The sequence below is a fragment of the Rhodococcus sp. MPR-R1B genome, from assembly GCF_058793255.1.
In genome coordinates, this window is sequence record NZ_JBXAFO010000015.1 from 1 (window position 1) to 56049 (window position 56049).

At 61.1% G+C, this 56049-nt stretch carries 62 protein-coding genes (1 of these 62 only partly in view); 47 read left to right on the top strand and 15 right to left on the bottom strand.

Going from position 1 to position 56049, the window contains the following annotated elements:
• Positions 1 to 2775: non-ribosomal peptide synthetase (locus AC1Q61_RS20285; RefSeq protein ID WP_492654898.1), on the top strand; the 2775-nt coding region annotated here is incomplete at its 5' end.
• Between the two features lie 570 nt (positions 2776 to 3345).
• Positions 3346 to 3495 (top strand): glycosyltransferase family A protein, encoded by a 150-nt coding sequence (locus AC1Q61_RS20290; RefSeq protein WP_492650988.1) that lies wholly within the window; start codon positions 3346 to 3348, stop codon positions 3493 to 3495.
• A 900-nt stretch (positions 3496 to 4395) separates the two neighbouring features.
• Here AC1Q61_RS20290 and AC1Q61_RS20295 read toward each other — a convergent pair.
• The 10 genes from AC1Q61_RS20295 to AC1Q61_RS20340 form a co-directional block, all read right to left on the bottom strand.
• Positions 4396 to 5316, bottom strand: coding sequence for an esterase/lipase family protein (locus tag AC1Q61_RS20295; RefSeq protein WP_047270226.1), 921 nt, complete (start codon positions 5314 to 5316; stop codon positions 4396 to 4398).
• A gap of 96 nt (positions 5317 to 5412) precedes the next feature.
• Positions 5413 to 6462 (bottom strand): alpha/beta hydrolase, encoded by a 1050-nt coding sequence (locus tag AC1Q61_RS20300; protein ID WP_050656632.1) that lies wholly within the window; start codon positions 6460 to 6462, stop codon positions 5413 to 5415.
• Between the two features lie 155 nt (positions 6463 to 6617).
• Complete coding sequence (locus AC1Q61_RS20305; protein WP_047270224.1) at positions 6618 to 7478, bottom strand: ABC transporter permease; 861 nt, start codon at positions 7476 to 7478, stop codon at positions 6618 to 6620.
• Complete coding sequence (locus AC1Q61_RS20310; RefSeq protein WP_047270223.1) at positions 7475 to 8338, bottom strand: ABC transporter permease; 864 nt, start codon at positions 8336 to 8338, stop codon at positions 7475 to 7477. The genes AC1Q61_RS20305 and AC1Q61_RS20310 overlap by 4 nt, the downstream gene beginning before the upstream one ends.
• Positions 8335 to 9306 (bottom strand): ATP-binding cassette domain-containing protein, encoded by a 972-nt coding sequence (locus tag AC1Q61_RS20315; protein WP_037129211.1) that lies wholly within the window; start codon positions 9304 to 9306, stop codon positions 8335 to 8337. Before AC1Q61_RS20315 ends, AC1Q61_RS20310 begins: the two co-directional genes overlap by 4 nt.
• A gap of 717 nt (positions 9307 to 10023) precedes the next feature.
• Entirely contained in the window at positions 10024 to 10974 is a 951-nt protein-coding gene (locus AC1Q61_RS20320) for a diiron oxygenase (RefSeq protein WP_047270221.1), read from the bottom strand.
• 6 nt (positions 10975 to 10980) lie between these two features.
• A complete protein-coding gene (locus AC1Q61_RS20325; RefSeq protein WP_492650989.1) occupies positions 10981 to 11901 on the bottom strand; it encodes a prephenate dehydrogenase dimerization domain-containing protein in 921 nt (306 codons plus the stop codon).
• A gap of 8 nt (positions 11902 to 11909) precedes the next feature.
• Complete coding sequence (gene pabB / locus AC1Q61_RS20330; RefSeq protein WP_076949012.1) at positions 11910 to 13994, bottom strand: aminodeoxychorismate synthase component I; 2085 nt, start codon at positions 13992 to 13994, stop codon at positions 11910 to 11912.
• Complete coding sequence (locus AC1Q61_RS20335; protein WP_064112329.1) at positions 13991 to 14515, bottom strand: chorismate mutase family protein; 525 nt, start codon at positions 14513 to 14515, stop codon at positions 13991 to 13993. Before AC1Q61_RS20335 ends, pabB begins: the two co-directional genes overlap by 4 nt.
• Before the next feature lie 85 nt (positions 14516 to 14600).
• On the bottom strand, positions 14601 to 15077 hold the full coding sequence (locus tag AC1Q61_RS20340; RefSeq protein WP_003940943.1) for a hotdog fold domain-containing protein: 477 nt from the start codon (positions 15075 to 15077) through the stop codon (positions 14601 to 14603).
• A 552-nt stretch (positions 15078 to 15629) separates the two neighbouring features.
• Here AC1Q61_RS20340 and rpsJ point away from each other — a divergent pair.
• The 32 genes from rpsJ (at position 15630) to truA (ending at position 33826) form a co-directional block, all read left to right on the top strand.
• Positions 15630 to 15935 (top strand): 30S ribosomal protein S10, encoded by a 306-nt coding sequence (rpsJ, locus tag AC1Q61_RS20345; protein ID WP_003938093.1) that lies wholly within the window; start codon positions 15630 to 15632, stop codon positions 15933 to 15935.
• A gap of 17 nt (positions 15936 to 15952) precedes the next feature.
• Positions 15953 to 16609, top strand: coding sequence for a 50S ribosomal protein L3 (gene rplC / locus AC1Q61_RS20350; RefSeq protein ID WP_003940826.1), 657 nt, complete (start codon positions 15953 to 15955; stop codon positions 16607 to 16609).
• On the top strand, positions 16606 to 17280 hold the full coding sequence (gene rplD, locus AC1Q61_RS20355; protein ID WP_003940723.1) for a 50S ribosomal protein L4: 675 nt from the start codon (positions 16606 to 16608) through the stop codon (positions 17278 to 17280). Before rplC ends, rplD begins: the two co-directional genes overlap by 4 nt.
• Positions 17277 to 17582, top strand: coding sequence for a 50S ribosomal protein L23 (gene rplW / locus AC1Q61_RS20360; RefSeq protein ID WP_003940990.1), 306 nt, complete (start codon positions 17277 to 17279; stop codon positions 17580 to 17582). The genes rplD and rplW overlap by 4 nt, the downstream gene beginning before the upstream one ends.
• A gap of 39 nt (positions 17583 to 17621) precedes the next feature.
• Complete coding sequence (rplB, locus tag AC1Q61_RS20365; protein ID WP_003940895.1) at positions 17622 to 18458, top strand: 50S ribosomal protein L2; 837 nt, start codon at positions 17622 to 17624, stop codon at positions 18456 to 18458.
• 13 nt (positions 18459 to 18471) lie between these two features.
• Positions 18472 to 18753 (top strand): 30S ribosomal protein S19, encoded by a 282-nt coding sequence (gene rpsS / locus AC1Q61_RS20370; RefSeq protein WP_003940820.1) that lies wholly within the window; start codon positions 18472 to 18474, stop codon positions 18751 to 18753.
• Entirely contained in the window at positions 18750 to 19154 is a 405-nt protein-coding gene (rplV, locus tag AC1Q61_RS20375; protein WP_003940717.1) for a 50S ribosomal protein L22, read from the top strand. Before rpsS ends, rplV begins: the two co-directional genes overlap by 4 nt.
• The gene (gene rpsC, locus AC1Q61_RS20380) at positions 19154 to 19960 is read left to right on the top strand and encodes a 30S ribosomal protein S3 (protein ID WP_003941003.1); all 807 of its coding nucleotides are present in this window, start codon (positions 19154 to 19156) and stop codon (positions 19958 to 19960) included. The genes rplV and rpsC overlap by 1 nt, the downstream gene beginning before the upstream one ends.
• 3 nt (positions 19961 to 19963) lie before the next feature.
• Positions 19964 to 20380 carry a 50S ribosomal protein L16 gene (gene rplP, locus AC1Q61_RS20385; protein ID WP_003940899.1) on the top strand — a complete coding sequence of 139 codons (417 nt, stop codon included), beginning with the start codon at positions 19964 to 19966 and terminating at the stop codon, positions 20378 to 20380.
• Entirely contained in the window at positions 20380 to 20616 is a 237-nt protein-coding gene (gene rpmC, locus AC1Q61_RS20390; protein ID WP_003940734.1) for a 50S ribosomal protein L29, read from the top strand. The genes rplP and rpmC overlap by 1 nt, the downstream gene beginning before the upstream one ends.
• Positions 20613 to 20894, top strand: coding sequence for a 30S ribosomal protein S17 (rpsQ, locus tag AC1Q61_RS20395; protein ID WP_003941020.1), 282 nt, complete (start codon positions 20613 to 20615; stop codon positions 20892 to 20894). Before rpmC ends, rpsQ begins: the two co-directional genes overlap by 4 nt.
• Before the next feature lie 346 nt (positions 20895 to 21240).
• Entirely contained in the window at positions 21241 to 21609 is a 369-nt protein-coding gene (gene rplN / locus AC1Q61_RS20400; protein ID WP_003940951.1) for a 50S ribosomal protein L14, read from the top strand.
• Positions 21609 to 21926 (top strand): 50S ribosomal protein L24, encoded by a 318-nt coding sequence (gene rplX / locus AC1Q61_RS20405; RefSeq protein ID WP_003941019.1) that lies wholly within the window; start codon positions 21609 to 21611, stop codon positions 21924 to 21926. The genes rplN and rplX overlap by 1 nt, the downstream gene beginning before the upstream one ends.
• Before the next feature lies 1 nt (position 21927).
• Complete coding sequence (gene rplE / locus AC1Q61_RS20410) at positions 21928 to 22494, top strand: 50S ribosomal protein L5 (protein WP_003940924.1); 567 nt, start codon at positions 21928 to 21930, stop codon at positions 22492 to 22494.
• 4 nt (positions 22495 to 22498) lie between these two features.
• On the top strand, positions 22499 to 22684 hold the full coding sequence (locus tag AC1Q61_RS20415) for a type Z 30S ribosomal protein S14 (RefSeq protein ID WP_003940698.1): 186 nt from the start codon (positions 22499 to 22501) through the stop codon (positions 22682 to 22684).
• 452 nt (positions 22685 to 23136) lie between these two features.
• Complete coding sequence (gene rpsH / locus AC1Q61_RS20420; protein WP_003940873.1) at positions 23137 to 23535, top strand: 30S ribosomal protein S8; 399 nt, start codon at positions 23137 to 23139, stop codon at positions 23533 to 23535.
• 14 nt (positions 23536 to 23549) lie between these two features.
• Complete coding sequence (gene rplF / locus AC1Q61_RS20425) at positions 23550 to 24089, top strand: 50S ribosomal protein L6 (RefSeq protein WP_003940970.1); 540 nt, start codon at positions 23550 to 23552, stop codon at positions 24087 to 24089.
• A gap of 1 nt (position 24090) precedes the next feature.
• Positions 24091 to 24498 carry a 50S ribosomal protein L18 gene (gene rplR, locus AC1Q61_RS20430; RefSeq protein ID WP_003940996.1) on the top strand — a complete coding sequence of 136 codons (408 nt, stop codon included), beginning with the start codon at positions 24091 to 24093 and terminating at the stop codon, positions 24496 to 24498.
• Positions 24499 to 24529: 31 nt separating this feature from the next.
• On the top strand, positions 24530 to 25201 hold the full coding sequence (gene rpsE / locus AC1Q61_RS20435; protein ID WP_003940718.1) for a 30S ribosomal protein S5: 672 nt from the start codon (positions 24530 to 24532) through the stop codon (positions 25199 to 25201).
• Positions 25201 to 25380: a 50S ribosomal protein L30 gene (rpmD, locus tag AC1Q61_RS20440; RefSeq protein ID WP_003940751.1), complete on the top strand. Its 180-nt coding sequence runs from the start codon at positions 25201 to 25203 to the stop codon at positions 25378 to 25380. Before rpsE ends, rpmD begins: the two co-directional genes overlap by 1 nt.
• Before the next feature lie 2 nt (positions 25381 to 25382).
• Positions 25383 to 25826 carry a 50S ribosomal protein L15 gene (gene rplO / locus AC1Q61_RS20445; RefSeq protein ID WP_003940829.1) on the top strand — a complete coding sequence of 148 codons (444 nt, stop codon included), beginning with the start codon at positions 25383 to 25385 and terminating at the stop codon, positions 25824 to 25826.
• Positions 25827 to 26102: 276 nt separating this feature from the next.
• Positions 26103 to 27422 (top strand): preprotein translocase subunit SecY, encoded by a 1320-nt coding sequence (gene secY / locus AC1Q61_RS20450; RefSeq protein ID WP_003940773.1) that lies wholly within the window; start codon positions 26103 to 26105, stop codon positions 27420 to 27422.
• The gene (locus AC1Q61_RS20455) at positions 27419 to 27964 is read left to right on the top strand and encodes an adenylate kinase (protein ID WP_003940868.1); all 546 of its coding nucleotides are present in this window, start codon (positions 27419 to 27421) and stop codon (positions 27962 to 27964) included. Before secY ends, AC1Q61_RS20455 begins: the two co-directional genes overlap by 4 nt.
• Entirely contained in the window at positions 27964 to 28761 is a 798-nt protein-coding gene (gene map / locus AC1Q61_RS20460; RefSeq protein ID WP_064112325.1) for a type I methionyl aminopeptidase, read from the top strand. The genes AC1Q61_RS20455 and map overlap by 1 nt, the downstream gene beginning before the upstream one ends.
• A 313-nt stretch (positions 28762 to 29074) precedes the next feature.
• On the top strand, positions 29075 to 29296 hold the full coding sequence (gene infA, locus AC1Q61_RS20465) for a translation initiation factor IF-1 (protein ID WP_003418601.1): 222 nt from the start codon (positions 29075 to 29077) through the stop codon (positions 29294 to 29296).
• A 90-nt stretch (positions 29297 to 29386) separates the two neighbouring features.
• Positions 29387 to 29500, top strand: a complete 114-nt coding sequence (gene rpmJ, locus AC1Q61_RS20470; protein WP_003938068.1) for a 50S ribosomal protein L36 — start codon at positions 29387 to 29389, stop codon at positions 29498 to 29500.
• A gap of 250 nt (positions 29501 to 29750) precedes the next feature.
• Positions 29751 to 30125 (top strand): 30S ribosomal protein S13, encoded by a 375-nt coding sequence (gene rpsM, locus AC1Q61_RS20475; protein WP_003940834.1) that lies wholly within the window; start codon positions 29751 to 29753, stop codon positions 30123 to 30125.
• The gene (gene rpsK / locus AC1Q61_RS20480) at positions 30125 to 30538 is read left to right on the top strand and encodes a 30S ribosomal protein S11 (RefSeq protein ID WP_003940683.1); all 414 of its coding nucleotides are present in this window, start codon (positions 30125 to 30127) and stop codon (positions 30536 to 30538) included. The genes rpsM and rpsK overlap by 1 nt, the downstream gene beginning before the upstream one ends.
• 22 nt (positions 30539 to 30560) lie before the next feature.
• A complete protein-coding gene (gene rpsD, locus AC1Q61_RS20485) occupies positions 30561 to 31166 on the top strand; it encodes a 30S ribosomal protein S4 (RefSeq protein WP_003940769.1) in 606 nt (201 codons plus the stop codon).
• Positions 31167 to 31286: 120 nt separating this feature from the next.
• On the top strand, positions 31287 to 32348 hold the full coding sequence (locus AC1Q61_RS20490) for a DNA-directed RNA polymerase subunit alpha (protein ID WP_003941016.1): 1062 nt from the start codon (positions 31287 to 31289) through the stop codon (positions 32346 to 32348).
• 29 nt (positions 32349 to 32377) lie between these two features.
• On the top strand, positions 32378 to 32935 hold the full coding sequence (gene rplQ / locus AC1Q61_RS20495) for a 50S ribosomal protein L17 (RefSeq protein WP_003940748.1): 558 nt from the start codon (positions 32378 to 32380) through the stop codon (positions 32933 to 32935).
• 6 nt (positions 32936 to 32941) lie between these two features.
• Complete coding sequence (truA, locus tag AC1Q61_RS20500) at positions 32942 to 33826, top strand: tRNA pseudouridine(38-40) synthase TruA (protein ID WP_492650990.1); 885 nt, start codon at positions 32942 to 32944, stop codon at positions 33824 to 33826.
• Between the two features lie 58 nt (positions 33827 to 33884).
• On the opposite strand, the gene AC1Q61_RS20505 is transcribed toward truA, so the two are convergent.
• Positions 33885 to 35027: an acyl-CoA dehydrogenase family protein gene (locus AC1Q61_RS20505; RefSeq protein ID WP_007728582.1), complete on the bottom strand. Its 1143-nt coding sequence runs from the start codon at positions 35025 to 35027 to the stop codon at positions 33885 to 33887.
• Between the two features lie 57 nt (positions 35028 to 35084).
• On the opposite strand from AC1Q61_RS20505, the gene AC1Q61_RS20510 reads away from it, so the two are divergent.
• Both AC1Q61_RS20510 and AC1Q61_RS20515 read left to right on the top strand, forming a co-directional pair.
• Positions 35085 to 35663 (top strand): TetR/AcrR family transcriptional regulator, encoded by a 579-nt coding sequence (locus AC1Q61_RS20510; RefSeq protein ID WP_007728583.1) that lies wholly within the window; start codon positions 35085 to 35087, stop codon positions 35661 to 35663.
• Between the two features lie 22 nt (positions 35664 to 35685).
• On the top strand, positions 35686 to 36243 hold the full coding sequence (locus AC1Q61_RS20515) for an NADPH-dependent FMN reductase (protein WP_492650991.1): 558 nt from the start codon (positions 35686 to 35688) through the stop codon (positions 36241 to 36243).
• A 16-nt stretch (positions 36244 to 36259) separates the two neighbouring features.
• Here AC1Q61_RS20515 and eccE read toward each other — a convergent pair whose 3' ends face one another.
• Positions 36260 to 37900: a type VII secretion protein EccE gene (gene eccE / locus AC1Q61_RS20520; RefSeq protein WP_073513610.1), complete on the bottom strand. Its 1641-nt coding sequence runs from the start codon at positions 37898 to 37900 to the stop codon at positions 36260 to 36262.
• Between the two features lie 97 nt (positions 37901 to 37997).
• Between eccE and eccB the strand changes: the two genes are divergently transcribed.
• On the top strand, positions 37998 to 39464 hold the full coding sequence (eccB, locus tag AC1Q61_RS20525) for a type VII secretion protein EccB (protein ID WP_083197649.1): 1467 nt from the start codon (positions 37998 to 38000) through the stop codon (positions 39462 to 39464).
• Between the two features lie 14 nt (positions 39465 to 39478).
• Here the strand turns inward: eccB and mycP are convergent, their stop codons facing one another.
• Positions 39479 to 40891, bottom strand: coding sequence for a type VII secretion-associated serine protease mycosin (mycP, locus tag AC1Q61_RS20530; protein ID WP_492650992.1), 1413 nt, complete (start codon positions 40889 to 40891; stop codon positions 39479 to 39481).
• A gap of 14 nt (positions 40892 to 40905) precedes the next feature.
• A complete protein-coding gene (gene eccD / locus AC1Q61_RS20535; RefSeq protein ID WP_492650993.1) occupies positions 40906 to 42372 on the bottom strand; it encodes a type VII secretion integral membrane protein EccD in 1467 nt (488 codons plus the stop codon).
• A gap of 235 nt (positions 42373 to 42607) precedes the next feature.
• Here eccD and eccCa point away from each other — a divergent pair, with 235 nt between their 5' ends.
• The 9 genes from eccCa to AC1Q61_RS20580 all read left to right on the top strand — a co-directional run bounded on the left by eccCa (position 42608) and on the right by AC1Q61_RS20580 (position 53287).
• Positions 42608 to 46612 carry a type VII secretion protein EccCa gene (eccCa, locus tag AC1Q61_RS20540; protein ID WP_492650994.1) on the top strand — a complete coding sequence of 1335 codons (4005 nt, stop codon included), beginning with the start codon at positions 42608 to 42610 and terminating at the stop codon, positions 46610 to 46612.
• Positions 46609 to 48111 (top strand): type VII secretion-associated protein, encoded by a 1503-nt coding sequence (locus AC1Q61_RS20545; RefSeq protein ID WP_214926636.1) that lies wholly within the window; start codon positions 46609 to 46611, stop codon positions 48109 to 48111. The genes eccCa and AC1Q61_RS20545 overlap by 4 nt, the downstream gene beginning before the upstream one ends.
• Positions 48112 to 48295: 184 nt before the next feature.
• On the top strand, positions 48296 to 48601 hold the full coding sequence (locus tag AC1Q61_RS20550; RefSeq protein WP_003940986.1) for a WXG100 family type VII secretion target: 306 nt from the start codon (positions 48296 to 48298) through the stop codon (positions 48599 to 48601).
• Between the two features lie 99 nt (positions 48602 to 48700).
• Complete coding sequence (locus AC1Q61_RS20555) at positions 48701 to 48994, top strand: WXG100 family type VII secretion target (protein WP_003940975.1); 294 nt, start codon at positions 48701 to 48703, stop codon at positions 48992 to 48994.
• 290 nt (positions 48995 to 49284) lie between these two features.
• Positions 49285 to 49728 (top strand): 50S ribosomal protein L13, encoded by a 444-nt coding sequence (gene rplM, locus AC1Q61_RS20560; protein ID WP_003940842.1) that lies wholly within the window; start codon positions 49285 to 49287, stop codon positions 49726 to 49728.
• Entirely contained in the window at positions 49725 to 50234 is a 510-nt protein-coding gene (gene rpsI, locus AC1Q61_RS20565) for a 30S ribosomal protein S9 (RefSeq protein ID WP_007728596.1), read from the top strand. The genes rplM and rpsI overlap by 4 nt, the downstream gene beginning before the upstream one ends.
• 154 nt (positions 50235 to 50388) lie before the next feature.
• Complete coding sequence (gene glmM, locus AC1Q61_RS20570; protein WP_007728598.1) at positions 50389 to 51726, top strand: phosphoglucosamine mutase; 1338 nt, start codon at positions 50389 to 50391, stop codon at positions 51724 to 51726.
• 110 nt (positions 51727 to 51836) lie between these two features.
• The gene (locus AC1Q61_RS20575) at positions 51837 to 52142 is read left to right on the top strand and encodes a hypothetical protein (protein WP_042922483.1); all 306 of its coding nucleotides are present in this window, start codon (positions 51837 to 51839) and stop codon (positions 52140 to 52142) included.
• Positions 52139 to 53287, top strand: a complete 1149-nt coding sequence (locus AC1Q61_RS20580) for a hypothetical protein (RefSeq protein ID WP_042922486.1) — start codon at positions 52139 to 52141, stop codon at positions 53285 to 53287. Before AC1Q61_RS20575 ends, AC1Q61_RS20580 begins: the two co-directional genes overlap by 4 nt.
• A gap of 235 nt (positions 53288 to 53522) precedes the next feature.
• Here the strand turns inward: AC1Q61_RS20580 and AC1Q61_RS20585 are convergent, their stop codons facing one another.
• Positions 53523 to 54362 carry a poly(ethylene terephthalate) hydrolase family protein gene (locus AC1Q61_RS20585; RefSeq protein WP_003941000.1) on the bottom strand — a complete coding sequence of 280 codons (840 nt, stop codon included), beginning with the start codon at positions 54360 to 54362 and terminating at the stop codon, positions 53523 to 53525.
• A gap of 112 nt (positions 54363 to 54474) precedes the next feature.
• On the opposite strand from AC1Q61_RS20585, the gene glmS reads away from it, so the two are divergent.
• Positions 54475 to 56049 carry the 5' portion of a glutamine--fructose-6-phosphate transaminase (isomerizing) gene (gene glmS / locus AC1Q61_RS20590; protein ID WP_003940837.1) on the top strand. It continues 288 nt past the right edge of the window, so only the first 1575 of its 1863 coding nucleotides appear in the window; it begins with the start codon at positions 54475 to 54477; the stop codon falls past the right edge of the window.

Below are 56049 nucleotides of genomic sequence, written 5' to 3' on the forward strand. Positions count from 1 at the left end.
TCGTTCGACGATGCGGGTGCTGCGGCGGGGATGGCGGTGTCGTTGACGTATGCGACGGATCTGTTCGACGAGTCGACGGTTGCCTCATTTGCTGAACGATTCGAGCGGATCATCGGTGCGGTCGTTGCTGATCAGTCGATTGTCTTGGGTGACATAGATATCCTGGATGTCGACGAACGCAGGATGTTGACGAACGCCGATGGCACGACCGAAATGCCTCAAAGTCGGCTGGTCGATATACTTACTGCCGCCTGCGAGGTCGATCCGACTGCGATTGCAGTCCGAGCTGGTAGTCGATCAGTGACTTACGGGGAACTCGATGAGATGTCATCCAGGCTTGCCAGGGTTCTCATCGGACGCGGAATTGGCCCCGAATCCATAGTGCCGCTGGTTTTTTCTAGGTCGTATGAGATGGTGCTCGCGGTATGGGCGGTTGCAAAGTCGGGGGCGGCATACCTACCGATCGATCCCAAACATCCGTCAGATCGAATTGAGCACATGCTCTCGGATTCGGGCGCGTCCTTTGGGCTGACAACCTCCGCTGTCTCGGAAACATTGCCGAAAATTGCTCAGTGGCTGATGATCGATGATGCACTGACAATGGAGATGTGCTCGGCTGAGGAAGCGTCGGCTATCCGCGAAACTGATCGAGTCTCAGTTCTGCGCCCCGAACATCCGGCCTACCTGATCTACACGTCGGGTTCTACGGGCAAACCCAAGGGCGTGACGGTAACTCATTCGGGGCTTCTCGGATTGCTGAATATCGCGAGCGAGTTGTACTCCGTTTCTAGTGAGTCTCGTATTCTCCATAATTGCGCGCCGAGCTTCGATCCATCGGTTCTCGAATGGATGTTGGCGTTCAACGTGGGTGCGACGCTGGTCGTCGTTCCTCCATCTGTGTTGGGTGGTCATGAGTTGGCAGATCTGATCCGTTCTGAAAGTGTCAGCCACGCGATCATCACTCCCGCGGTGCTTGGAACGATGGATCCCGATACCTTGCCTGATCTAGAGGTGGTTTCGGTCGGCGGCGACGTTACGTCTCCGGATCTCTTGGCCAGGTGGGCGCCGGGAAGGTCGTACTTCAATGCGTATGGACCAACAGAGACGACGATCATCTCGACGTATGCCTCATTGATTGCGGAAAGCCCAGTGACAATCGGCTCGCCGATCTCAGGCGTCACAGCGCTAGTGCTGGACGAGCAGCTGAATCCAGTTCCCGTTGGAACTCGCGGTGAGTTGTATTTGTCGGGTGACGTTCTAGCCCGTGGGTACTACGAACGGCGCGGGTTGACTGCTGATCGGTTTGTGGCAAACCCGTATTCGAACGGGGGTGCGCGAATGTATCGCACCGGCGATCTAGTGCGTTGGACCGCTGGAGATACGATGACGACAGACCTTCAGCTCGCGTACGTCGGCCGAAGCGATTTTCAGGTTAAGGTCCGTGGATTCCGAATTGAACTCGGCGAAATCGATTCGGCATTGCTGGCCTACCCTGGCATCGAGCAGAGTGTGACAATCGGCACAGAATTGACCTCCGGCACAACCGCGTTGGTGTCGTACATCGTGCCGACTGACGGGAGCGTAGTCGACACCTCGGATGTAACGAGTTACCTGTCGAAGTCGCTGCCGTCGTACATGGTGTCGTCTGCAATTGTGGTTTTGGACGCTTTGCCGATGAACACCAGCGGCAAGCTGGATCGTAGGTTGTTGCCGTCACCTGTGTTCGAGACAAGGGCGTTCCGTGCACCCGTCACGCACACGGAGCGTCTCGTGGCCGAGGTATTTGGCGAACTCCTCGGGGTCGAGGGAGTCGGGCTGGACGACGACTTCTTCGAGCTTGGCGGTAACTCACTGATCGCGATGCGCGCGGTATCCAGGCTCGGTAGCGCGATGTCGACGGACGTTCCTGTGCGAGTTCTGTTCACCAACTCGGGAGTTAGCGCACTAGCAGACAGCCTCGGAGTTGGAATGCGTGTCGGCTTTGAAACTGATCGCGACAATGCGATTCAGGTGATGATGCCAATTCGTGTGACAGGAACTGAGCGCCCACTGTTCTGCATCCACCCTTTGATGGGGCTAGCGTGGCCTTATGCGCCGCTGTCTGCTCACGTGGACAGAAATGTACCGATATATGGATTGCAGACTCCGGCCTTGACTGAGGAGGGGTTTGACGCAGAGACGTTGTCCGATTACGTGCATCGCTATGCCGACGAGATCATGAAAGTGCAGACAGAAGGGGCGTACCGAATTCTCGGGTGGTCGCTTGGTTGTGTTCTCGCGCAGGGGGTTGCTGCGCGGCTCGAGGAACTGGGTGGAAAGGTCAGCTCGCTGATACTCCTCGACGGTTCGGTCGCGAAAGTGGACGAAGCAGAATTCGCGGACGGTTTGCGTTCTGAGATCGGGAATATCGGTATCGCCCTCCACGAAGACGAGAAGCTGGAGGAATTCTCACTAGAGCGCGCTAGGGAATTGATGTCCCTGGTGGAAGGTGAGACAGTCGGCCTGACGGCTGAACGAATTCAGCGTCTGTTCGTCAGTATCGCCCGGATGCATCGGTTGATGAACGAGTACACCCCGCCGATCTTCGATGGTGAAATTGTGTTCGTCAGCTCAAGCGATGAAGGCTCTGCAGTGATCCGCGCAGAGATTTGGCGTCAGTTTGTCCGAGGCGCCGTTAGTGAGACGCCAGTCGATATTGCACACGTCGATATGATGTCGCCTGAAGGCCTGGCCTTGATCGGCCCGATTGTCAACACGGCATTAAGGCAGATGTGATCGCCCAGAACTTGGAAGCCCGACGGCGGCTCACCTGATCGATCGAAGTCGACGTGGGGTTAACCTGACCACGTCGACTTCCCCTACTATTGGTGTAGATCTTGTGAATTCATTCGGGAAGGCATTTGGACTGGGTTCGACGGCGGACGTCCTAGGGGTCTTCGATGAGATCGTTGGACGAGAAATCCTGCACTAACATTCCTCATGCTAAGGCTGACTGTCGTTTGTGTTTTGGCCCTCGGGGTTATTTGCGGCAGAGGATTAGGCGTGCAGCGGGGCGAAGCCCGATTTGACCTGATCCTCCCATGCACTAGTGGCGTATGATCACACGTCACGATCGAGGATCCACACTCTTTTGGGCCCAAATAAGTGACGTCGAAATCACACGCTTCAAATCACCTCGACGATCAAGTGGTTTGCCCGGCTAAATGATTAGCGGGACATCGCCGATCCAGCGAAGGTGAAACGGGCGATCGGGTCTCTTGCCAATGTGAAGTTCAGCCAAGGGCCGACATCCCGGTGCAACTTGTCTCGATCGGGTAGTCTGCCGGAGTGCCGGTGTAATTCTCAGTGGTTATACCCGTTTACAATGAAGAAAAGTATCTCAAGTGGTGCATCGACGCTCTACTGAAACAAATCGAATTCATAACGGAGGTTGTTGTTGTTGTTGTTGTTGTTGTTGTAGAAAAAACTCAAATTACTCTCCAGCGTCGATCTTGAAAGATTATTCTGAAAAGATCGACAAGGTGAAATTGATTTCGGATCTTTTCCGGGGTGACGCAAGCATGTAATGCCGGTTTTGAAAAAAATTCTTCGTTAATTGTTCGGATTGATGTCGATGCCGCAGTTTCTGACGGTTGAGCCAAGTGTGTAATAGATTTCTTTACGTAACGCGATGATATTGCGGGTGCACGGGACTTTCTTATTTCTACGAAACGCCAATGTCAAACTATCGAACTCGGTCGCTTGATCGACAGGTGGAGCCTGGAAAGATCAGGGACATCCGGCCCCTTCCAACTTTGTAGGGAAACAATAAGGCAATTCGTAGAGAAGGCTTGGGAATCAGCGAGGGACGTTGTCAGTGTGTCCGATCAAATTCACGAAGATATTGATTTTACTATGTGTTCATTTATAAGAATTTGGCTAAAGTGCAACTATTGGTAATATGGGCGGAAATAGCGGGTCGCCGAGGATGGCCATCGCCTTTAGGGTATGATTGCTATATTGGTGCTTCGCGTAGGACTTATGCTCGACATGGTATCAAGACTCCGCTGTTGACCGCCCTTCTGGGAATTATTATATTGATGCCATATTGTCCTGTGGCCTTTTCATTTGGCGTACGATCCAGTTAGGGCGCATATGTTCGTGAGGAATCTCTTGCAGTCTAGGAGTGCGCGAGCTTTGCCATTTCCTCAGGCAGATGAGTCAACCAAGTACTGTGACGTGATAGGTCGCTAGGGTCAGTGGGATAGTCCGACTTGCTGGCCGAATTATTGGTTTCTTGTGAGCGAAGTCCCGAAGGTGATTTCGGTTGCGGACCTTGCAGAATTTGACTGCACCTCGGTTGCTGGTCTGTGCTTTTCTGACGATCATGTAAAAGGGGCCTAACGCCGATCGTCACTAATTACATTGGTTCATTACAAACTGTCGATCGAGCGCAAACTTGACCAGATCGAGCGTGTGGTTGTCTCGAACGAGGTCTCCGTGGCTGGTTGTGTTACCAGGGCAAGTGTCTTGAACCCAAACATTATCGACTAACGATCCGGGTCCTTGCGTCAGAAAGGTGGCTTCCGGGGGGGTCGAAATCTCATCACTAGCGGATGCGATGACAGTGTATCTGACACCCGGCTGAGTCTCAGAACCGGAGTTGAGGCTTGTCAAGAATGGCGCGCCATACAATTGCTGAACTCCGGCCGGCCCCCAGATGGCTTGGACCAACAGATCGCCTGGAAGGCCCATCGCAGACAAGGATCGCGCATTCGCCTGAAGTCCTCCGAACGTGGTCCCGTGATTTGTCGCGCCGAGAGTGACAACGGTGTGAACAACGTTTGCAGATGGGTCTGACGCATCTGCCCCACCATCAAACTTCAAATATTGACGGGCCACCACTCCGCCTTGTGAATGACCGACGAGGTCAACTTGACTGGCGCCGGTATGTGATTGCACGGATGCAACAAACGACGCCAATTCACGACTTGAATTGGAAATATCTCGGATCCCCCAGTGCACGACGTTCGGATTGAGAATCTCTTGAGCACCACCGTAATTCAGAGCAAAAACACAGTAGCCAAGGTCCGCGAGCTGAGGGGACAAGACATTCCAGGTGTCGGTCATGCTCATGCCAGTTCCATGGACAAGGACCACCGGGCGGGGATGTTCTGGCGTCGGCTTGCAACTCCAGTCGTTCGCACCAGCGGGCGACGCTCCCATCTCGGCGAACCCGGGCGACGGCTCTGGTTCGGCGATCACATGCGATGGTAGGCAAACCAGCAGTACGGCCGCGACGAGTGAGGGAACTAGGACGCGGCGCAGTTGTTTCATCTGTTTTCTCGATGTCTTCTCGGTACACGATTACGCGTTAACGAATGGATCCGCCGGCGCGGTGGCCGCGTTTTGATACGCGACCACCGCTCGTTATTAAATGCCCAGCGACTGCGCGATGAACGGCCAGGACTTGTGCAGATCATCCTGCCAATAGCCCCACGAGTGCGTACCGACTGGGCGGAAGTCGACCACTGCGGGGATCTTCAAGTCGAAGAGTCGCTTTGCCATGTTCGAGGTGCAGAGATTCGTTGCCAGCTCGATCGGACTTCCGACGACGATCTGATCGAACATTGCAGCGCGGCCGTCCTGAATACGTGGATTCGCTGGTGTGTCGTTGGGGAAGCCTGGCAGCCCGCTCCCGGTGCTCATGTAAATCTGAGTCCCCCGAAGCTTCTCTGCATTAACCAGTGGGTCATGTTCTCGCCAGCCGTCGCTGTCGAACGGACCCCACATGTTCTGGATGTCATCAACCCCGCCGATCCACTCAGTGGTAGTCCTGACGAACTGCTGTCCGAGGGGATCGCTGGTTTGCGCACAGCCGCTGTACGCCGCAACCGACTTGTAGAAACCTGGGTACTCGATGGCCAAATTGAGAACTGAGGTACCTGACATCGAGATCGCTGCCAAAGATTGGTCCCCGTTGCTGCCGAGTTGTTTGTTGAGCAGCGGTGGGAGTTCCTTGCCAAGGAAGGTACTCCACATGTTCTTGCCGAGTTTGGGGTCTTCTTTCTCCCAATCGGTGTAGTACGACAACCGGCCGCCAACAGGCGTTGCAACATTGACATTCTTGTCCTGGAAGAAGTCGACGACGTCAGTCTGGTACTCCCACGTTGCCGAGTCTTCGCCGCCGCCCGCGCCGTTGAGGAGATACAAGATAGGGCGTGGCACGGAGTTGTCCGCAGGCGTGATGACCTGAATCGGAACCGTGCGATCCATGGACGCTGCGTATACGTTGACGATCTGCTGGCGTTCGTTGATTTTTTCGACCGATTCGATGTACGAACCGTCCGCGCTTGACTCAGACGAGTCGCCATCCTGCTGGTGAGCAGGAGTCCCTGCACTCGCAATTCCGACTGGAATCAGCGCACAGGCCATGGTGAGGGCGGCAACTTCAGTTACACGCCGCCACACGGATTGATTCATTCGCGTCAAGTTACTTCCCTCTCGTTGCATGGTCGCATTCGGCGCAATTGCGGCCAGCGTTTGACGTGGTTCTCAGACTGCTAAGTCGGTTATTCGAACGCCATCGTTACGATCGGCAGTTCCGCCAAACCTGGTCGCCGCTGAATTCCAGGTCCTCACGCGGTTTCTGCTGCTCGTCGGAATCCCCTAATCGCCGGGAGAATGAACACTGCCACCATCCCCAGTGACCAGATCAGTGTCTTGATCATAGGCTCGGCCACCGGTCCTCCTAACGACAAACCCTTCATCGCGTCGATCGCCACAGACATGGGTTGTTCAGCGACAATGGGCTGTAGCCACTTCGGATAGGCGATGACGGGTACGAATCCCGAATTGAAAAACATCAACAGAGTGCATGAAATTGAAACAATCTCGACAAGTGGCAGATTCGCGGACACTGTTGCGAGTGCAGTCACCATCATTGCGAAACCAACACCAAACACAATGGGTAGAGCCAGGAGTGCCACAGCCGCGAGAGGGCCTTGGTTAAATCTGAAGCCAAGGGCGTATCCGACGGCGAGGATGACGATTGATGTGACGAGGACGCGGACAGCTTCAGCAATCATGCGTCCGACAAGACCTGAGGCGCGGTGTGCGGGTAGCGTCCAGAACCGGCTGAGCAGTCCGGATGCCTGTTCGCCTTTAAGTCCCACAGCGCTTGCGATCGATCCGAACATCGCGCCGACGAGAATGATCAGCGGCACGGTTCCGAATATGCTTGATTGCCCGGTTGCTGCGGAAATCGAATTGCCCAACACCACCCGGAACATCAAGAGCATGAACGCCGGATACACGAGGGCCTGAATGGTTGTCGAAGGGTCACGCATCCACGTGATCAGCAGTCGTTTGGCCTGAATCCAACTGTGCACGACAAGCGCATTGAGTGAATTCTCCGGCAACGCTTTGTCTGGGTATGGGAAGTTGAACCCCTCAGCAGGGCGGACAACTGCCATGAAACGATCAGTCGGCTCGCTCATGATCGCCTCAAACTTGCCCAGAAGGCGAGCGGTGCAAATACCGCAATCAACCCGATTGTCCACGCCACCACTGGGAACAACACGTTCCAACTTACACCGCCTTGCGCGAGATCACGCATGGCGAATGAGAACTGGGATACTGGTTGATTTCGAACGAATGGGCGGATCCATTCGGGAAAGCCAGTTTCGGGCGCAAATCCGCATGACAGCATCCCGAGGATAAGTTGCGGCAACGTGAGCGCCTGGCTTGTCGCTTGAGGGCTCTTCGACAGCGAGCCGATTGCGTCGCCAGCGAAGGATAGACATGTACTGAAGGCAAGGGCAATCGCGCAGAACAGAGCAGCCTGAGCCAATCCGGCCGAGAATCGGAATCCAATTAAGTGCCCGAAGGTCAACGCCGCGGCAAGGGCAACCGTGGATCGCACAAACCCACTGGATTGGCGGGACAGTAAAGGAACCGGCCCGAACACAGGCATGGTCTTCATTCGGTTGCTGAAACCTGTGATTGTTTCAGTCGAAGCCATTTGGGCAGCAGAGATCGACGTGAAAGCCATGGCTTGCAGCACGATGATGGGCATCAGAAACTGGGCGTAGTTGATGCCCTGAAGCTGCATGACGAACTTCAGCGGGAGGTAGAAGCCGATCGTGAAAATCAGCGGCGCGATGACGGCGATCAACAATTCGTAGCGCTTGACCATCGATTTGACGGTTCGGGCCGTCAGGACCCACCACTGATTGATCGCGGACGGGTGAGGGCGGCGATGCTTGCCGACGCTCAAGGCTTCGGGAACCGCAATTTTACTGAGGGATCCGCCTCGAACCGTGACCTGATCGACCCCGAACTTGGTTGTCGTTGTCACTGTGTCTCACTTACGTGCTGCTCACCTGTGAGTGAGAGGAAGACATCGTCGAGTGACGGGCGGCGAAGTGCGATGTCAGCTAGCGGTATTCGCGCGTGGTCCAAACGGCGTAATGCTTCTGAGAGCGTTCCGGCTCCAACAGGGGCAGGTATGGCGATTCGGCCACTCTCCTGCGCCAGGTCGAATCTGAAGTCACGCGGGACGAGATTTCCGAGTGCGTGGACCGCGTGAGCCAATTGCTGAAGATCCGAAGGGACGATCTCACAGAAGCTTGCACCGGTTCGAGCCTTCAGTTCATCGGCCGTTCCCTCGGCGATGACCGCGCCTTTGTCGATGACGATGATGTTGTCGCTGAGTAGATCCGCTTCCTCGAGGTACTGAGTTGTCAGGAGCACCGTGATGCCCTGTTCCTTCAGTGATTGGACCAACGACCAGACGCTCTGTCGACTTCGCGGATCCAGACCAGTTGTCGGTTCGTCGAGGAAGACAACCTCGGGTCGAACGACGAGACCGCACGCGATGTCGATTCGTCGCCGCATACCACCCGAATAGTTTCGTACGACGCGCGATCCGGCCTCGACGAGATCGAACTGCGAGAGAAGGTCGGCAGCCCGGACCTTCGCCGACATCCTGTCGAGTCCCATCAAGCGACCGAACAGTTCGATGTTCTCGCGCCCTGTCAGCGAATCGTCGAGAGCCGCAAATTGGCCCGTCATCATGATGGAGCGTCGAACCTCGGGTGCGTTTCGCACTACGTCGTAGCCTGCAACGGTCGCGCGCCCACTGGTTGGGCGGATGAGCGTGGAAAGCACCTTCACCGTGGTGGTCTTGCCTGCGCCGTTCGGGCCCAGGATTCCGAGCACTGTGCCGCGTGGGGCGACGAAGTTGATCCCCCGCAGCGCGTGCACGTTCTTGAAAGACTTATGTACGTCCTCCACTAGTACTGCTGCGTCCGTGGAAAAGGGCATCAACACTCCGCTGTCTGCATGGTCGGAACGGGCACGCGCTCCCGACGGGCGCACAGATGCCTTCTGTCTCATATCTGCGTTCTCCGGTCAGATGTTACCGGAGGGGTTGGCCGGAACTTCGGTCGTCGAGCTCAGTCGTCTGTGGGAAACGGGTCTGCCAGCGACTCTGCAGGCGTCGATCACCCTGAAATTCACCTTGTGTCAAAAGTCACATGCGCTTGATCCGGCTGATTTCTAACATCTTCGATCACGTTGCCAGGCGATAGGGTTGGTATTAGCGCAGGTAGTTCTTCTCGATTGCGAATAGGATGGTCTTGCCTGGTTCGCGGGTTAATCCGCTCCATGTCCGTTTTTTCCAGCGGGCGCTAGGGCAGTCGCGGTTGGCAATCCGTGCTTTTATCGACAAATGGCGAACTCGACACTTTCGGCCGTAGGTCGTGAACATGACGAGTGCGAGTACATTGCGATTTGCGTTGACGCATTGTTGGCGCGGTGGCTACGTCGACGATATTATAGTCGTGGGCATTAATTGTCCGATGACACAGCAGAGTCAATCAAGAATATGTTCGGCGGAGTCGAAGATTTACACGTAGCGGCATTATCGGTCGAATCGACGCGGAGATAATCGTGAGGCTCGGGCGGGCTGAGGGTGTGCACGAACTCTTTTGTCGTCACGAAGATTTCTTCCGAATAATGCATGACCTAGGTTGTGAAATTCTAAGTGAGCCCCGATCGAGGTGCAATCTTTCCGTACAGGGCTTGAATCCCACTGTAATCCTGTAGGAATAGTGAATTTTCTGTCGCAGATTCGACGTCGTCGAGCATCTTCTGTCCGCCGGTTACGGCTTCGATCTCCATGATTGCGCGCCAAGCGCCGAAGTCGGTCCCGCTGAAAGCGCGCATGGCGCCCTCGAAGCCTTCCAACAGATAGCTGCGATCTCCACGATCCAGGGAATCCCAGACCGACACGGCCAGTTCCCCGGCAATCGAGGCATGGCAGTACTCGTCGCGAGCGTGCAACCGGATTGTCGCGCGGTTGATCGACTGAACGCCCGGATCGTCCGAGATCAGGTCGAGGTATGCGGTGATCGACACCTCGGCGACGGTCATGAACGCCAACTGTGTCAGGGCAATCTTGCGAGGCCCCTCGGCTGCGTCGAGGGCTTGCGCCTGCGTGCGGACCGTCAGGACGTCGGGCAATGCCTTGGCCGGCAGCCCCCAGCCCCTGCCTCGACGGGTCGCTGAACTGGCATTGAAGTGCATGAGCGTGTGATATTGCTCGTCGACCATCGCCTGATTGACCGCCACTGCAGCCCAATCTCCGAGACCGACGCCGAGTCGGTCTTCGGCGAGAACGTCGAAGCCGGGATTGACGACGTACTTCTCGATGTCCATGACGTTCTTGTTGAACGCGATCCATGCCCAGGCTTGCAGGCGTTGCTTCTGCTCGGGGCTCAATGCCAGGTAGGTCGGATGCTCCGCGAACGGGAGAAGTGCTTCGGGGTAGTCGGACAACGACGAATCGAAGAGATCGTCCAGTTCCGGCTCCGCCTTCTTCACGGTTGCCCGGCGCGCCCAATTGCTCGCAAGGCGGCGGACGATTGCACTCTCGACCGGATCGGAGGCGTCGTACTCCGGGAGGCTGGGCGGGCTCACTCCAGGTCTCATCGTGCCCTACTCTCTGTGCCCTTCGGCGATCTCTCTGTGCCCTTCGGCGATCTCTCTGTGCCCTTCGGCAATGCGATCGAACAAGCTCTGGCACTCCGCGTTCAATTCGCCTGAGCGATTGTCGAGCGCTGCGTCGGCGGTTTTCATCAGCGTCGTGAAGTCGCCGAGGGTTTCGGCCGCCCTGTCCACCTGTGCGGTGGCATCGAACAGTGCTTTTCGTGTCGCACCTGCATACGGATTGCCCGCTTGCACGTCCCAGTACACCTCCGGCTCGCCGCCGGCTACACGCGCCAGGAGCGCGAGCAAGGTCCGATGCGGGGGAGGGGCGACCGCGAGGAGTTCGTCCGCGGAAACTCCGAGTTCAGCCAGGGCAACGCCGAAAGCCAGCACCGACGCGTGTGTCAGAACCTGGGTGGCCGCAGCCAACCGGTCGTGACGATCGGCGTCCATCACCGCGACCGACGCGCCCCACGAGCGCACGATGTCGAGGAATCTGTCGGACTGCGGACCGCCGACGTACGGCACTGCGATGACGGCCCGACCGCGTGGCCCGAGCGACGGACGGAACATGGGGTTGAGTCCGAGGAACTCCCCTTCTCGGCCGGCGTCGGCGATTGCTGCGTCCATCCGCGATTTGACCGACAGCGTGTCCACAACGAGAGCGCCGGATGTCCGAAGGCTCGGTAGTGCGGCTAGAGCGACCTGTTCGGGAACCGCGAGCACGATGATGCGCGAGGACTCCACGTGCGCGAGGACTTGCTCACTGGGTTTCGTGATGTCTCCGACGACTACATCTCCGTCGGGATCGCTGCCTGCTGGGTCGACGACGGTGACGGTCGACCCCCCGGCGCGAAGCAGTTCGACGAACATGGATCCGACGGCACCCAGCCCGCCGACAACCGTCGCTGTGCCTGATGTCGCCGTCATGGCTGGATCTACCCGCCGTACTCGAGGACCCGCGAGGACACCGCATCGAGCGCACGGAGCAGCGTGGACGCCTTGACCGTGGTCTCGTCGAATTCTTCTTCCGGATCGGACAACGCTGTGATGGCACCGCCGATTCCGAAGGTCACGCCGCTCTCGGTGCAGACCAGCGACCGGATCACGATCGAGAGGTCCGCGGCGCCACCGAGCGCGAAGTACCCGATCGATCCCGAGTAGACCCCACGTGGGCCGGATTCGAGGCGGTCGATGATCTCCATCGTCCGTACCTTCGGGGCGCCGGTCATCGATCCACCGGGGAACGCGGCACGCACACAGTCCACCGCCGACGACCCCGGACTCAGATGTCCGCGCACCGTCGACACCATTTGGTGAACGGACGAGTACGACTCGATCGCGAACAGCCTCGGAACGTGGACACTTCCCGGAACGCAGACCTTGGTGAGGTCGTTGCGGGTGAGGTCCACGATCATCAGGTTCTCGGCGCGGTCCTTCTCGCTGTCGAGCAGGTCCTGCCGTAGGGCAGCATCACGCGCTCGGGTGACGCCGCGCGGGCGGGTCCCTTTGATCGGCTTGGACTCGACGTTGCCGGCCGAGTCGACACGAAGGAACCGCTCAGGCGAGGCCGAGACCACCGAGATGCCGGTGAAGTCGAGAAGTGCGCTGTACGGCGTCGGATTGATCGAGCGCAGATACTCGAACGCCTGCTGTGCATCGATCGTCTCGTCGACGCTCGCCATGTTGGTCAGACATACCTCGTAGGACTCACCTGCCCGGATCTCCGAGAGGGCCGTTCCGATCAACGACAGGTACTGATCGCGATCATGCCGAAGGCGAGCCTGCGTCCAGACGGTGTCGCTGATCAGCGGAACGGGGGTGCGTTCCGGAAGGTCCGCGCCGATCCGCGCCAGGGTGTCGACGGTCGATTCGAGCCAATCGTCATAGCCGGCGTCCCGGACTTTCTCGCGCAACCTCAAAACGTGAGTGCGGCCCGCGGTGTGATCGATGACGACGGCGCGATCGGCAAACACCAGGGCGGCATCAGGAGTGGGTGCCGGATGGACTGCCCTTCCTCCGGTCTGTGCTTTCAGTTCGTAGCCGAGGTAGCCCACGTAGCCGAGGTTGAAGTCGAGTTCCGGATGCGAGGGCACGAAGCGTGTCGCGAGTTGTGCGTCCAAGTAATCGAAGAACTGAACTCGAATGTGCTCGTCGGACAAGCCTTTTCGGCTGACAGTCAGTACCTCGGCTTGCACGTCGTACGTGATGAACTCGGCCAGCGGCCCCGACGAATCGCCGAGAATCGAAAAGCGCGCACTCGGCTCTGCGGTTGCCGCGCGGTCCAGCCAGAACGCGTTCGGGCCGTCGGCGAACAGTGCTGCATAGGCCGCCGACGGGTCCACTGCAAAATCGAGAGTCACGTCGTCGACGTCGTAGTTGATCGCCGGCCGCAGGTCGGGTGTTTGCGGAACAGGTTCGGGTCGGATCACCGAATCCAGAGTGCGTCCGACGGACAGATCGCGGAAGTTCGCGAGCAAATCTATGCCGAACTCGGTGCTGATGGACTCCGGATGGAACTGAACGCCCCACATCGGCTTGGTCCGGTGCCGGACACCCATGAGCAGACCGTCGGACGTCCACGCGGTACGAACGAAGGCGTTCGGCAGATTCTCGACGGTCAACGAGTGGTAGCGAACAGCTCGGAACGGCGACGGAAGTCCGGCAAAGATGCCCGAGCCGTCGTGATCGATCAGCGAAATTCGGCCGTGCATCGGGACGGGCGCAACCACCACGTCCGCGCCGAACAACTCGCACAGGCCCTGGTGGCCGAGACAGACACCGAGAAGTGGGAGAGGCGCTTCTTCGATGAAACGGCGGCTGATTCCGAAATCACGGTCGCGATCCGGCCGGCCGGGACCTGGGGAGATGACCACGTTGTCGTACGACGCGAGATCGAGGGAATCCCAATCCACGTCGTTGCGGACCACGGTCGGCACAACCCCGTTGACCTCGGTCAACAGGGTGAACAGGTTGTAGGTGAACGAGTCGTAATTGTCCACCAGAAGGGTGCGGGAACTCATGTCGATGATCCTGATCTCGGTCCGACGGATTCCCGAACAGTGTCCTCCTCCTCAACAGGTGCGTTGATCACCAGGTCTTCGAGTCGACAGGTCTCGGCAATCATCAGCTCGTACAGGGCGTTGAAGAAGTCAGGAGAGAGGTCGTGTCTACGAGCGAATTCACGCGCCCGCTCCTGCACGACGCGCACGCGGCCGGGTTGCATCATCGGAACCTCGCGGGAGCGCTTCCACTCGCCGATGCGCAGGCAGAGTTCCAGCCGCTGCCGCACCGTCTCGAGAAGTAGAGCGTCGATGGCGTCGAGGTCGCGCCGGAAGCTGTCCAATCCCTCGGCCTCGTCCGGATACGACGAGGTCTGCGTGCCTGCTTCGGAACTCGTTGTGGTCAAGAACTCTTCCACGAGGCCTCCCGGTGCTCGGCGTGACGCGAGGTCGACAATGTGGTGCCCGGAACGCAACCCACCTCCGGACACCGGCACCCCGACCGACCATCGCCGTTCGGGGAGGTGTTCCACGATCGCCATTCGCCGAAACCTGCGGTGGTGCCTAATTCCGCGAAACCTGTTTGGCGGGCGAATCAGGTTGCGATGCAGGCGGGTTCGTGAGTGCCTACTTGGGGGAGACCCAGGTGGTGATTTCGGCGTGGACTACTTCCTTGCCGCCCCGGTCGAAGATCGAGATGGGAACGAGAAGTTCCGTGCCACTCTCGATCGCCGCGAAGTCCGGCAAAGTCTCGAGTCGGGCGACCGCCCGCAGGCCGGTCTCGGCCTTGGCGAGGTAGTCGACCTTCATGGACTTGGGGATCCAGCGGTGCGAGTTCGGAACCGTCGCTTCGCTCAGCATGCCCATTGCGACCTCCGCGAGATTGCATGCAGCGATCGCGTGGAAAGTGCCGAGATGATTGTGGACGCCCCACCATTTGGGGGAGCGGACCTCGCAGAGCCCTGGTTCCAACTTGGTCACCCGGGGGAGAACAGAGGCGAAATAGGGCACGCGAATGGACATCGCCGCCGAGAAAACTGCATGTCCGAGGGCATTGTCCGGCAATTTCTGCCATCCGCGATAGGTAGGGCTGGAGGTAGTCATAGGCCTATCTTACTTCTGAGTAAGGTTGTTGTCGCGCAGCTCACTCGGAAAAGGCAGTTCGGGGGAGTTGAGGATTTGGGCCAGGTACGGCATACTGGTCGGGTTGCCTTGTCCGGGACGCGGTCGATTGCGGCCGTGATCGGGTAAGGGTAAGACGTCACAGACGATCGATCGCAGATCCCGTCAGGGTAATCGGGTCAACGACTGTGACCATGCAAGACGAGAAGTAATGCAGGACGGAAGCAGTACCTACTTTGTGTTCGACATCGAACACGTCCGGTACGCATCACGCGCCAGATAATCGAAAGATTGTCCGGCGCAGGATGAGTGAGAAGGCGACACGCCCGACCGCGTGTACCGGAGAACAATGACAAACGAACAGCGGCAGCAGATCCTGATCTCGATCCGAATCTGGGTACTCCCGAGAACTTGGACTTGGTCCCGATCGCTTCAGTGTTCGTCGTGTCATCGTCCAGGCAAGGACTGTGCAGACGAGGTAGCTCGAGCCTGACCAGGCGGGCTACGAAACGCGGCAAGAAAAGGACACTAAGCGTGGCGGGACAAAAGATCCGCATCAGGCTCAAGGCCTACGACCACGAGGCGATCGACGCGTCAGCGCGCAAGATCGTCGAGACGGTAACCCGTACGGGTGCCCGCGTCGTTGGACCTGTGCCGTTGCCGACCGAGAAGAACGTATATTGCGTCATCCGCTCGCCGCACAAGTACAAGGACTCGCGCGAGCACTTCGAGATGCGTACTCACAAGCGGCTGATCGACATTCTCGACCCGACGCCGAAGACGGTTGACGCGCTCATGCGCATCGACCTTCCGGCCAGTGTCGACGTGAACATTCAGTGACGGCGGAGACAAAAACAATGACTGATACCAAGATCAAGGGAATCCTGGGCACCAAGCTCGGCATGACCCAGGTCTTCGACGAGAACAACCGGGTTGTCCCGGTCACCGTCGTGAAGGCTGGGCCGAACGTCGTAACCCAGATCCGTACCGAAGAGCGTGACGGCTACAGCGCCGTTCAGCTCGCGTTCGGCGCCATCGACCCGCGCAAGGTGAACAAGCCGACTTCCGGCCAGTTCACCAAGGCTGGTGTGACCCCGCGTCGCCACGTAGTGGAGCTCCGCGTTGCGGACACCTCCGACTACGAGGTCGGCCAGGAGCTCACCGCCGAGGTCTTCGAGGACGGCGCATACGTCGACGTCACCGGAACCAGCAAGGGCAAGGGCTTCGCCGGAACCATGAAGCGTCACGGCTTCAAGGGACAGGGCGCGTCGCACGGTACCCAGGCTGTTCACCGCCGCCCGGGCTCCATCGGTGGCTGTGCAACTCCCGGCCGCGTGTTCAAGGGCATGCGCATGTCCGGACGCATGGGTAGCGACCGCATCACGACGCAGAACCTCTCGGTCCACAAGGTGGATGCAGAGAACGGCCTGCTGCTGATCAAGGGTGCGATCCCCGGCCGCAAGGGCGGCCTCGTGATCGTCAAGAGTGCAGTGAAGGGTGGTGCACGGGCATGACCAGCACCGAGACCAAGTTGACCCTGGACGTCAAGGTCGCCGGCGGCAAGACCAACGGCACCGTCGATCTCCCCGCTGAGATCTTCGACGCTCCGGCCAACATCGCGCTTCTCCATCAGGTTGTCGTCGCGCAGCTCGCAGCTGCTCGTCAGGGAACCCACTCCACCAAGACCCGCGGCGACGTCCGCGGCGGTGGCAAGAAGCCGTACCGCCAGAAGGGCACCGGCCGCGCACGCCAGGGCTCGACTCGCGCACCGCAGTTCGTCGGCGGCGGAACCGTTCACGGCCCGCAGCCGCGTGACTACAGCCAGCGCACCCCCAAGAAGATGAAGGCAGCCGCTCTTCGCGGAGCCCTCTCTGACCGCGCACGCAACGAGCGCATCCACGTCATCACCGAACTGGTTGCAGGGCAGACGCCTTCGACCAAGGGCGCAATCGCGTTCCTCGGCGAGATTTCGGATCGCAAGAAGCTGCTGCTCGTCGTGGGTCGCCAGGATGTAGCCGCTTGGAAGAGCGTGCAGAACCTGGAAGGCGTGCATCCCATTGCACCCGACCAGCTCAACACCTACGACGTGCTCAATGCAGACGATGTCGTGTTCAGCGTCGAGGCACTCAACGCGTTCATCCACGGGCCCGCAGAGAGCGCTCAGAACAAGGAGGACGCCAAGTGAGCACCATCGCTGACCCCCGCGACATCCTGCTCGCTCCGGTCATCTCCGAGAAGTCCTACGGACTGATCGAGGAAGGCACCTACACCTTCCTGGTGCACCCGGACTCGAACAAGACGCAGATCAAGATTGCCGTCGAGAAGGTCTTCGGCGTCAAGGTGACCAGCGTCAACACCGCCAACCGTCAGGGCAAGCGTAAGCGGACCCGATTCGGTTACGGCAAGCGCAAGGACACCAAGCGCGCGCTCGTGACCCTGTCCGCTGACAGCAAGCCCATCGAGATCTTCGGAGGACCGGTCGCGTAAGCGCCGGGACTTGACGAGACATAGAGGACGAGAAGACTCATGGCAATCCGTAAGTACAAGCCGACAACACCGGGCCGTCGTGGCTCGAGCGTCTCGGACTTCGCCGAGATCACTCGGTCGACCCCCGAGAAGTCGCTGGTTCGCCCGCTGCACGGTCGCGGTGGACGTAACGCACACGGTCGTATCACCACCCGTCACAAGGGTGGCGGACACAAGCGTGCATACCGACTGATCGATTTCCGTCGCAACGACAAGGACGGCATCCCGGCAAAGGTCGCTCACATCGAGTACGACCCCAACCGCACAGCAAACATCGCACTCCTGCATTACGCAGACGGTGAGAAGCGCTACATCATCGCCCCCAAGGGCCTGGTGCAGGGTTCACCGGTCGAGTCCGGTGCAGGCGCCGACATCAAGCCGGGCAACAACCTGCCGCTGCGCAACATCCCGACTGGTACCACCATCCACGGTGTGGAACTGCGTCCCGGCGGCGGAGCCAAGATGGCTCGTTCCGCAGGCGCCAGTATCCAGCTCCTCGGTAAGGAAGGCAGCTACGCCACGTTGCGTATGCCTTCCGGTGAAATCCGTCGCGTCGACGTGCGCTGCCGCGCATCCGTCGGCGAGGTCGGCAACGCCGAGCAGTCGAACATCAACTGGGGCAAGGCCGGCCGTATGCGTTGGAAGGGCAAGCGCCCGACCGTTCGTGGTGTCGTGATGAACCCGGTCGACCACCCGCACGGTGGCGGCGAGGGCAAGACCTCAGGTGGACGCCACCCGGTCAGCCCGTGGGGTAAGCCTGAAGGCCGTACCCGCAAGAACAAGGCAAGCGACAAGATGATCGTCCGTCGCCGCCGCACCGGCAAGAACAAGCGCTAGGAGGGAGTGAAGGATGCCACGCAGCCTTAAGAAGGGCCCGTTCGTCGATGACCACCTCCTCGCGAAGGTGGATGTACAGAACGAAAAGGGAACCAAGCAGGTCATCAAGACCTGGTCCCGTCGTTCGACAATCATCCCGGACTTCATCGGCCACACGTTTGCAGTTCACGACGGCCGCAAGCACGTCCCCGTGTTCGTTTCCGACTCCATGGTCGGACACAAGCTCGGAGAGTTTGCACCGACCCGCACGTTCAAGGGTCACATCAAGGATGATCGGAAGGCGAAGAGGCGATGAGCAACACCGAAACCGCCAACCCGACTGCCAAGGCTGTAGCGAAGCACGTTCGCGTTACGCCGATGAAGGCACGTCGAGTTGTGGACCTGGTCCGCGGGCGCTCGGTTGAAGACGCCCTGAACATCCTGAAGTTCGCGCCGCAGGCAGCGAGCGAGCCGGTCGCCAAGGTGATCGCCTCCGCAGCAGCCAACGCCGAGAACAACCTCGACCTCGACCCCAGCACGCTTGTCGTTGCTACGGCGTTCGTGGACGAGGGCGCGACCCTCAAGCGGTTCCAGCCGCGTGCACAGGGACGTGCGTTCCGTATTCGCAAGCGCACCAGTCACATCACCGTGATCGTGGAGAGCCTGCCGAAGACCGGAACATCGACCCGTAATCGCCGGAAGGGAAGTGCTCAGTAGTGGGCCAGAAAATCAACCCGCACGGCTTCCGTCTCGGCATCACCACCGACTGGAAGTCTCGCTGGTACGCAGACAAGCAGTACGCGGAGTACGTCAAGGAAGACGTCGCGATCCGTAAGCTCCTCGCCACCGGCATGGAGCGCGCAGGAATCGCGAAGGTCGAAATCGAGCGCACCCGTGACCGTGTTCGCGTGGACATCCACACTGCACGTCCGGGCATCGTCATCGGCCGCCGCGGCGCCGAAGCCGATCGCATCCGCTCCGAGCTCGAGAAGCTGACCGGCAAGCAGGTTCAGCTGAACATCCTCGAGGTCAAGAACGCAGAAGCTGAAGCACAGCTCGTCGCACAGGGTGTGGCCGAGCAGCTCTCGAACCGCGTTGCCTTCCGTCGTGCAATGCGCAAGGCCATCCAGTCGGCCATGCGTCAGCCCAACGTCAAGGGAATCCGCGTTCAGTGCTCCGGTCGTCTCGGCGGCGCCGAGATGTCCCGGTCGGAGTTCTACCGCGAAGGCCGTGTGCCGCTGCACACGCTTCGTGCGGACATCGACTACGGCCTCTACGAGGCCAAGACCACCTTCGGTCGCATCGGCGTCAAGGTCTGGATCTACAAGGGCGACATCGTCGGTGGCAAGCGTGAGCTCGCCGCCAACACGGCCGCACCGGCCGGGGATCGCCCGCGTCGTGAGCGTCCGAGCCGTCCGCGTCGTTCCGGTGCCACCGGTACCACTGCGACCAGCACCGAGGCCGGCCGCGCAGCGACCGCAACCGCCGATGCTCCCGCAACTGAACAGAATCAGGAGGGCTGACGCATGTTGATCCCACGGCGGGTCAAGCACCGCAAGCAGCACCACCCGAGCCGTTCGGGTGCCGCCAAGGGCGGTACCCAGGTGACCTTCGGTGACTACGGCATCCAGGCTCTCGAGCCTGCCTACATCACCAACCGGCAGATCGAGTCCGCTCGTATCGCCATGACTCGGCACATCAAGCGTGGCGGCAAGATCTGGATCAACATCTTCCCGGATCGCCCCCTCACGAAGAAGCCGGCCGAAACCCGAATGGGTTCCGGTAAGGGTTCGCCCGAGTGGTGGATTGCCAACGTCAAGCCCGGACGCGTTCTGTTCGAGATGACATACCCCAACGAGGAGATTGCTCGTGAGGCCCTGCGCCGCGCGATGCACAAGCTCCCGTGCAAGTGCCGGATCGTGACCAGAGAGGAGCAGTTCTGATGGCTACTGGAACCCCAGCAGCAGAGCTCCGCGAGCTCAGTGAAGACGAGCTGGTCACCCGGCTCCGTGAGTCGAAGGAAGAGCTTTTCAACCTTCGTTTCCAGATGGCTACCGGCCAGATGGACAACAACCGACGACTGCGCACCGTTCGTCACGAGATCGCGCGCATCTACACCGTCCTGCGTGAGCGTGAGCTCGGACTCGCTGTGGGTCCGGATGCAGGTGACGCGGCATGAGTGAGGAAAAAGCAGTGAGCACAGAAGAGCGCGCGAGCCGTAAGGTCCGTGTCGGATACGTCGTGTCCGACAAGATGGAAAAGACGATCGTGGTCGAGCTCGAAGACCGCGTCAAGCACAAGCTCTACGGCAAGATCATCCGCCGTACGACCAAGGTGAAGGCGCACGACGAGAACGGCGTTGCCGGCGTCGGCGACCGCGTTCAGCTGATGGAAACCCGTCCGCTGTCCGCGACGAAGCACTGGCGTCTGGTCGAGGTCCTCGAAAAGGCCAAGTAAGCCTGATCGAATCCTCGAGCTGATCGAGTATCACCGAATGGCCCGCTTCCCCTTGGGGGAGTGGGCCATTCGGCTTTCCGGGGGCTTTCGGGGCTTTCCGGGCGAAGGGTTCGAGTTGCGTCGAGTACGGCTGATTTGGTATTCGGCGAACCCTTCCCTACAATAGAACGGTTGCCTGTGGCAGAGGTGTGTCTTCACGTGCGCAGCTCGAACGGTGCTTGCAGTGATCGTCTCCCGACGTCAGTCGGTGGGACTGCAGCTCAGACACGACGCAGGTGGCAACAATGACCGCGCGCACCGGGTCGGTAATCCGTTGCGCACGAAATTCCAGGTCTAGGGAGATCAAGTGATTCAGCAGGAGTCGCGAGTTCGCGTCGCTGATAACACGGGTGCCAAGGAAATCCTTTGCATCCGCGTTCTCGGCGGTTCGTCACGTCGCTACGCCGGGATCGGTGACGTCATCGTCGCCACCGTCAAGGACGCAATCCCCGGTGGAAACATCAAGAAGGGTGAGGTCGTCAAGGCCGTCATCGTTCGCACGACCAAGGAGCGCCGTCGTCCGGACGGTTCCTACATCAAGTTCGACGAGAACGCTGCAGTGCTCATCAAGGCTGACAGTGATCCCCGTGGAACCCGCATCTTCGGACCCGTCGGCCGTGAGCTGCGCGAGAAGAAGTTCATGAAGATCGTTTCGCTTGCCCCGGAGGTGCTGTGATGAAGGTGCACAAGGGTGACACCGTTCTGGTCATCGCCGGCAAGGACAAGGGCGCGAAGGGCAAGGTCATTCAGGCCTACCCCGCGACCGACAAGGTCCTCGTCGAAGGCGTGAACCGAATCAAGAAGCACACCGCGGTTTCCGCGAACGAGCGCGGAGCATCCTCCGGCGGCATCGTCACGCAGGAAGCCCCGATCCACGTTTCCAACGTTGCAGTCGTCGACTCGGACGGAAACCCCACCCGCGTGGGCTACCGCACCGACGAAGAGTCCGGCAAGCGCGTTCGGATTTCCCGGAAGAACGGGAAGGACATCTGACATGACCTCCACCGAAAACAAGGTCCAGCCGCGCCTCAAGGCACGCTACCGCGCTGAGATCAAGGACGCGCTCAACAGCGAGTTCGACTACTCGAACGTCATGCAGATCCCCGGCGTCGTCAAGGTTGTCGTCAACATGGGCGTCGGCGACGCCGCCCGTGACGCCAAGCTGATCAACGGCGCTGTCCATGACCTGTCGCTGATCACGGGCCAGAAGCCCGAGATCCGCAAGGCACGTAAGTCCATCGCGCAGTTCAAGCTCCGCGAAGGTATGCCCATCGGTGCACGCGTCACCCTCCGTGGTGACCGCATGTGGGAGTTCCTGGACCGCCTCGTGTCTGTCGCTCTGCCCCGTATCCGCGACTTCCGTGGTCTCTCGGGCAACCAGTTCGACGGCAACGGCAACTACACGTTCGGCCTCAACGAGCAGTCGATGTTCCACGAGATCGACGTGGACAAGATCGATCGCCCCCGCGGCATGGACATCACCGTCGTGACCACCGCAACCAACAACGAAGAAGGCCGTGCACTGCTCAAGCACCTCGGCTTCCCGTTCAAGGAGAACTGAGCGCATGGCTAAGAAGGCATTGGTCAACAAGGCCAACAAGAAGCCCAAGTTCGCGGTTCGCGCCTACACCCGCTGCCAGCGGTGCGGTCGCCCGCACTCGGTGTTCCGCAAGTTCGGCTTGTGCCGTATCTGCGTTCGCGAGATGGCTCACGCCGGCGAGCTTCCCGGAGTTCGCAAGAGCTCTTGGTGATCTGAGGCCCTCGGGCTTCGTCACACCACGCATGTGAATGGGCGTGGGTTCCTTTGGAACCCACGCCCATTCGTGGTTTCCATCAAGATGTGTGTCGAGCCGATCCTGAAAAGAACTGTCCCGCTGCGACTCTGGTTGAAAGCGATCATCGTTCGTCGGTGTCGTTCTTCGGTGCCGAACGAGCAGTTCAGATTTCGGGGTGCGTCGATACCGTCTCGATCAGCGACCTTCGGGTGGCGGTGGGGGAGGCGACATGGGATCCCGGTGGACACCCGCGCCGAAGTTCCCTACACTAGAGCGGTTGCCGTGGCTGACGCATGCGTTCAGCTCGGTGCGGTAACTTACGCCGTCTGACACAAGTCGGACGGCCCAGCCGAATTGCTGGAGGCCCACGATCGGATTCGTCCGGTGTTGCATGGGAACCACAGCGAGAAAGGTGTCGAGGTCGACCTATGACCATGACTGACCCCATCGCAGACTTCTTGACGCGTCTGCGCAACGCCAACACGGCGTACCACGATGAGGTGAAGCTTCCCCACTCGAAGATCAAGGCGAACATCGCCGAGATCCTCAAGCGCGAGGGCTACATCTCCGATTTCCGTACCGAAGACGCAGAGGTCGGCAAGACCCTCATCGTCGATCTGAAGTACGGTCCCAGCCGCGAGCGTAGCCTCGCCGGCGTGCGTCGCGTTTCCAAGCCCGGTCTCCGGGTTTACGCGAAGTCCACCAACCTGCCCAAGGTCCTCGGAGGCCTCGGCGTGGCCATCATCTCCACGTCGTCCGGTCTGCTCACCGATCGCCAGGCGGCCAATCAAGGAGTAGGCGGGGAAGTCCTCGCCTACGTCTGGTAAGGGAGGCCACCACAATGTCGCGTATTGGAAAGATTCCGGTCACCGTCCCCGCGGGCGTTGACGTCACGATCAGCGGCCAGGATGTCACCGTCAAGGGTCCCAAGGGCACCCTCGCGCTGACCATCTCCGAGCCCATCGCAATCGAAAAGGCAGAGGACGGCTCGCTGAGCGTCACGCGCCCCGACGACGAGCGTCGTAGCCGCGCGCTGCACGGTCTGTCGCGGACCCTGGTTGCGAACATCATCACCGGTGTCACCGAGGGTTACACGAAGAAGATGGAGATCCACGGTGTTGGTTACCGTGTGGCACTGAAGGGCAAGGACCTCGAGTTCGCGCTCGGCTTCAGCCACCCGGTGCCGATCGAGGCTCCTGAAGGCATCACCTTCGTCGTCGAGTCGCCCACCCGGTTCTCGGTGTCCGGCATCGACAAGCAGAAGGTCGGGCAGATCTCGGCCAACATCCGTCGTCTCCGTCGTCCGGACCCGTACAAGGGTAAGGGCGTGCGTTACGAGGGTGAGCAGATCCGCCGCAAGGTCGGAAAGACGGGTAAGTGATATGAGCCAGACTGCAAACCAGAAAGCCAAGCGGATTCCGCTGGGCAAGGATGCGTCCACCAAGCGTCGTCTCTCGAAGACGCGTCGTCACTTCCGTCTCCGCAAGAAGGTCTCCGGCACGCCCGAGCGTCCCCGCTTGGTCGTCAACCGGTCCTCGCGCCACATCCACGTCCAGCTCGTGGACGACCTGGCCGGCCACACCCTGGCCTCCGCGTCGACCATCGAAGCAGACGTGCGCGTGGCAGAAGGCGACAAGAAGGCTGCGAGCGCGAAGGTCGGTCAGCTGATCGCCGAGCGCGCCAAGGCTGCCGGCGTGGAAGCAGTTGTCTTCGACCACGGCGGACACGGCTACCACGGTCGCATCGCGGCCCTGGCAGACGCGGCTCGCGAAGGCGGGTTGAAGTTCTGATGACCAACATTTTCAACGGAAGGACAGCCTGATGCCGGGACGTCAAAGGCGTGACGGCGGAAGCGGACCCGCCGGACAGAATGGCCCCAACAGCGGTGACAACAGCAACGCTCGTGGGGACAACCGTGGTGGCGGCCGTGACCGTCGCGACGGTGGCCGTGGCGGAAACGCTGCGGAGAAGTCACAGTTCATCGAGCGCGTTGTCACGATCAACCGCGTTTCCAAGGTCGTCAAGGGTGGTCGTCGCTTCAGCTTCACCGCTCTGGTGATCGTCGGAGACGGCAACGGACTGGTCGGCGTCGGCTACGGAAAGGCCAAGGAAGTTCCCGCGGCCATCCAGAAGGGTGTCGAGGAGGCTCGCAAGAGCTTCTTCCGCGTCCCGATGATCGCCAACACCATCACTCACCCCGTTCAGGGTGAGGCTGCTGCCGGCATCGTCATGCTTCGCCCGGCAAGCCCCGGTACCGGTGTTATCGCCGGTGGCGCTGTGCGCGCCGTGCTGGAGTGCGCTGGTATCGCGGACATCCTGTCGAAGTCGCTCGGTAGCGACAACGCCATCAACGTCGTGCATGCGACCGTTGCTGCGCTCAAGGGTCTGCAGCGTCCCGAGGAAGTTGCGGCTCGCCGCGGCCTCACCCTCGAAGAGGTTGCACCCGCCGGCATGCTTCGCGCTCGCGCACAGGCTGCTGGGAGTGTGAAGTAATGGCAGATCTCAAGGTCACTCAGATCAAGAGCATCATCGGGACCAAGCAGAACCAGAAGGATTCTCTGCGCACGCTGGGTCTCAAGGGCATCCGTCAGACCGTTGTTCGTGAGGACAACGCACAGAACCGCGGTCTGATCAACGTGGTGCGCCACCTCGTAACAGTTGAGGAGGTCTAACCATGACCATCAAACTGCACCACCTGCGCCCCGCTCCGGGATCCAAGTCCAACAAGATTCGTGTTGGACGCGGTGAGGGCGGCAAGCGTGGTAAGACCGCAGGTCGCGGTACCAAGGGCACCAAGGCACGTAACACCGTGCGCGTGGGCTTCGAGGGTGGACAGATGCCGCTTCACATGCGTCTGCCCAAGCTCAAGGGCTTCACGAACCCGTTCCGCGTCGAGTACCAGGTCGTCAATGTCGGCGACATCGCCCGTCTGTTCCCCGAAGGTGGAGCAATCACGGTCGAGGATCTCGTCGCCAAGGGCGCAGTCCGCAAGAACCAGCTCGTCAAGGTTCTGGGCGACGGCGAACTGACAGTTGCCGTTCAGGTGACCGTCGACAAGTTCACCGGCTCCGCCAAGGAAAAGATTGCTGCTGCCGGTGGTTCCGCCACCGAGCTGTGAGTGATCACGCGTAGCTAGTCCGATGGCCGCAGCGCAGCGTTTGCTGCGGTGCGGCCATCGGCGTCTACGAGGTCGTGTCACAGGTACGAGGTCGTGTCACAGATTGGTCGTGCATGCTCGGACGGGCCAGTATTCTGGTCACCGAGTGGCAAATGTATCTTCGGCTTACCCGGTTTTCGTGGTCTGCCCGCCTAGTTCCCAAATGCTCACTGTTAGAGTTCAAAAGTTCGACAGGTCAAAACGATCTGTCTCCCTACCGTCGTGCCAGGAGGATCTTTGCTTTCCGCCTTCGTCTCGGCCCTCAGGACCCCAGACCTGAGGCGGAAGATCCTCTTCACCCTCGGCTTGGTGGCTCTGTATCGGGTCGGCGCTCTCATCCCGTCCCCAGGTGTCGACTACGGCCGTGTGCGTCAGTGCATCGATATCGCCAACTCCGGTGACTCAGCAGGTATCTACTCGCTGATCAACCTGTTCTCCGGCGGCGCTCTGCTGCAGATGTCGATCTTTGCGATCGGCATCATGCCGTACATCACGGCGAGCATCATCGTGCAGCTCCTGACCGTGGTGATTCCGAAGTTCGAGGAACTTCGGAAAGAAGGCCAGTCCGGCCAGGCCAAGATGACGCAGTACACGCGTTACCTGTCCATTGCTCTGGCAATCCTGCAGTCGACCGGCATCGTCGCTCTTGCGGCACGCGGACAGTTGCTCCAGGGCTGTGACGACATCATCGCCGACAAGTCGATCTTCGGACTTGTCATCATCGTGCTGGTCATGACTGCCGGTGCTGCCATGGTCATGTGGTTCGGCGAGGTCATCACCGAACGTGGCGTCGGCAACGGTATGTCCCTCCTCATCTTCGCCGGTATCGCATCGCGTATCCCGAGCGAGGGCAAGGCAATCCTCGACAGCCGTGGTCCGCTGGTCTTCGCCTTCGTCTGCCTCGCAGCGCTGCTGATCATCGCCGGTGTCGTCTTCGTCGAGCAGGGTCAGCGTCGTATCCCGGTGCAGTACGCGAAGCGGATGGTCGGACGCAAGATGTACGGCGGATCCTCGACGTACCTGCCTCTGAAGGTGAACCAGGCCGGCGTCATCCCGGTGATCTTCGCGTCTTCACTGCTGTACCTCCCGAACTTGATTGCACAGCTGACTTCGGCCAGTACAGCGGTCGACCCCAGTTGGTGGCAGCGCCTCATCAACACCTACCTGGTGAATCCGGCCAACCCGGTGTACATCGCGATCTACTTCGGCCTGATCGTCTTCTTCACGTACTTCTACGTCGCCATCACCTTCAATCCCGAAGAGCGCGCCGACGAGATGAAGAAGTTCGGCGGCTTCATCCCCGGTATCCGACCCGGTCAGCCGACCGCGGACTACCTCAACTACGTGCTGAGTCGCATCACCCTTCCGGGTGCGATTTACCTCGGCACCATTGCTGTTCTGCCCAACCTGTTCCTCGACATCGGGAATGGCGGCGGCGCGCAGAACCTGCCGTTCGGTGGCACCGCGGTGCTGATCATGGTCAGCGTCGGCCTGGACACCGTGAAGCAGATCGAGAGTCAGCTAATGCAGCGTAACTATGAAGGGTTCCTCAAGTGAGACTTGTCCTCCTTGGTCCTCCCGGTGCCGGCAAGGGCACCCAGGCCGCTATCTTGTCCGAGAAGTTCGGCGTTCCCCATATCTCCACGGGTGATCTCTTCCGCGCGAACATCGGTCAGGCCACCGCTCTCGGTGTGGAAGCAAAGAAGTACATCGACGCCGGCGAACTCGTACCGAGCTCGATCACCAACGACATGGTGAAGGCTCGCGTCGCAGAACCGGACGCAGCAAACGGTTTCCTTCTCGACGGATTTCCGCGCTCGGTCGAACAGGCTCAGGCACTCGAGGGAATCTTGAAGGATCTCGACACCAAGCTCGACGGTGTCCTCTCCTTCGTCGTCGACGAGGACATCGTGGTCGAGCGTATGCTCGCCCGCGGTCGTGCAGACGACACCGAGGACGTCATTCGCAACCGACTCCGGGTCTACCGCGACGAGACGTCACCGCTGTTCGATTACTACAAGGACAGCATCGTCTCCGTCGACGCGATCGGCGAGGTCGAAGAGGTCAACGCTCGCGCACTGGCAGCGTTGGGTAAGTAATGGTCTTCGGGCGCAAACGCAAGGTTGTTCCGTTCCGCTCCGCGGGCGAACTCGACGCGATGGCTGCTGCCGGCGCGATCGTGGGTTCGGCTCTGGTGGCGGTTCGCGCTGCGGCGAAGCCCGGTGTCAGCACTTTGGAATTGAACGCGGTCGCTGAATCCGTCATTCGTGACGCCGGCGCCGTGCCCTCGTTCCTCGGGTACCACGGCTTCACCGGCTCGATCTGCTCTTCGGTCAACGATCGCGTCGTTCACGGAATCCCTTCAGCTCAGGACATCCTGGCTGAAGGCGACCTGGTTTCCATCGACTGTGGCGCGATCCTCGACGGATGGCACGGTGACTCCGCTTGGACGTTCGGTGTCGGTGAGATCAGCGTCGCCGATCAGGAGCTCAGCGAAGCCACTCGGCTTTCTATGGAAGCCGGGATCGCGGCAATGATCGCCGGCAACCGTCTGACGGATGTTTCGCACGCGATCGAGGTCGGTACTCATGCCGCCGAGAAGTTGCACGGTCGTTCCTACGGCATCGTCGACGGATACGGCGGACACGGAATCGGCCGGGAAATGCACATGGATCCGTTCCTCGCCAATGAAGGTGCCCCGGGTAAGGGTCCTGAACTGGTTGTCGGATCGTGCCTGGCGATTGAGCCGATGCTCACGCTCGGCGCCACCGACACGGTGATTCTCGACGACGACTGGACCGTTGTGACGACCGACGGGTCCCGTGCGGCGCACTGGGAACACACTGTCGCAGTGACCGAAGACGGTCCGCGGATTCTGACACTCCGGCCGGAGTAGTCGACACAGTCGCTGACAAGTGTTGGCAGCGAGCATGATTCACGTTCGAGAAGTCCCAGCCTCATTTCGAGGCTGGGACTTTTTCGATGGGGGAGCGGTGTGCGTCGTCACCCTGACCGGAGGCGCATTTGGCCTGGTCGTTTACATCGCGTAACATGGCTAGGCGGTGCGCTATGCGCGTCGATAGTTCGTGTGCCTACGCCCGGATCGCTCCGGGATAGGCCTTTCGAACTGCCGACGATCTTTCCATTGCGTGCCAATGTAACGGAAGCCGATGCACGAAGCATGCCAAACCAAACGGATCGCGGAGGATATGGCTAAGAAAGACGGGGCCATCGAGGTCGAAGGACGAGTAGTCGAGCCGCTGCCCAATGCGATGTTCCGCATTGAGCTCGAGAATGGCCACAAGGTCCTCGCCCACATCAGCGGAAAGATGCGTCAGCACTACATTCGCATCCTCCCGGAAGATCGCGTTGTCGTAGAGCTCTCGCCCTACGATTTGTCGCGCGGACGCATCGTTTACCGCTACAAGTAACGAACTTCCCGGACCTGACCTGGGTCAGGGAGAAGTATGTCTGCCGCGGTTCATCGCGGCGGGCTGCGACAAAACAGGAGATCAGAAGACGTGAAGGTTCAGCCGAGCGTCAAGAAGATCTGCGAGAAGTGCAAAGTGATTCGCCGTAACGGTCGAGTCATGGTGATCTGCGAGAACCTGCGTCACAAGCAGCGTCAGGGCTAGATCTAGCTTTTCGAAGATCTGCTTGGCAACAAGCAAAGAAGACCTCCCAGTACCAGCCATTGTTGACGAGACCCCACGCGATCGTTCACCGATCGCCAAGGTCGGACAATGGTTCACCCCCGGCACGGAGGCCGGGGCCCCACTGAGTTAGTTGATGAGATCATCTGCGCCTTCGGGCGTCGGTACTCGGCAAGAGGCACAGGGGAAGGGCTGGGAGCAGACCTCCGCACACCGATAAGGAAATGCCAACATGGCACGTCTCTCTGGTGTTGATCTTCCTCGCGAAAAGCGCATGGAGATCGCACTGACATACATCTACGGCATCGGCCGTACCCGCTCCAAGGAAATCCTTGACGCCACCGGCGTCAGCCCGGATCTCCGGAGCAAGGACCTCTCGGACGAGGACCTGGCAAAGCTCCGCGAGTACATCGAGGAGTCGCTCAAGGTCGAGGGTGACCTTCGCCGCGAGGTTCAGGCCGACATCCGTCGCAAGATCGAGATCGGCTGCTACCAGGGCCTGCGCCACCGTCGTGGTCTGCCCGTGCGTGGTCAGCGCACCAAGACCAACGCCCGTACCCGTAAGGGTCCGAAGCGCACCATTGCCGGCAAGAAGAAGGCGAAGTAATGCCCCCGAAGTCACGTAGCACCGGTCCGAAGAAGACCCAGAAGACGCGTCGCAGGGATAAGAAGAACATCCCGCACGGCGCCGCTCACATCAAGAGCACCTTCAACAACACCATCGTGTCCATCACGGACCCCGCCGGAAATGTCATTTCCTGGGCGTCTTCGGGACACGTCGGCTTCAAGGGTTCGCGTAAGTCGACTCCCTTCGCCGCTCAGCTTGCTGCTGAGAGCGCTGCCCGTAAGGCGCAGGAGCACGGTGTCAAGAAGGTTGACGTCTTCGTCAAGGGACCGGGATCCGGTCGCGAGACCGCAATCCGTTCCCTCCAGGCCGCTGGCCTCGAGGTCGGCACCATTTCCGATGTAACCCCCCAGCCGCACAACGGCTGCCGTCCGCCCAAGCGGCGTCGGGTATAGCGGGAAGGATAGGTAGAAGAAAATGGCACGTTATACCGGACCCATCACCCGCAAGTCGCGTCGTCTGCGCGTCGACCTCGTTGGAGGCGACCAGGCATTCGAGCGTCGCCCGTACCCGCCCGGACAGCACGGCCGCGCGCGTATCAAGGAGAGCGAGTACCTGCTCCAGCTGCAGGAGAAGCAGAAGGCTCGCTTCACCTACGGCGTCATGGAGAAGCAGTTCCGCCTGTACTACAAGGAGGCGAACAACCGCCCCGGCAAGACCGGCGAGAACCTGCTTCGCATCCTCGAGTCGCGTCTCGACAACGTCGTGTACCGCGCAGGCCTCGCTCGCACGCGCCGTCAGGCACGTCAGCTGGTCACGCACGGTCACCTTCTCGTGAACAACAAGAAGGTCGACATCCCGAGCTACCGCGTCTCGCAGTACGACATCATCGATGTCAAGGAGAAGTCGCTCTCCACGCTTCCGTTCCAGGTTGCGCGTGAGACCGTCGGCGATCGCCCGGTTCCCGGGTGGCTGCAGGTTGTCGGCTCGCGTCTGCGGATCCTGGTTCACCAGCTTCCCGAGCGCGCGCAGATCGACATCGCTCTGCAGGAACAGCTCATCGTCGAGTACTACTCGAAGTAAGGCGCTTCGCACCCCGTGAGTGGTTGAGGAGTCTCCGGACTCCTCAACCACTCACAGGGCCGCAGGCCCTTTCCCATCGTGGGCGTCAAATAGTGGACGTCCGTACAGGAGGAAATACCAATGCTCATTTCTCAGCGACCCACGCTGACCGAAGAGGTCATCGCTGATAACCGCTCGAAGTTCGTCATCGAGCCCCTGGAGCCAGGTTTCGGGTACACGCTCGGCAATTCGCTGCGCCGCACGCTGCTCTCGTCGATCCCCGGCGCTGCTGTCACCAGCATCCGTATCGACGGCGTTCTCCACGAGTTCACCACCGTCCCGGGCGTGAAGGAAGATGTCACCGACATCATCCTGAACCTCAAGGGCCTCGTCGTGAACTCCGAAGAGGACGAGCCGGTCACCATGTACGTCCGCAAGCAGGGCCCCGGCGCTGTTACTGCGGGCGACATCGTGCCCCCGGCAGGCGTCACCGTGAACAACCCTGATCTGCACATCGCCACCCTGAACGACAAGGGAAAGCTGGAGATCGAGCTCGTAGTCGAGCGCGGTCGTGGCTATGTCCCCGCCGTTCAGAACAAGGCGTCCGGCGCAGAGATCGGCCGTATCCCGGTCGACTCGATCTACTCGCCGGTGCTCAAGGTCACCTACAAGGTGGAGGCCACTCGCGTCGAACAGCGCACCGACTTCGATCGGCTCGTTCTCGACGTGGAAACGAAGAACTCCATCACCGCACGGGACGCGCTCGCTTCGGCGGGCAAGACCCTGGTTGAGCTCTTCGGCCTGGCCCGTGAGCTGAACGTCGAAGCAGAAGGAATCGAGATCGGACCCTCGCCTGCCGAGGCCGATCACATCGCTTCCTTCGGACTCCCCATCGAGGATCTGGACCTCACGGTCCGCTCCTACAACTGCCTCAAGCGCGAAGGTGTTCACACCGTCGGTGAGCTTGTCGGCCGTACCGAGTCCGATCTGCTCGACATCCGCAACTTCGGACAGAAGTCCATCGACGAGGTCAAGGTCAAGCTGCATTCGCTCGGCCTGTCCCTCAAGGACAGCCCCGCATCCTTCGATCCCACCACCGTTGCCGGCTACGACGCCGCCACCGGAACGTGGAGTGACACTGATGCCGGTTCCTTCGGCGATGCCGAAGGTACCGAGGACTACGCCGAGACCGAACAGCTGTAGCAGCTCAGGTCCTTTACTAGGAGATCATCATGCCCAAGCCCAAGAAGGGTGCCCGCTTCGGCGGGTCGGCTTCCCACCAGAAGGCGATTTTCGCCAATCTGGCTACCGCGCTCTTCGAGCACGGTCGCATCACCACCACCGAGTCCAAGGCCAAGGCATTGCGCCCCTACGCCGAGAAGCTCGTCACGCACGCAAAGGCCGGCACGCTGGCTCACCGTCGTGAGGTGCTGAAGGTCATCCGCAACAAGGATGTCGTTCACACCCTGTTCGCCGAGATCGGCCCGTTCTACGCGGACCGTAACGGTGGATACACCCGCATCATCAAGACGATCCCCCGCAAGGGTGATAACGCTCCGATGGCAATCATCGAGCTCGTCAAGGAAAAGACCGTCACCTCCGAGGCTGACCGCGCTCGTCGCGTCAAGTCCTCGCAGGAAGCTCCCGCCGCAGAGAACGTCGTCGAGGCCGTAGAGGCCGACGCGACCGAGGCTGAGGTCGAGAACGCTGACGCAGTCGTCGAGGCCATCGAGAACGAGACCGCAACTGCGGCCGACGCTCCCGAGGCCGAAGAGGCCAAGAAGGACTAGTCTCCCTTGGTTTCGGCACACGCTGAATCGAACGAGCCCGCCGCCCCCATCGGGGACGGCGGGCTCGTTCGATTGCGGTTCGACATCTCCTACGACGGCACCGACTTCTCGGGTTGGGCCCGCCAGACCGATCTGCGCACCGTGTGCGGTGAGATCGAAGACAAGTTGGGAACGGTGCTTCGACGCCCGGTTCAGTTGACCGTTGCCGGTCGAACCGACGCCGGTGTCCACGCCACCGGTCAGGTAGCGCACGTCGACGTTCCGGGAGAGTTGCTCCCGGACGATCCGTCTCGACTCGTGCGCAGACTTGCACGATTTCTGCCCAAGGACGTTCGGGTCAAACAGATATCGGTGGTTCCGGGTGACTTCGATGCGCGCTTCTCCGCGATGCGACGTTATTACGAGTACCGGGTGACCAACGCGGCGTTCGGAGTGGAACCACTACGCGCACGCGACACCGTCTCGTATCCCAAACCACTCGATCTCGGAGCGATGCAGGAAGCGTCGAATCGGCTGCTGGGTCTGCACAACTTCGCGGCATTCTGCAAGCGTCGAGAAGGCGCTACGACGGTGCGGGAGCTGCAGCGTTTCGACTGGACCCAAGAGGGCACGGTGTTCACGGCGTACGTGAATGCCGATGCGTTCTGCTGGTCGATGGTTCGCAGTCTTGTCGGCGCAGTCCTCTCCGTCGGTGAGGGACGGCGCACCGCCGATTGGGTGGCAGGTTTGCTCGACGAAACGTCGCGATCCAGTTCCATCCTCGTTGCGCCGGCGCACGGACTTTCGTTGGTCCGCGTGGACTACCCCGACTACTCGGAACTGGCTGCCCGCAACGCGATTACCCGTGAGACCCGCGAGATTCCGTCTTCGGGTGGATGCTGCGGCGACTGAACATCACCATGCAAAATGCCCTCCCACTCTGTGTGGGAGGGCATTCGTATCGGGGGGGCTATCCCGCCAGTTGGCGCGCGATGACCAATCGCTGAATCTGGTTGGTGCCCTCGAAGATCTGCGTGATCTTGGCCTCGCGCATGTAGCGCTCGACGGGGAAGTCCTGGGTGTATCCGTACCCACCGAATACCTGAACGGCGTCGGTGGTGACCTTCATTGCCGCGTCGGTGGCCACGAGCTTGGCGACGCTCGCGTTGCGTGAATACGGAACTCCGGCGTCGCGGCGGCGGGCTGCATCGAGGTAGGTGGCTCGCGCGGAGTCGACTGCGGCAGCCATGTCCGCGAGCACGAAACCGAGTCCCTGGTGATCGATGATCCGCTTGCCGAATGCCTTGCGCTCCTTCGCGTAAGCGACCGCGTCGTCGAGCGCGCCTTGAGCGATTCCGACGGCAACGGCAGCGATTCCGAGTCGGCCGGAGTCGAGAGCGCTGAAGGCAATCGGCAGCCCCTGGCCGCGCTGACCGATCAATCGCTCCTCAGGAATGAAGGCGTCGTCGTAGTTCGCGGAGGCAGTGGGGACCGCGCGTAGCCCCATCTTCTCTTCGGGTTTTCCGAAGCTGAGGCCTTCGGTGTCCTTGTCCACCAGGAGGCAGGAGACGCCGCGTGAACCGTCGTCACTGGTGCGTGCGAAGAGGTTGTAGAAGTCCGCCTTGCCGCCGTTGGTGATCCAGGCTTTCGAACCGTTGACGCGGTAGCCACCGTCGGTGGGCGTCGCCTTGCACGACAACGCGGCGGCGTCGGACCCGGCCTGCGCTTCGGAAAGGCTGTACGCGCCGATGGTGTTGCCGCCCAGCATGTCCGGTAGCCAGCGGTTCTTCTGTTCGTCGGTGCCGAAGGTGAACAGCGGGAAGCACGACAGGCTGTGCACGCTCACCGCCACTGCAACCGCTGCCCAGCGTGAGGCGATCTCTTCGAGCACTTGGAGGTACACCTCGTACGGCTGATCGCCGCCGCCGAACTCCTCGGGATACGGAAGGCTCAGCAGACCCGCCTGTCCGAGTGCGGGGAACACTCCGTCTGGATACTTCTCGGCCTTCTCGTATTCGTTGACCTTGGGCGCGAGTACCTTGTCCGCGACATCACGCGTCAGTTCGATGAGATCGCGAGCTTCTTGGCTGGGCATCAGGCGTTCGACGGGCACGGTCGGCTCCTAGCTAGGTAATAGTACTGAGAACGATACTGCAGTACTGTTGTAGGTATGGCAAGGCTGGTTCACAAGACGACTGCGCGCAGGGCAGAGTTGTTCGATCAATTGGTCGAACTGTTCTTGAGTGAGGGTTTCGCCCACCTCACGCTCGACGAGATCTCAGCTCGTCTGCACTGCTCCAAGAGCACCTTGTACACCGTGGCGGCCGGCAAAGAGGATCTGGTGCGGGCTGTGACAGTGCACTTCTTCCGGGCGGCGACCGATGCAGTGGAGAGTGCAGTCGCCGCCGAAACGGCCCCGCCTCGTCGAGTCGCGGTGTATCTCGAAGCAGTGGGTGATCGGCTGTCCGCGGCGTCCAGTCAGTTCATGGAAGACCTGGCCGAATCGGTGTCGGCGAGCCAGGTCTACGAGAAGAACACGTCGATCGCTGCTGATCGTGTGCGATCGCTCATCGTCGAGGGAGTCGATTCGGGCGCATTCCGGCAGGTACACGCATCATTTGTCGCCGATGCCGCTGCGGCGACGATGGTTCGGATCCAGCAACGCGCGGTCTACCGGGCAACTGGTCTGGACGATGCCAGCGCTTATCGGGAACTGGCAGCACTCATCACGGACGGGATCACTGCGTGATCAGTCGCTAGCATCGACGTTCATGGCACCTTTGAACGTCGAAGTCATCGTAGGTTCGGTCCGCGAGGGGCGAATGGGACGAGCAGTGGCGGACTGGTTTGTCGAGCGCGCAACCGCGAACCCGTCGTGGAACGTATCGGTGATCGACCTCAGAGAGCTGTCGTTGCCCCAGGATTTCTCGGATTCACCTGCCACGGAGGTTTTCCGCCGGCGAATCGGGCGCGCCGACGCTGTTGTCGCCGTGACCTCCGAATACAACCACGGGTATCCGGCTGCCCTCAAGACCGCATTCGATTCGGTGAAACACGAGTGGCGTGCCAAGCCGATCGGATTCGTGTCCTACGGCGGGATTTCAGGTGGTGTTCGGGCCGTCGAGCAACTGAGGCAAGTGGTGGCGGAGTTGCACATGGTCTCGGTGCGTCAAAGCGTGACCATCCACCGGGTGCGTAAGCAATTCGGACACGAGCCGTACGGCGTCGATTCGATTGCGATCGATGCAAGCGAGAAGATGATTCGTGAATTGGATTGGTGGGGAAGCGGATTGCGGATGCAACGTGCAAGTGATCCCTATCCCGACTGATCTTGGACATACGTGATCACGCCATCTGGTGAGCGTCGCCGGCTCGTGGACGGCCGATGAACGATGTCTCGGAAGCGATGGTCACCAGAGTCAGGTCGACGCGTGTACGGCCGGTTTCGACCGTGATCTTGTCACCGAGTGCGAATGGCTGGACTATCGAGATTTCAGGGTCGATCCGAGGCCATTGGCGTGGATGTCCGTACACATAGATTGCGGTCACGCCGGCACGCGGAGATAACCCCTCGACGCCGTCGAATACGACAGTGTTGAAGGCGCCCTCAGGCCCACCGCCCTGCCCGGACACGCGGAGTCGGTCAGGCACTCCCATCGAGTCGGTGAGCGCGGTCCACGCTTGAGGTCGATCGGTGTGGACGAGTACCAGTGCGCCGGTCGCGATGGCTCGAAAGATCAACTGCTGAGCCAGATAGAGTTCGCCGGCGACAAGAACGGTGTTGACGCCCGGCCCCGAAATTCTGGCCGCGACACCGTGCCCGTTTCCGTCCGAGCCGATGAGTTGGCCGCACCCGGCAAGGGGTAGAGCGAGTGAGTCGAGTGTGCCCCCGTCCATGCGAACGCCCGGCGTGATGCCGTCCAGCGCGGCCAATGCGGTTGGCAAGTTGGTCAGCAATCCGTCGCGCTGGCGCCCACGTAGCGAGACCAAACCGGCCAGCGGTGCGTTCTCAGGTGGATTGCGCGTGGTGAAGCGACATGTCGCACTGACCTTCGCCTCTCCGCGTTGTCCGGTGGGTCGTAACCGAACTGTCACGGACGTCCCGACCGTTGCCACTGCCCACACTCGGGTCAGGGTCGCAGTGGTGATGAAACGGGGTTCGATCCCAAATCCGACGTTGGACACGCCAGGCAAGGGGGTACTTCGCCACGTTTCGGTGACCTCGTGGCCGGCCACTCCTCTTGTCACCTGGGCAGTGGACGACGCGATCTCCGGTGCGGTCAGGATCCGCGCCTTGCACCCCGCTGAATCGAGCACCCGGATGACACGATTGGCGGCAACAGCTATCGCGCGGCCGGCGCCCTGTTCGCCCCCGCCCCGGCGTTCGACTGCTGCACCACCCTCCAGCGCGTCGAAACGTAGTGCAAGCCAAACACTTCTGGTGGCGGTGGCTGGTAGTGGTCCGATGAGACGTTCGTAGACTTCGGTGGCCGGCGTTCCCGACGCGGCGCGGTATCCGTGACTGACGATGTCGATGCCGGTGAGTGAGATGTCGTGCTGATAGAGACAATTGGCGAGGGCTGCCGTGGGCAGAAGGTGGGAAGCGTCGAACGAATGACGGCCGATCCTGGTCAGGTAGTCGCGTGGGGGAGCGATCTCGACGACAGCGACGAGCGAAGATCCGTCCACTCGGAGCCCGATGGACTGCTCGGAGGGAGTGTGAAAACTGACGATCGTGCTGCGGTCGACGTCCTTGCGGTGCAGATAGCGAAAGTACCTGACAATCCAGGACATTACCGACCAACCGCCCACATGAAGCAGCATTGATCCGGCAACCACACAACCGATTGCCAGCGCCCAGAACCAATCGAGCCCACTGGCCATCGCGATTCCGCCCGCACCGATTCCGAAAATCTGTGCCGGCACGAACTCGCGCGTCGAAATCCTGTGTGACGACGGCCAATGCTTCAACCGCGATCGGTCCACGGTTCCTCCCCGATACCTGACCTGCGAACTACCCGAAAATTTCCGCCCCAGCGGAACTGTACTGTGTCTTCGCAAGGGGATGTAAGGCACGGGGGGAATGATGGCTGCGACACCTACCACGCGCTGGCAGGTCAACGGGTACCGATTCTTGGTCAGGCGGATGGAACATGCGCTGGTCAGACGAGACGTGCGGATGCTTCACGATCCGATGCGATCACAGTCGCGCGCGTTCACCGTCGGAATAGTCCTCGCTGCACTGGGATTGGCGGGTTGCGCTGTACTCGCTCTGTTTCGGCCACAGGACAGAATCGGCGATGCAGAGATCGTCGTTGCAAAGGAATCGGGCGCGATGTTCGTCGCCATGGAGGGTACGTTTCGCCCTGTGCTGAACTTGGCCTCCGCACGACTGATTCTGGGTTCGCCAGGAAAACCGGCAATAGTCAAGGCATCCGAGGTCGAGGCGAAACCCCGGGGCGCGCTCGTCGGCATTCCCGGCGCACCGTCCGCGCTGCCGGAATCGGCCGACCCTACCAACGCCGCGTGGACGGTGTGCGATTCCGTCGGATCCGACGGGAGAAGATCGTTGACGACTTCGGTCCTGGTCGGCTCGTCCAATGTCGGCGAAAACACGACATATCTGACGAATGACCGTGCATTCCTGGTGAAGTCGGGTTCCGATCACTTTCTCGTGTACGACGGGAAGCGAGCGGAAATCGATGTGGACGATCCGGCGATCATGCGGGCTTTGGGCCTGGAAGGAGCACAGGCGCGACCGATCAGTATCGGATTCCTCAATTCGATTCCCGAAGTTCCGCGCATCGAGGCTCCGCGAATCCGCCAACTGGGATCGGCGCCCCGGTTTCCTCTGCAGAACAAGACTGTCGGCTCCGTCATCCAGGTTTCGGTGGGTGCAGACCCGCAGTACTACGTGGTACTCGAGAACGGGATCCAGAAGATCGGTGCGGCGCTCGCCCAACTGATCTACTTCTCGGATTCGCAGGGCGCCACCGGGATCGCGAGCGTCACCCCTGATGCCATCAGTCGTATTCCCTCGGTGAGTGAGCTGGCCGTCGACTTGTTGCCGCGGGTGGTTCCGGAGATCGTCGATGATCACGGCGCACCTGTCGGCTGTCTGGAATGGGCTCCCTCACCTGCAGTCGAGGGCGCCGAAAGTAGTTCTGCAACGCTGAAACTTGTCGCTGGATTGCAGGTTCCGATCCCGGAGGGTGGCAAGTTGGTGTCCTTGGCGCAGGCGGACGGATCGGGTGACAATCTCGACAACGTCCATGTCGAACAGGGATTCGGCGGATTTGTTCAAGCGACCGGAATCGAGACGAACAGCACCAGGCGCGACGGAGTGTTCTACGTAGCCGATACCGGTGTGAAGTACGGCGTACCGGACGAAATCTCCGCTCGCGCGCTCGGATTGACGCGAACGCCTGATCGCGCGCCTTGGCAGATGCTCGACCTACTTGCATCAGGTCCCGCGCTCGAGAAGAGCAATGCACTGATAGCTCACGACGGAATCGCCCCCGATACAGCGCCGGCCGCTCCGGTGAACTGAACACTGCTGACGGTTCAGGGATCGATGTTCTGGCGTTCGGGAAGATGCCGACGAATTACTCGACGAAGAGGCATCGATGCCAACAGCGTCAGTAGAACGAGGGTGCCGACCGTTCCGGCTCCGACGAGTGCCGTGTCGCGAGATCGGTTGTCGGGGGTCGGCGGCGTGGGTAGGGGATCGATCGACACCGACTGATGGTTGACCTTGACGCGTTCTCCTGGGGCCAGTTCGCCCGTCACTGCCGCAAGTGGATCGATGACGCCGTGACCGACGTAGGGATTCCAACCCTGCGCCGGAGCGTGGGCGGTGGCTTCGATACGTTGCATGACCTGAAGCGCAGTCAGTTCCGGGTGAACCGACCGGACCAGTGCGGCGGTTGCCGCGACAAGGGGCGCAGCGAAACTGGTCCCGTTGAACGACTGTACGGCGCCGTCGGAGCCGTACACCCCGTTGGTCAGACCGGGCGACGTCGGGTGAAGTGAGGTGATTCCGGTGCCGGGCGCCGCCACGTCGACCCATGGACCGCCGAGGCTGAAGGAACTGGCGGCGCCATTGGGGTCTACCGACCCCACTGTGAGGACATAGTCGTCGTACCAAGCCGGACTGGCAATCGTCACAACCGAGTTCCATGGATCGGCCAGGGGATTGAGGGGATCCGGCGGCGGATTCTGGTTCTTGCAACCTCCGGATCCGACGTTCCCTGCAGCTGCGACGACTACGACGTTCTTCGCGATCGTGGCGTATTCGATTGCAGCGCCGAGTCGTTGGTCGCTGATCCCGTCCCCGGCAGGCTTGCAGGCGACTTCGGAGATGTTGATGACGCTTGCACCCATGTCCGCAGCGTGACGGACGGCCGATGCCATGGTGTCGACGTTTCCGTACCCGGATGAGTTCTCGGCTACAGCAGGGTCTTCGCGTTGGCCGGCCACCGAGAAGGCGGCACTGGACTGCCTGATCGAAATTATCTTTGCGTCAGGCGCAGCTCCGGAGAATCCGGAACCCTCGACTTGCTGGGCGGCGATGAGACCGGCCACGACAGTTCCGTGTGCGTCACAATCGTCGGTGCCGTCGGAGGTACCGACGTAATCACCGCCGCCGTCGAGCGATGGCAGCCGGGGATGTCTGCTGACACCGGTGTCGATGACAGCAATTCGCTGTCCTGCCCCTCTGGTGATCGGCCACACAGAATCGAATCCCAGATCTCGTTGAGAACGTGGAATGTCCGCACCGTCACCACCTGCCACGGCTGGGACGCACAGGGTTCGTTGTTCGGTGGGTTGTGGAGGTGCAGGCGGACCGTCCTCGGGCAGCATTGCAGGATCGATGGGGGAGGGAACCGCGCTCGATGCGCCACCTGCCCCGGCGAGAACGCTGAAGGCAACGATCACGAGACTGGCGCAGATGTTTGTTGCCCGTCGAATCACCATCGATCACCGATCGCTCAGAGGCCACGCATGAGCGCGAAGAGGCCACTGACCCAGCAGATCAGCGGAACGATTGCTGCAATCGCAGCGAGGTCCAACAGCTCGGCAGCGCGTCGCATCACGGGGCTGAATGTGTTCTGGGGGGGAAGGATTCCCAGAACCAGTGCCAGGAGGAGAACGGTCATCGTGATGGCGAAGACGACCAATGCATGGTCGCGATGGGTCCATGCCATGTCGCCCAGGAGAACGAGAATCACCGAGATGCCTGCCGCGATGAGTGGCACAGCCTGCTGTGCGCCCGCGTAGGTGCGCCCGCGAAACATCAGCACGACGGCCGTCGCGAATGCGAGAGCAAGATTCGGCCAGACGATCCCCTGACCAGGCCAGGACCACGCGAGTGCGACGGCAGCGACGAGCGCGACCACTGACGTGGCCACGATCAGCCCGGTCAGATAGCTACGCGCCCGCCCTGCCCTTTCCGCCAACTCGGTCAGCCCGGGTAGTTCGGGTTCGGGCAGTCCGTCGCGGTCGTCGTCGAGGGGATTACTCGGCGTCGGAACAGGAGGAAGCGGTAGTCGCGCGAACAACATCGACAGTCGAGCGGTGAACGTGAGAACGATCAATGCGGCGGCAATCACCGCGCCGCTGACGGTCGCGGTGCGCGCCTCGGGAAGCGTGGTAGTGACGGCAAAGGTGCCCACCGCCGCGAGAAGGACGACGAGAAGTGCTGTGAAGACAGCTAATCCGGCGCCGCACAAGCGGAAGCAGATCAGAGTTACCGCAGCGGCAAATGCCGAACCGAGAAGCAGATGAGCCGAAAGAACAGTGCCGGGCACGCAGAGTGCGCCGGAGACGAACGCCAGTGGCACCGAAGCGCATCCGAGCGTGACGGAACTTCCAGAGTCTCCGTACACCCGCGCTGCCACGGCGGCGGCGACGGTGAGCACCAAAGACGTCACTCCGCCGCAGACGGCGCCGATCAGTCCCGTGTCGCCGAGGACCAGGGCGAGGGCCGCGACGAGCGCAGCGACGAGGGCGGCGGTCGAGCCGACAATGCGCGCGGTGACCGGAGTCCAGCGTCGGTAGACGTCCGCATCCGTGGCCGCGACGGTGTACATGATGTCGTCGAAGAGTGGGGGCGGGGCAGCGGTGTCCGAGGCCTCGAGTACGAGCAATTCTCCATCGCGCATTCCGTGCTCGTGCAGCGACAGCGTCGGTGCCAGCGGTGCCCTGCCGACTTTCGACAGAGTCCAGTCGACGGGCTCGAATTGTTCGGTGGTGTGGTCGAACTCGTTGAAATTGCTGTGGTTGACAATTGTGTCCACAATGCCCGGAATGACCACGGTGAGTGGAACACGAAGCGGCACCGCAAGATCCACCTGCGAATGGGCTGAAAGTACCGTCAACCTGCACAGTTCGGCAGAATGACTCGCGCCTCGTCCGTTTCCGGTGTTCGCAGCGCTGGTTGTAGTGGTGCTGGTCAAGATCTGTCCCCTCCCATGACGCGATTCCCCCTTCGCGTCACCCCAGTTCACCCGAACAATACGACATGAACTGCGCGCCTGTATCGGAGACAGCGCCGACAACAGGTGGCACCGACCCGAGTGTCGGTGTTGTGATCTACTCTCTTGCAATTGAGCGAGTACGCCTTGGGGGGCCGGCGGTAGTCGGACGAGGCGTCTGGCGGCAACAGCTGCAGCACCGATGGGGGTGGGTGAATTGAGCACTGTCAGATTTGCGCGTCGAGCACGCCGTGAATCGCCGCGCACACCGGGCGGCGAGGTGACGCTTCAGCCCCCACCGGAGATACCTCGCGTCACGCCGGGAAACCTACTGACCAAACTACTTCCGGTGATCATGGTGGTTGCCATGATCGGCATGGTGGCGCTGATGTTCTCTTCCGGCATGGCGCGCAATCCGATGTCCCTGCTGTTTCCGGTCATGATGATGGTGTCGATGCTCGGAATGCTCGCCGGGGGCGGTCGTAGCGGTGGAGCAAGAGCGTCCGAAGCGAACGAGGACCGCAAGGACTACCTCCGGTACCTGGATCAGATGCGTAGTGATGTTGCTGCGACGACTGGTGCGCAGCGTGCTGCTCTCGAGTGGAGCAATCCCGAGCCGTCGCTGCTCTGGACACTGGCCGGGACTGTGCGGATGTGGGAGCGTCAGATCACCGACTCGGACTACTGCCACGTTCGGGTAGGTCTGGGTACACAGCGATTGGCCACCAGACTCGTGTCTCCGGAGACCGGGCCGGTCGAGGATCTCGAACCCGTCGCTGCTGTCTCACTTCGGCGATTCGTCCGTGCACATTCGGTTGTGCAGGACCTGCCGACCGCCGTCTCGCTTCGCGGATTTGCTGCGATGTCCATCGAGGGGCAGAGAGATTCCGCTCGTGCGCTTGTCCGCTCGATGTTGATGCAGCTGTGCACATTCCACGGTCCGGACACGCTCCAAGTTGCGGTGGTGTGCGGTCCCGATACCGAATCCGAGTGGGAGTGGGTCAAGTGGCTCCCACACGTGCAACACCCGCAGTCTCAGGACGGCACCGGCACTGCACGCATGGTGTTCGGTTCGTATCTCGAATTCGAAAGTTCCCTCGGGGAACCGCTTTCGATGCGTGCTCGATTCGCTCGCAACACTCCAGCCAGTGCGGGCGTTCCGCATCTCGTGCTGGTCGTGGACGGTGGCTTACTCGAAGGTGACACCGGCCTGTTGTCCGAATCCGGGCTCGACTCGGTGACAGTCCTCGACCTGTGCGGGTTCTGCCCGCGGCTGGTGGCGACGCGTGGGTTGCGACTGGTCGTCGGTAGCGATCAGATCGGCGCGGTGAGCAGCGCAGGAGTTGAGAACTTTGCGAGGCCCGACGCTGCGACGACGAGCCTGGCGCAGGCGTTCGGGCGTCGCATCGCACCGTTCCGTGCGGCATCGCAGAATGCCGTCGACGCAGCTGACGACGACCGATCCATTCGGACGTGGAGCCAGATGTTGGGGATAGGAAACGTTGCGAGGTTCAATCCTGAGCATGGCTGGCTTCCACGTCAGGGGCGCGACCGACTCCGTGTGCCGATCGGTGTCGGACAAGACGGAAACCCCGTCGAACTGGATCTGAAGGAGTCGGCCGAGAACGGTATGGGTCCGCACGGGCTGTGTATCGGAGCCACCGGTTCTGGCAAGTCGGAGTTCCTGCGAACCTTGGTGCTCGGCCTGATCGCGACCCACTCTCCCAACGCACTGAACCTCGTCCTGATCGACTTCAAAGGTGGTGCAACCTTTCTCGGCCTCGAGGAGGCGCCGCATGTTGCTGCGATCATCACCAACCTTGCCGAGGAATTGGCGATGGTCGATCGTATGAAGGACGCGCTCGCCGGCGAAATGAATCGTCGACAAGAACTGTTGCGTGCGGCAGGAAACTTCGCAAACGTGTCCGATTACGAGAGGGCGAGGCTGGCCGGCGCTGCACTCGATCCGTTACCGGCACTCTTCGTGGTTGTCGACGAGTTTTCCGAACTGCTCAGTCAGCAGCCGGAATTTGCCGAATTGTTCGTGGCCATCGGGCGATTGGGCAGGTCACTTCACATTCACCTGCTGCTGGCCAGTCAGCGGCTCGACGAAGGAAAGCTTCGGGGTCTCGACAGCCATCTTTCGTATCGCGTCGGTTTGAAAACGTTCTCGGCGAACGAGTCTCGTTCCGTCCTCGGCGTTCCCGATGCTTATCACCTTCCGGGTACACCCGGTGCGGGATACCTGAAGTCCGATTCTGCTGAGATCGTTCGCTTCCAAGGTGCGTACGTGTCAGGCCCGTACGAGGGCGAGCGGATCGTGCCCACTCGATTCTCGGTCGATTCCCCCGTCGAACTGGCGCCGCTGCCGTTTATCGCGAAGCCCGTGATCGGACCAGAGGCCGTTGTCGTTCCCGTCGAGCCCGACGTCGTCGACATGGGTGAAATCGGTGACGATGCACGTACTCTCATGGGAGTCCTCGTAGACCGCATGCGCGGTCACGGTCCACGTGCGCATGAAGTGTGGCTCCCGCCGCTCGAGTCATCTCCGACGCTTGACCAGTTGTTGCCGCGGTGGGCGACCGGTGATCAACCTCGCGGAAATCTGAGCGCACCCTTCGGCATAGTCGACAGGCCGTTCGATCAGCGCCGCGATCTACTCGTCGCCGATCTCAACGGATCGACTGGCAACCTCGCGATTGTCGGCGGCCCGCAGTCGGGAAAGTCGACGGCGTTGCGCACGTTGATCTTGTCTCTGAGCATGACGCACACGCCGGAACAGATTCAGTTCTACTGCCTCGACTTCGGCGGTGGAACGCTCCTCGGATTGAAAGATCTGCCGCACGTCGGATCGGTGGCAAACCGCTTGGATTCCGACCGCGTCCGGCGCACAGTTGCCGAGGTACTCGGTGTGGTCGCTAAACGGGAGCGACTGTTTCGTGACCTCGGCATCGAATCGATGGCCGATTTCCGTAGATTGCGAACAGTTGATCCCACCGGGGAAGGTGAGGCTGCGGGACTCCGAGAGGACCCGTACGGTGACGTCTTCCTCGTCGTCGACGGTTGGCCAAGCGTTCGTTCGGATTTCGAATCACTCGAGCCCCAGATCAACATGCTCGCCGGTCAAGGTTTGTCCTTCGGTGTACACGTGATCGTCACGACGTCGAGGTGGGCCGAGATCCGGCCGGCACTCAAGGATCAACTGGGTACTCGCATCGAACTTCGATTGGGTGATCCGGGAGATTCGGATGCGGGTCGCCGGAAAGCAGGCCTGGTGCCGGAAGGTCGACCGGGTCGTGGCATCACTCGCGACGGACTCCACCTTCTCACCGGACTACCTCGAATCGACGGCCTACCGGGTAGTGAGAACTCGAGTACGGCTGTGGTGGCGACGGTCGAACGTATTGCAGCCATGTCGAATTCGCGTCCGGCACCCGCCGTGCGGATGCTCCCGGATTTCTACTCGCGGGTGGAACTTCTCGAAGCTGTCGGGACCCGGTGGCCCTCACCGAGTGCGGCCGACGGTCGGTGCCTCACCGTGCCGATCGGGCTCGGTGAGACCGACCTCGCCCCGGTGTACATGGACTTCCGGGAACACCCGCACCTGTTGATATTCGGCGACACCGCGTGTGGGAAGACATCTCTCTTGCGTGGAATAGCCGAAGGGATCATCGCGTCGAACACACCGGCCCAGGCCAAGGTGATCATCGGTGACTATCGGCATTCCCTGCTGGGCGTGGTCGAAGGGAATCACCTCGGCGGGTACTCGGCGTCGTCGACGACCTTCGGTGAATTGATGGTCGACTTGGCTCGGATCGTCGCTGCCAGAATGCCGAACGCCGAAACAACGCAGCAGCAATTGCGGGAACGGTCGTGGTGGAGTGGGCCGGAGATTTACGTACTGATCGACGACTACGACCTTGTGGCCACACCGAGTGGAAATCCGGTGGCGCCGTTGCTCGAATACATTCCGCACTCGAAGGACATCGGTTTGCACCTGGTTATTGCCCGCCGTTCCGGTGGTGCGGCCAGAGCACTGTACGAGCCGGTCATTGCGAGAATTCGCGACATGGCGCCGGCCGGATTGATCATGAGCGGAAGCCGTGACGAGGGAAATCTCGTCGGCACTGTCCGCGCGTCGGCGATGCCGGAAGGCCGTGGGGTCTACGTTTCCCGCTCGCAAACCCAACTTGTCCAAGTTCCGTGGATACCACCGCTGTGACCGCTCCGTCCGCAGTGTCGGTCTCGTTACATTGGGGTGCATCGAATATCTGGGTCGTGTCGGGTCAACGCGAATTCTGTTGCAGTGCAGACCTCCGACGCGAACCGGCGTCGGGCCCCGGTGCGGCCGGCGAGAATGCGATCGATTACATCGACGACGATTATGTCGACGTGGATGGTCGGGTTGTCCCGACAGTCTTGGAGGTGGCCAGGCTGATCTCCAGTGCGATGGACGGGTGCGGAATCGTCGACGCAGACATTCTTCATCTCAGTCATCCCTCGGATTGGGGTGCCCCACGCAGGCGGCGATTGCTCGATGCCGCACGTCGAGTGGCGCACGACGTCGTACTCGTTCCGACGTCGATCGCGGCGGCGAGGTCGGCTCATACGGCTTGGCGATCGCGGTGTGTCGTCCTCGAACTGCGAGGCGGAACGGTGGTCGCTTCTGTTGTCGCTGAGGTCGACGGTGAACTCCAAATCGACGGAACACAAAGTTCGGAGATCGCAGACGTTGCGGGGTTGTTTTCCGCAATCGGGGATCTATCGGTTCGGGACGCTGTGGTGTTGGTCGGGCCGAGCTCTCATGCTGTTGCGGCTTCGCTCGAACGGGGGTCGACGAATGTTCACGGCCACGCGAGCATCCGAATTCTGGACGAGAGCCGGGTGGCTGCGTCTCTGGTGGATCCTCAGACGCTCGTTCGCCAGACAACCGCGCGGGACAGTTCGGGACGAATCGTCGACAATTCGGCTTTCGGCGCCGGGTGGGTAGGCGATACGGATGGCGCGAAGTCGATTCCTTCCTTGGACTCGAATGCCTCTTCGCCGCGTCGCGTCGGCGGGCGGCGCGGAGGCCGTCGATGGTTCGCGGCGGCGCTTGCGGTGGTCGCCGTCGCCGGTGCGGTCGCAGGAACGGTGGTGGTGTCCACTCGCGATCGAAACGATTCTCGGTTGACGAGGTCGGTCGCAGCCACGGCGGAAGACGAAGTAGAGATCGTGGAGGCGTCGAAAGAGCAGGAAACGCCTGCACCGAAGACTTCGATCTCGTCGATCGAGTCCGGGGCCACGCCGGAACTTACTCGTGTGGACGTGGGAAGCGTTGCGGCAGAAGTGCCTTCCGATTGGAAGCTTCTGTCGCGAGGGACCTCGAGCGGGCGTACCGATTTGGTACCCGGTTCGGGTGCGGATCGCAAGATCGTGGTCATCGAGAAACGTCTTGCGGAAGGTGTGGGATTCGATTCCGTCGAAGCTGTATTGCGTCAGCAGTTTTCGACGTTCGAGGACCCATTGCGGTTCGCAGAGTTTGCTGTGCTCGACGATGCCGCAGGAAAACGGGCAGTGGTGTACGTCGAGTTTCCGGACGATTTCTCCGAGGTGCGTTGGCACGTGTACGTCGACAACGGACGGCAAGTGAGTATCGGCTGCCAGTATCTGATCGGTGAGTGGGGCAGTCTCGAAGCGGACTGCCTGCGGATGTGGCAGTCGGTCGAATTCACACCGTGACCGGATCGGTCGGTTCTGAAAATATTCTTCGGTCGGGCCGGAACCGTTGGTACGGAGGTCGCGTCAAAGTATGTGTAGCGCACATCAGGGAGTTCCGCTCGACCCCGGTGCACATCCGACGGACCAAGCCCGTTGTGTGTGATCGCCGATACCGAACGGTACTCACCGAATCCAGGGGGACGACATGGGCTTTACCGCAACTACCGCTGAATTGATCGATTCGGCGGGGACCATCGACGGACATCTCGGTGACATCAGGGGGCTGGTCAACGCTGTTCGGTCGGAGGCCGACGCTTCGCACAATTCGTGGAACGGTGCGGCGCAGGTCGAATACGCAGGAATCATGGAGCGATACAACAGCGCGGCCCTGAAGTTGGACACAGCTCTGACCGACATCTGCGAGCAGATCAAACAGGCCGCGGGAACCTTCGACTCGACCGAAGACGACAACGTCAGCTCGCTTCGCGGCGCGACGGTGAACATGTCCTGACCGCCAGCTCTTCATCGTCCGATCAAGCAATCCTCAGCCAGTAGTTCTCCAAGTTAGTTCTCACAAGTTCTCTCCAGTCACACCGAACCGGGAGCAGTTATGTCCGACAGGATCAAGTACGACTTCGGCGGCCTCGCAATGCTGTCCGATCAGATGAAACAGCAGGCCAAAGCGATCAACGACAAACAGGGCGACATCAAGGTTGTCGTGGACAAGCTGCAAGCAGGCTGGGAAGGGGCAGGCTCCGAAGCGTGGAACGACGCACAGCGTCGCTGGGCCCAGGCTTCCGAAGAACTGAACATGGTTCTCGCGCAGATCGCCGGAGCGACGGCGAGCGGCTCGGAGAAAATGCAGGAAGCTGATCGGATCGCCGCAAACGGGTTCGGTCGCTGACAACATCCCATGCCGTGATGACACCCCGCCTGCCCCGGTACCGTCAGGTTGCCGGGGCAGGCGCATGTCGATCGCTCGCATCGCTGTGCTGGACGATGATGCTGTTGGCAGGAATGGCTGCGCTTTGACCTGGCAGCGGGTAGACCGGTATCGTCTATCGGTGGCGTGCCGTAGGGCTCCGGCAGAAATGCGTGGAGACCGGCGGTTCTCGGGTCTCAACTGGCCGCCGAGGATCGTTTACGCGATACGCACATGGTCAGCAGTGGAATGAATTAAGACGAGGAAGATCTGTGTCTACGTACACCCCGAAGGCCGGAGATGTGACCCACACGTGGCACGTCATCGACGCCACTGACGTGGTGCTCGGCCGTCTTGCCGTTCAGGCAGCGAACTTGCTGCGTGGCAAGCACAAGCCCACCTACGCGCCGCACATCGACGGTGGTGACTTCGTTGTCATCATCAACGCAGAGAAGGTTGCCATCAGCGGCAACAAGCTGCAGGGCAAGAACGTTTACCACCACTCCGGATTCCCGGGTGGCCTGAAGTCCCGCACTGTCGGTGAGGTCCTCGACAGGACTCCCGATCGTCTCGTCGAGAAGGCCATTGTCGGCATGCTCCCCAAGACGAAGCTCGGCCGCGCAATGAGCAGCAAGCTCAAGGTTTACGCGGGCCCGAATCACCCCCACACCGCGCAGCAGCCGGTGCCGTTCGAGATCAAGCAGGTCGCACAGTGACATCGCCGGAAGAGCAGAACGTGTCCGAAGAGAACATCGAAGCAGTGGAAGAGCTTGTCTCTGACGCAGTCGAGGTCGTCGAAGAGGTTGCTGCAGCTACGCTCGCACCGATCGTCCTCGATCGCCCGGTCCAGACCGTCGGTCGCCGCAAGGAGGCTGTCGTTCGCGTCCGGATGGCTCCCGGTACCGGTCAGTTCAAGCTCAACGGTCGTACGTTGGAGGACTACTTCCCCAACAAGGTTCACCAGCAGCTGATCAAGGCTCCGCTGGTGCTCGTCGAGCGTCCCGAGTCTTTCGACATCATTGCACTGCTGCACGGTGGCGGCCCGTCCGGTCAGGCAGGCGCACTGCGTCTGGCTATCGCGCGCGCACTCATCGAGGTAACCCCTGATGATCGTCCGGCCCTCAAGCGTGCAGGCTTCCTGACGCGTGACGCCCGCGCGGTCGAGCGTAAGAAGTACGGCCTGAAGAAGGCCCGTAAGGCATCGCAGTACTCCAAGCGCTGATGCTTTGCCGAGGTTGACCCGACGGGTCTGCTTCGGCACCTGTTCACCACAAGAGCGGGCGTCCATCGTTACCGGACGCTCGCTCTTGTGTTTCTCGGAGAAATTCCCTTCTCGAGTTCCCTTCTCGAGGTTCACAGGATTCAGGAGTCGTTCTATGGGTCGGTTGTTCGGTACTGACGGTGTTCGTGGACTTGCCAATTCGGATCTGACTGCAGATCTTGCATTGAGATTGGCAGTTGCCGCGGCGAGCGTACTGACAGCCGATACCGCGGACGAACGTCCGACCGCCGTGATCGGCCGCGATCCTCGCGCCAGCGGTGAGATGCTTCAAGCCGCGGTGACCGCAGGATTGAGTTCCGCGGGTGTCGACGTGCTCGACGTGGGTGTTCTTCCGACTCCGGCAGTTGCATACTTGACGGCAAAGCTCGACGCCAGTCTCGGTGTCATGATCTCTGCATCGCATAATCCCATGCCGGACAACGGAATCAAGATTTTCGCAGCCGGTGGACACAAGCTCGATGATGCTGTCGAGGTGGCGATCGAGGATGCACTCGACGGCACTGCACCGCCCGTCCTACCGACAGGTGCCGGGATCGGCCGCGTCCGTACGGTCGACGACGCCGCTCAGCTGTACCTTGCGCATCTGGCGAGCGCGGCGAGCGAGCCACTCGCTGGACTCACCGTTGTGGTCGACTGCGCCAACGGCGCTGCTTCCGCGCTCGCACCGGTTGCCTACGCGGCAGCTGGCGCTCGCGTCATCGCGATCAGCGCCGATCCCGACGGCCTCAACATCAACGACGGCTGCGGATCGACGCACCTGGAGAATCTTCAGAAAGCCGTAGTCGATCACGGGGCGGACCTAGGCCTCGCGCACGACGGCGACGCCGACCGTTGCCTGGCCGTCGACGAGACCGGAGCGGTGGTCGACGGTGACGCGATCATGGCAGTTCTGGCGATCGCGATGAACGACGCCGGCGAGTTGGTCGAGAACACTCTCGTCGCGACTGTCATGAGCAATCTCGGTTTGCACATCGCGATGCGCGAGGCCGGTATCAACATCGTGACTGCTGCCGTAGGCGACCGCTACGTCTTGGAGGAACTGCGCGCGGGCGGATACAGCCTCGGCGGCGAGCAGTCAGGCCATGTCGTGTTGCCGGCGTTCGGCACCACGGGCGATGGGATTCTCACCGGCCTCCGGCTGCTCGGACGCATGGCTCGCACGGGTAAGTCGGCATCCGCACTGGCCGCAACGATGACAACCCTCCCGCAGGTTCTGATCAACGTGAAGGTCGGGGACAAGGCGACAGTCGCAGCATCGCCGTCGGTACTCGCAGCAGTCGCGGACGCAGAGCGCGTCCTCGGTGACGGTGGTCGCGTGCTCCTGCGCCCGTCCGGGACAGAGCAACTGGTCCGCGTCATGGTCGAGGCCACCGAACTTCCGCTCGCGCAGAAGCTGGCCGACGAGTTGGCCGAGATCGTCGGTTCGGTTTAGCCCCTCATTACGCGTTCGCGTTTTGAGGGAACGTAATTGCGCCCTGCTGCGTCCAAGGAGTCAAAGGCCGCTCGACGTGCGAGTGGTTCCGCTGAAACTTGGGGGCGCTCGTGGATGTCGACCGCGCTGGAACAGATGAATTGGCACGCCAAGCGGTGTCGGTGGCCCAGGCTCTGCGCGATTCTGCGGACCCGATCAGGCGTCTGCGATTCAGCGGTGCCGTTTCGGGCCGTGATTACGCCGAGCATGGAGCCGCGTTGGCATCGGCATTGGCGGTCCTGAATTCTCGCTTGACTGGCCGTGCCGATCTTCTCGATACGTTGGCGCCTCGGCTTTCCTCTTCGGCTGAGGTGATCGCTGAGGTGGACGGTCAGGGTGCGCAGCGATTGCGAGACTCCAGCGGGTCGGTCTCATGAGACCGACGAGCGGTACCGCACAGGCAGTACCAAACAGCTACTATTGCGTCGAAGATATTCTTGCACTGCGTGATTCACGCGTGCGTCCTGACGAAATCCTGGATGCTGGTGCGAGGGGACTGCAGTTCTTCGATCGATTTCACAACCTGGCCTCTCGGTTGGGCTTCGAAGAACGGATGCTTTCGTCCTACGAGGATGCGTATCGCGCAGAGGCTGGTATCGATTTCGAGGCACTAATGCGAGATGCGTCGGACATGGCCGCAGCGGTGGACGGTTCGGTCGCCGAGATCGCGATGCTGACGACCCTGGCGGAGAATCTTCCTGCAGTGTGGAATGTTTCCGGCGTGGGTGCGGTCGTAGATCAGGCCTTCGCGGCGCGGCGTGAAGCTCGGTCCGATGCGGATTCGGCGCCACTGTTGATCACGCTGGCCGACGAGTTCGCGCGGACGGTTCGAACGGCTTTGGCAGACAAGGCTTTCAAGGTGGCAAGCCTCGACCGGGCGACGATCGGCGGTCTGGGTGCGGGGGAGATCGACCAGCTGACTCACGTCGCTTCCACCGGTCGTGGTGCGGCGCCATGGCTGGACACGGTTTTTCGTTCGGCGTATCTCGATACTCGCGATGAATTCGACAGGGCGTGTGCGGAGTGCGCGAGCGCGGTTGGTCATGCTTTTGACGCCGCGACCCAGTGGGTGACAGACGCGTTCACGTCAACCTTTCCGATCGCCGAGCCGAGTGCATCCGGTGTCGCCGCCGCTCCTGTCTCTTTCTCGATCGGCGGCAACACTTGGGGCTTCTCGATTGCGTCCGACGGTCGTGGGGTGAGTCTGGATGTTGCAGGTGCTGACGGGAACTCTGTGTCGGCCACCCTGGAGTTGAGCGAAAATGGTTGGCCGAGAATAGTGCTCGATGCCGATCCGGAGATGTCGCTGCACGAGGCGCGCCCGCAAGAAGCGTCCCAGCCTGCGACACTCCAGCCCGAAACTCCCGACCCTGAGATTCGCGAGCACGAGGTGCCGGTCGAAACCACCGCCGAAGTCTCGCCCGCGCCGGACCCGGAGCCGCCTTCCACAGTCCCCGACGAGTCGATCGTGGCTCCCGACGGAGAGACGGGCGCTGAGTTGGCCGGAGCTGGTCCGCTGTGAAGTCCGTTCACGCGCCGTTCGAAGCGATCCGTCGAACCCTCGACTCTCAACTCGACGACTTCCGTGAGCGCAGAGTGGCCGCAGCGAGCGCGGAATCGCGCCAGGAGCCGCCGTCCGAAACGACATCCGCCGAGAATGACACGGATGGGACCGTGAGAGCCGGCCCGTATCTGCGATCCGCGTCAGAGCCGACGCCGCCGTGCTCGCCGCCGGAGTCGGTGGCGAGTACGGACTCCTACTTACGCAACAGCTGGCTGGCCCGCGCGTCGGAGTGAGGTTCGACCGGCAGCAACGGCGCCGTGTGCGGAATCTCGACGTCGGGATCAGCAAAATCCTTGTACTTCTTGTCGCCGGTCAGATGGAACAACAGGAAGCCCGTGAGCAGGCACCGTGTGGCGGCCTGTGTCTTGCGCTCGGATCCACCGAGGCCCAGGGCGCCGAGGAGTCGGCGGCCTTCGATCAGTCCGGCGTCTTGGGCGTCGTTCACGGTACGTGCGATGACAGGACCGCCCCACTCCACGCTCAGCGGCCGGGCATTGCTGGTCAAGGAATCGACGTCGTCTTCGCCGGCGAGGATCAATCCGGGCGCTGTGATCTTCGACGCGTAGTTCTCCGCCTTGGGTGCTGTCGGGGCCGGGAACAGTGCGGCTACCGCACCGACATCCCCGCGCTGCGCTGCGGCCAGTACCGCCGCGCCCGCGCCCATGCCGTGACCGGCAAAGGCGACCCGATCGGGTTGGACGCTGATCTGGCCGGGGCCGAGTCGCACGCCGACGCAGATGTCGAGCGTCGCTCGAAGATCTGCAGCCAATCCGAGATGTGACGGGACCGGACCGCGTTCGCTGTCGGGCGCCGCTGCGACAATTCCCCAGGAAGCGAGGTGCTGGAGTGTCTGCTCGTACTTGTGGGACCCGACCATCCACCCGTGCGCGAAGGCAACGGCGGGGAGATTGAAACCGGTTTCCGGCGTGTACACGACACCCGGCTGTCCGGCCAGGGCGAGGTTGCCGCGGAGAACTCGGTGCGGGCCGCGCTTGGACAGCTCACGGGTCAGTGTCTTCAGTTTCGGTGCCACGGTTGAAGACGTTATCCGATGAGCCGCCTCGTGTATGCGGAGCGGACGCCGCAACCAGGTGCGGGAACCGCAAAATGCGCCCACCGCCGATGTCCAAGTACCCTGAGTCACCATGTGCGGAATCGTGGGATACGTCGGCCACCGCCCAGCTCTGGGCGTTGTGGTGGAGGCTTTGCGACGAATGGAGTATCGCGGGTACGACTCGTCGGGAATCGCGATTCTCGACGGAACCGGTGGGGTCGAGATCGAGCGTAAGGCCGGTAAGTTGGCCAACCTCGAGGCGGAGCTCGGCGAGTACGGTGCGGATCACTTCGTCGGTACGTCCGGTATGGGCCATACCCGTTGGGCGACGCATGGGCGTCCGACGGACCGCAATGCGCACCCGCATCGTGATGCCTCGGGCAAGCTGGCTGTCGTTCACAACGGAATCATCGAGAATTTTGCCCCGCTGCGTGCGGAGCTCGAGGCTGCAGGCGTCGAACTGCAGAGCGACACGGATTCCGAGGTCGCGGTTCACCTCGTCGCCCGGGCGTACGCCCAGGGGCCGACGGCAGGTGATTTCATCGAGAGTGCGCTGTCGGTGGTTCGTCGGTTGGAAGGTGCGTTCACGCTCGTCTTCACGCACGCTGATCATGCGGACACGATTGTCGCCGCGCGCCGCTCGACACCGCTCGTAGTCGGTGTCGGTGAGGGCGAGATGTTCCTCGGCTCCGACGTCGCTGCATTCATCGAGCACACACGCGATGCGGTTGAACTCGGACAGGATCAGGCAGTGGTGATCACTGCCGACAGCTACCGGATCTCCGACTTCGCGGGTAACGAGGCAGAAGGACGCCCGTTCCGCATCGACTGGGATCTCGCGGCCGCCGAAAAGGGTGGTCACGATTACTTCATGCTCAAGGAGATCGAAGAGCAGCCGACCGCTGTCGCCGACACGCTCCTCGGCCACTTCGAGAACGGGAAGATCGTCCTCGACGAGCAGCGGTTGTCCGATCAGGAACTGCGCGACGTCGACAAGGTGTTCGTTGTCGCTTGCGGTAGCGCTTACCACTCCGGTCTGTTGGCGAAGTACGCGATCGAGCATTGGACGCGTCTACCTGTCGAGGTCGAACTCGCCAGCGAATTCCGTTACCGCGACCCGGTTCTCGATCGCTCGACGCTTGTTGTCGCAATCTCGCAGTCGGGGGAAACGGCCGATACGCTCGAGGCTGTCAAGCATGCCAAGGACCAGAAGGCACGCGTCCTGGCGATCTGCAACACCAACGGTGCACAGATCCCGCGTGAAGCCGACGCAGTCCTCTACACCCGGGCAGGACCGGAAATCGCGGTCGCGTCCACCAAGGCGTTCCTGGCGCAGGTGACCGCGAACTACCTCGTCGGTTTGGCTTTGGCGCAGGCTCGCGGAACCAAGTATCCGGACGAGGTCGCCCGCGAGTACGCCGACCTCGAAGCGATGCCCGCATTGGTCAGCAAGGTACTCGAGACGGCAGAACCGGTGCGCGCGTTGGCGCGCCAGTTCGCGCACGCGTCGACCGTGCTGTTCCTGGGGCGTCACGTCGGCTACCCGGTGGCGCTCGAGGGTGCGCTCAAGCTCAAGGAACTCGCGTACATGCACGCCGAGGGCTTTGCCGCCGGTGAGCTCAAGCACGGCCCGATCGCCTTGATCGAGGAGGACCTTCCGGTCATC

What these genes read in the sequence shown, in the direction of transcription:
- rpsH (WP_003940873.1), top strand. Translation starts at nt 23,137, where the DNA reads ATGACCATGACTGACCCCATCGCAGACTTCTTGACGCGTCTGCGCAAC.
- rpsS (WP_003940820.1), top strand. Translation starts at nt 18,472, where the DNA reads ATGCCACGCAGCCTTAAGAAGGGCCCGTTCGTCGATGACCACCTCCTC.
- AC1Q61_RS20305 (WP_047270224.1), bottom strand. Translation starts at nt 7,478, where the DNA reads ATGAGCGAGCCGACTGATCGTTTCATGGCAGTTGTCCGCCCTGCTGAG.
- rplC (WP_003940826.1), top strand. Translation starts at nt 15,953, where the DNA reads ATGACTGATACCAAGATCAAGGGAATCCTGGGCACCAAGCTCGGCATG.
- rplR (WP_003940996.1), top strand. Translation starts at nt 24,091, where the DNA reads ATGAGCCAGACTGCAAACCAGAAAGCCAAGCGGATTCCGCTGGGCAAG.
- rpsM (WP_003940834.1), top strand. Translation starts at nt 29,751, where the DNA reads ATGGCACGTCTCTCTGGTGTTGATCTTCCTCGCGAAAAGCGCATGGAG.
- map (WP_064112325.1), top strand. Translation starts at nt 27,964, where the DNA reads ATGGTCTTCGGGCGCAAACGCAAGGTTGTTCCGTTCCGCTCCGCGGGC.
- AC1Q61_RS20315 (WP_037129211.1), bottom strand. Translation starts at nt 9,306, where the DNA reads ATGCCCTTTTCCACGGACGCAGCAGTACTAGTGGAGGACGTACATAAG.
- infA (WP_003418601.1), top strand. Translation starts at nt 29,075, where the DNA reads ATGGCTAAGAAAGACGGGGCCATCGAGGTCGAAGGACGAGTAGTCGAG.
- AC1Q61_RS20515 (WP_492650991.1), top strand. Translation starts at nt 35,686, where the DNA reads ATGGCACCTTTGAACGTCGAAGTCATCGTAGGTTCGGTCCGCGAGGGG.
- mycP (WP_492650992.1), bottom strand. Translation starts at nt 40,891, where the DNA reads ATGGTGATTCGACGGGCAACAAACATCTGCGCCAGTCTCGTGATCGTT.
- rplP (WP_003940899.1), top strand. Translation starts at nt 19,964, where the DNA reads ATGTTGATCCCACGGCGGGTCAAGCACCGCAAGCAGCACCACCCGAGC.
- rplB (WP_003940895.1), top strand. Translation starts at nt 17,622, where the DNA reads ATGGCAATCCGTAAGTACAAGCCGACAACACCGGGCCGTCGTGGCTCG.
- rplQ (WP_003940748.1), top strand. Translation starts at nt 32,378, where the DNA reads ATGCCCAAGCCCAAGAAGGGTGCCCGCTTCGGCGGGTCGGCTTCCCAC.
- eccB (WP_083197649.1), top strand. Translation starts at nt 37,998, where the DNA reads ATGATGGCTGCGACACCTACCACGCGCTGGCAGGTCAACGGGTACCGA.
- rplV (WP_003940717.1), top strand. Translation starts at nt 18,750, where the DNA reads ATGAGCAACACCGAAACCGCCAACCCGACTGCCAAGGCTGTAGCGAAG.
- rplE (WP_003940924.1), top strand. Translation starts at nt 21,928, where the DNA reads ATGACCTCCACCGAAAACAAGGTCCAGCCGCGCCTCAAGGCACGCTAC.
- pabB (WP_076949012.1), bottom strand. Translation starts at nt 13,994, where the DNA reads ATGAGTTCCCGCACCCTTCTGGTGGACAATTACGACTCGTTCACCTAC.
- AC1Q61_RS20510 (WP_007728583.1), top strand. Translation starts at nt 35,085, where the DNA reads ATGGCAAGGCTGGTTCACAAGACGACTGCGCGCAGGGCAGAGTTGTTC.
- glmM (WP_007728598.1), top strand. Translation starts at nt 50,389, where the DNA reads ATGGGTCGGTTGTTCGGTACTGACGGTGTTCGTGGACTTGCCAATTCG.
- rplO (WP_003940829.1), top strand. Translation starts at nt 25,383, where the DNA reads ATGACCATCAAACTGCACCACCTGCGCCCCGCTCCGGGATCCAAGTCC.
- AC1Q61_RS20335 (WP_064112329.1), bottom strand. Translation starts at nt 14,515, where the DNA reads ATGGCGATCGTGGAACACCTCCCCGAACGGCGATGGTCGGTCGGGGTG.
- AC1Q61_RS20300 (WP_050656632.1), bottom strand. Translation starts at nt 6,462, where the DNA reads ATGAATCAATCCGTGTGGCGGCGTGTAACTGAAGTTGCCGCCCTCACC.
- rplD (WP_003940723.1), top strand. Translation starts at nt 16,606, where the DNA reads ATGACCAGCACCGAGACCAAGTTGACCCTGGACGTCAAGGTCGCCGGC.
- AC1Q61_RS20555 (WP_003940975.1), top strand. Translation starts at nt 48,701, where the DNA reads ATGTCCGACAGGATCAAGTACGACTTCGGCGGCCTCGCAATGCTGTCC.
- rplX (WP_003941019.1), top strand. Translation starts at nt 21,609, where the DNA reads ATGAAGGTGCACAAGGGTGACACCGTTCTGGTCATCGCCGGCAAGGAC.
- rpsQ (WP_003941020.1), top strand. Translation starts at nt 20,613, where the DNA reads ATGAGTGAGGAAAAAGCAGTGAGCACAGAAGAGCGCGCGAGCCGTAAG.
- AC1Q61_RS20580 (WP_042922486.1), top strand. Translation starts at nt 52,139, where the DNA reads ATGAGACCGACGAGCGGTACCGCACAGGCAGTACCAAACAGCTACTAT.
- AC1Q61_RS20320 (WP_047270221.1), bottom strand. Translation starts at nt 10,974, where the DNA reads ATGAGACCTGGAGTGAGCCCGCCCAGCCTCCCGGAGTACGACGCCTCC.
- AC1Q61_RS20490 (WP_003941016.1), top strand. Translation starts at nt 31,287, where the DNA reads ATGCTCATTTCTCAGCGACCCACGCTGACCGAAGAGGTCATCGCTGAT.
- rpmC (WP_003940734.1), top strand. Translation starts at nt 20,380, where the DNA reads ATGGCTACTGGAACCCCAGCAGCAGAGCTCCGCGAGCTCAGTGAAGAC.
- rpmD (WP_003940751.1), top strand. Translation starts at nt 25,201, where the DNA reads ATGGCAGATCTCAAGGTCACTCAGATCAAGAGCATCATCGGGACCAAG.
- AC1Q61_RS20325 (WP_492650989.1), bottom strand. Translation starts at nt 11,901, where the DNA reads ATGACGGCGACATCAGGCACAGCGACGGTTGTCGGCGGGCTGGGTGCC.
- rplF (WP_003940970.1), top strand. Translation starts at nt 23,550, where the DNA reads ATGTCGCGTATTGGAAAGATTCCGGTCACCGTCCCCGCGGGCGTTGAC.
- rpsD (WP_003940769.1), top strand. Translation starts at nt 30,561, where the DNA reads ATGGCACGTTATACCGGACCCATCACCCGCAAGTCGCGTCGTCTGCGC.
- AC1Q61_RS20295 (WP_047270226.1), bottom strand. Translation starts at nt 5,316, where the DNA reads ATGAAACAACTGCGCCGCGTCCTAGTTCCCTCACTCGTCGCGGCCGTA.
- rpsE (WP_003940718.1), top strand. Translation starts at nt 24,530, where the DNA reads ATGCCGGGACGTCAAAGGCGTGACGGCGGAAGCGGACCCGCCGGACAG.
- rpsK (WP_003940683.1), top strand. Translation starts at nt 30,125, where the DNA reads ATGCCCCCGAAGTCACGTAGCACCGGTCCGAAGAAGACCCAGAAGACG.
- AC1Q61_RS20340 (WP_003940943.1), bottom strand. Translation starts at nt 15,077, where the DNA reads ATGACTACCTCCAGCCCTACCTATCGCGGATGGCAGAAATTGCCGGAC.
- AC1Q61_RS20550 (WP_003940986.1), top strand. Translation starts at nt 48,296, where the DNA reads ATGGGCTTTACCGCAACTACCGCTGAATTGATCGATTCGGCGGGGACC.
- AC1Q61_RS20415 (WP_003940698.1), top strand. Translation starts at nt 22,499, where the DNA reads ATGGCTAAGAAGGCATTGGTCAACAAGGCCAACAAGAAGCCCAAGTTC.